General features: G+C 59.5%; 45 protein-coding genes (1 of these 45 running past the window's edge). 18 read left to right on the plus strand and 27 right to left on the minus strand.

The features are described 5' to 3' along the window. Positions 1–41: 41 nt before the first annotated feature. A complete protein-coding gene (locus tag D8V06_RS30360) occupies positions 42–182 on the minus strand; it encodes a hypothetical protein (protein ID WP_177434407.1) in 141 nt (46 codons plus the stop codon). Here D8V06_RS30360 and D8V06_RS10425 point away from each other — a divergent pair. Then, complete coding sequence (locus D8V06_RS10425) at positions 175–2,256, plus strand: EAL domain-containing protein (RefSeq protein WP_130930926.1); 2,082 nt, start codon at positions 175–177, stop codon at positions 2,254–2,256. The two genes, D8V06_RS30360 and D8V06_RS10425, sit on opposite strands and share 8 nt — an antisense overlap. A 192-nt stretch (positions 2,257–2,448) precedes the next feature. Further along, positions 2,449–3,195: an SDR family oxidoreductase gene (locus D8V06_RS10430; RefSeq protein ID WP_056855600.1), complete on the plus strand. Its 747-nt coding sequence runs from the start codon at positions 2,449–2,451 to the stop codon at positions 3,193–3,195. Between the two features lie 126 nt (positions 3,196–3,321). On the opposite strand, the gene mapR is transcribed toward D8V06_RS10430, so the two are convergent. From mapR to D8V06_RS10445, 3 genes are all read right to left on the minus strand, one after another. Then, positions 3,322–4,731: a GntR family transcriptional regulator MpaR gene (mapR, locus tag D8V06_RS10435; RefSeq protein WP_056855493.1), complete on the minus strand. Its 1,410-nt coding sequence runs from the start codon at positions 4,729–4,731 to the stop codon at positions 3,322–3,324. A gap of 143 nt (positions 4,732–4,874) precedes the next feature. After that, positions 4,875–6,287, minus strand: a complete 1,413-nt coding sequence (gene ccoG, locus D8V06_RS10440; protein WP_130930927.1) for a cytochrome c oxidase accessory protein CcoG — start codon at positions 6,285–6,287, stop codon at positions 4,875–4,877. Positions 6,288–6,481: 194 nt separating this feature from the next. Continuing rightward, positions 6,482–6,715, minus strand: coding sequence for a DUF3203 family protein (locus D8V06_RS10445; protein ID WP_056855491.1), 234 nt, complete (start codon positions 6,713–6,715; stop codon positions 6,482–6,484). 125 nt (positions 6,716–6,840) lie between these two features. On the opposite strand from D8V06_RS10445, the gene D8V06_RS10450 reads away from it, so the two are divergent. After that, entirely contained in the window at positions 6,841–7,356 is a 516-nt protein-coding gene (locus tag D8V06_RS10450) for an MgtC/SapB family protein (protein ID WP_056855490.1), read from the plus strand. Between the two features lie 120 nt (positions 7,357–7,476). Here the strand turns inward: D8V06_RS10450 and D8V06_RS30365 are convergent, their stop codons facing one another. After that, the gene (locus D8V06_RS30365; RefSeq protein ID WP_177336591.1) at positions 7,477–7,644 is read right to left on the minus strand and encodes a hypothetical protein; all 168 of its coding nucleotides are present in this window, start codon (positions 7,642–7,644) and stop codon (positions 7,477–7,479) included. A 204-nt stretch (positions 7,645–7,848) separates the two neighbouring features. On the opposite strand from D8V06_RS30365, the gene D8V06_RS10455 reads away from it, so the two are divergent. The 3 genes from D8V06_RS10455 (at position 7,849) to glgB (ending at position 15,568) form a co-directional block, all read left to right on the plus strand. Next, positions 7,849–9,843: an alpha-1,4-glucan--maltose-1-phosphate maltosyltransferase gene (locus D8V06_RS10455; RefSeq protein WP_130930928.1), complete on the plus strand. Its 1,995-nt coding sequence runs from the start codon at positions 7,849–7,851 to the stop codon at positions 9,841–9,843. A 146-nt stretch (positions 9,844–9,989) separates the two neighbouring features. Then, a complete protein-coding gene (gene treS, locus D8V06_RS10460; RefSeq protein WP_130930929.1) occupies positions 9,990–13,331 on the plus strand; it encodes a maltose alpha-D-glucosyltransferase in 3,342 nt (1,113 codons plus the stop codon). Between the two features lie 2 nt (positions 13,332–13,333). Next, positions 13,334–15,568, plus strand: a complete 2,235-nt coding sequence (glgB, locus tag D8V06_RS10465) for a 1,4-alpha-glucan branching protein GlgB (RefSeq protein WP_130905633.1) — start codon at positions 13,334–13,336, stop codon at positions 15,566–15,568. Positions 15,569–15,692: 124 nt separating this feature from the next. Here the strand turns inward: glgB and D8V06_RS10470 are convergent, their stop codons facing one another. The 13 genes from D8V06_RS10470 to D8V06_RS10530 all read right to left on the minus strand — a co-directional run bounded on the left by D8V06_RS10470 (position 15,693) and on the right by D8V06_RS10530 (position 35,100). Further along, positions 15,693–16,760, minus strand: a complete 1,068-nt coding sequence (locus D8V06_RS10470) for an autotransporter outer membrane beta-barrel domain-containing protein (RefSeq protein WP_130930930.1) — start codon at positions 16,758–16,760, stop codon at positions 15,693–15,695. Positions 16,761–17,072: 312 nt separating this feature from the next. Next, the gene (locus tag D8V06_RS10475) at positions 17,073–19,622 is read right to left on the minus strand and encodes an autotransporter outer membrane beta-barrel domain-containing protein (RefSeq protein ID WP_130930931.1); all 2,550 of its coding nucleotides are present in this window, start codon (positions 19,620–19,622) and stop codon (positions 17,073–17,075) included. A 122-nt stretch (positions 19,623–19,744) separates the two neighbouring features. Beyond that, on the minus strand, positions 19,745–20,545 hold the full coding sequence (locus D8V06_RS10480) for an endonuclease/exonuclease/phosphatase family protein (protein WP_056855599.1): 801 nt from the start codon (positions 20,543–20,545) through the stop codon (positions 19,745–19,747). Positions 20,546–20,659: 114 nt separating this feature from the next. Continuing rightward, positions 20,660–21,418, minus strand: a complete 759-nt coding sequence (locus tag D8V06_RS10485) for a PIG-L family deacetylase (RefSeq protein WP_130907362.1) — start codon at positions 21,416–21,418, stop codon at positions 20,660–20,662. Positions 21,419–21,626: 208 nt separating this feature from the next. Beyond that, a complete protein-coding gene (gene glgX, locus D8V06_RS10490) occupies positions 21,627–23,786 on the minus strand; it encodes a glycogen debranching protein GlgX (RefSeq protein WP_056855483.1) in 2,160 nt (719 codons plus the stop codon). A 105-nt stretch (positions 23,787–23,891) separates the two neighbouring features. Beyond that, positions 23,892–24,212 (minus strand): DUF2934 domain-containing protein, encoded by a 321-nt coding sequence (locus D8V06_RS10495; protein WP_056855482.1) that lies wholly within the window; start codon positions 24,210–24,212, stop codon positions 23,892–23,894. A gap of 21 nt (positions 24,213–24,233) precedes the next feature. Then, a complete protein-coding gene (locus tag D8V06_RS10500; protein ID WP_130930932.1) occupies positions 24,234–27,008 on the minus strand; it encodes a malto-oligosyltrehalose synthase in 2,775 nt (924 codons plus the stop codon). Then, positions 27,005–29,083 carry a 4-alpha-glucanotransferase gene (gene malQ / locus D8V06_RS10505; RefSeq protein WP_056855480.1) on the minus strand — a complete coding sequence of 693 codons (2,079 nt, stop codon included), beginning with the start codon at positions 29,081–29,083 and terminating at the stop codon, positions 27,005–27,007. The genes D8V06_RS10500 and malQ overlap by 4 nt, the downstream gene beginning before the upstream one ends. Then, positions 29,076–30,875 (minus strand): malto-oligosyltrehalose trehalohydrolase, encoded by a 1,800-nt coding sequence (gene treZ / locus D8V06_RS10510; protein ID WP_130930933.1) that lies wholly within the window; start codon positions 30,873–30,875, stop codon positions 29,076–29,078. Before treZ ends, malQ begins: the two co-directional genes overlap by 8 nt. Before the next feature lie 12 nt (positions 30,876–30,887). After that, entirely contained in the window at positions 30,888–32,474 is a 1,587-nt protein-coding gene (glgA, locus tag D8V06_RS10515) for a glycogen synthase GlgA (RefSeq protein ID WP_130905628.1), read from the minus strand. A 639-nt stretch (positions 32,475–33,113) separates the two neighbouring features. Beyond that, entirely contained in the window at positions 33,114–34,136 is a 1,023-nt protein-coding gene (locus tag D8V06_RS10520) for an alpha/beta hydrolase (protein WP_056855477.1), read from the minus strand. Positions 34,137–34,219: 83 nt separating this feature from the next. Continuing rightward, the gene (locus D8V06_RS10525) at positions 34,220–34,654 is read right to left on the minus strand and encodes a YqaA family protein (RefSeq protein ID WP_056855598.1); all 435 of its coding nucleotides are present in this window, start codon (positions 34,652–34,654) and stop codon (positions 34,220–34,222) included. After that, positions 34,654–35,100 carry a DUF411 domain-containing protein gene (locus D8V06_RS10530; RefSeq protein ID WP_056855476.1) on the minus strand — a complete coding sequence of 149 codons (447 nt, stop codon included), beginning with the start codon at positions 35,098–35,100 and terminating at the stop codon, positions 34,654–34,656. Before D8V06_RS10530 ends, D8V06_RS10525 begins: the two co-directional genes overlap by 1 nt. Positions 35,101–35,387: 287 nt before the next feature. Here D8V06_RS10530 and D8V06_RS10535 point away from each other — a divergent pair, with 287 nt between their 5' ends. Further along, on the plus strand, positions 35,388–35,576 hold the full coding sequence (locus D8V06_RS10535; RefSeq protein ID WP_130907255.1) for a hypothetical protein: 189 nt from the start codon (positions 35,388–35,390) through the stop codon (positions 35,574–35,576). A gap of 24 nt (positions 35,577–35,600) precedes the next feature. Here D8V06_RS10535 and D8V06_RS10540 read toward each other — a convergent pair whose 3' ends face one another. Continuing rightward, positions 35,601–35,972, minus strand: a complete 372-nt coding sequence (locus tag D8V06_RS10540) for a hypothetical protein (RefSeq protein ID WP_056855475.1) — start codon at positions 35,970–35,972, stop codon at positions 35,601–35,603. 248 nt (positions 35,973–36,220) lie between these two features. Here D8V06_RS10540 and D8V06_RS10545 point away from each other — a divergent pair, with 248 nt between their 5' ends. Continuing rightward, positions 36,221–38,566 (plus strand): acylase, encoded by a 2,346-nt coding sequence (locus tag D8V06_RS10545; RefSeq protein ID WP_130907256.1) that lies wholly within the window; start codon positions 36,221–36,223, stop codon positions 38,564–38,566. Positions 38,567–38,619: 53 nt separating this feature from the next. Here D8V06_RS10545 and D8V06_RS10550 read toward each other — a convergent pair whose 3' ends face one another. Both D8V06_RS10550 and D8V06_RS10555 read right to left on the minus strand, forming a co-directional pair. Beyond that, positions 38,620–39,627: a FecR family protein gene (locus D8V06_RS10550; protein WP_056855473.1), complete on the minus strand. Its 1,008-nt coding sequence runs from the start codon at positions 39,625–39,627 to the stop codon at positions 38,620–38,622. Between the two features lie 192 nt (positions 39,628–39,819). Next, positions 39,820–44,634: a DUF6543 domain-containing protein gene (locus tag D8V06_RS10555; RefSeq protein WP_130930934.1), complete on the minus strand. Its 4,815-nt coding sequence runs from the start codon at positions 44,632–44,634 to the stop codon at positions 39,820–39,822. Positions 44,635–44,853: 219 nt separating this feature from the next. Here D8V06_RS10555 and D8V06_RS10560 point away from each other — a divergent pair, with 219 nt between their 5' ends. Continuing rightward, the gene (locus D8V06_RS10560) at positions 44,854–45,894 is read left to right on the plus strand and encodes an Ldh family oxidoreductase (RefSeq protein WP_056855471.1); all 1,041 of its coding nucleotides are present in this window, start codon (positions 44,854–44,856) and stop codon (positions 45,892–45,894) included. A 57-nt stretch (positions 45,895–45,951) separates the two neighbouring features. Here D8V06_RS10560 and D8V06_RS10565 read toward each other — a convergent pair whose 3' ends face one another. Continuing rightward, complete coding sequence (locus D8V06_RS10565) at positions 45,952–46,269, minus strand: DUF883 family protein (RefSeq protein WP_056855470.1); 318 nt, start codon at positions 46,267–46,269, stop codon at positions 45,952–45,954. A gap of 163 nt (positions 46,270–46,432) precedes the next feature. Here D8V06_RS10565 and D8V06_RS10570 point away from each other — a divergent pair, with 163 nt between their 5' ends. Continuing rightward, positions 46,433–46,687: a hypothetical protein gene (locus tag D8V06_RS10570; RefSeq protein ID WP_056855469.1), complete on the plus strand. Its 255-nt coding sequence runs from the start codon at positions 46,433–46,435 to the stop codon at positions 46,685–46,687. Between the two features lie 4 nt (positions 46,688–46,691). Here the strand turns inward: D8V06_RS10570 and D8V06_RS10575 are convergent, their stop codons facing one another. Beyond that, entirely contained in the window at positions 46,692–47,600 is a 909-nt protein-coding gene (locus tag D8V06_RS10575; protein ID WP_130930935.1) for a LysR family transcriptional regulator, read from the minus strand. Positions 47,601–47,684: 84 nt separating this feature from the next. On the opposite strand from D8V06_RS10575, the gene D8V06_RS10580 reads away from it, so the two are divergent. Then, positions 47,685–48,608 carry a carbon-nitrogen hydrolase family protein gene (locus tag D8V06_RS10580; protein WP_056855467.1) on the plus strand — a complete coding sequence of 308 codons (924 nt, stop codon included), beginning with the start codon at positions 47,685–47,687 and terminating at the stop codon, positions 48,606–48,608. Between the two features lie 17 nt (positions 48,609–48,625). On the opposite strand, the gene D8V06_RS10585 is transcribed toward D8V06_RS10580, so the two are convergent. The 3 genes from D8V06_RS10585 to D8V06_RS10595 form a co-directional block, all read right to left on the minus strand. Further along, the gene (locus tag D8V06_RS10585) at positions 48,626–49,099 is read right to left on the minus strand and encodes an LEA type 2 family protein (RefSeq protein WP_130905620.1); all 474 of its coding nucleotides are present in this window, start codon (positions 49,097–49,099) and stop codon (positions 48,626–48,628) included. Between the two features lie 61 nt (positions 49,100–49,160). Then, positions 49,161–50,627: a nucleobase:cation symporter-2 family protein gene (locus D8V06_RS10590; protein WP_130905619.1), complete on the minus strand. Its 1,467-nt coding sequence runs from the start codon at positions 50,625–50,627 to the stop codon at positions 49,161–49,163. Between the two features lie 85 nt (positions 50,628–50,712). Then, positions 50,713–51,606, minus strand: coding sequence for a LysR family transcriptional regulator (locus tag D8V06_RS10595; protein WP_056855465.1), 894 nt, complete (start codon positions 51,604–51,606; stop codon positions 50,713–50,715). A gap of 101 nt (positions 51,607–51,707) precedes the next feature. Between D8V06_RS10595 and D8V06_RS10600 the strand changes: the two genes are divergently transcribed. From D8V06_RS10600 to D8V06_RS10630, 7 genes are all read left to right on the plus strand, one after another. Further along, entirely contained in the window at positions 51,708–52,799 is a 1,092-nt protein-coding gene (locus tag D8V06_RS10600) for a polyamine ABC transporter substrate-binding protein (RefSeq protein WP_130930936.1), read from the plus strand. A 13-nt stretch (positions 52,800–52,812) separates the two neighbouring features. Next, a complete protein-coding gene (gene speB, locus D8V06_RS10605) occupies positions 52,813–53,772 on the plus strand; it encodes an agmatinase (RefSeq protein WP_130930937.1) in 960 nt (319 codons plus the stop codon). A 160-nt stretch (positions 53,773–53,932) separates the two neighbouring features. After that, complete coding sequence (locus D8V06_RS10610; protein WP_130905617.1) at positions 53,933–54,649, plus strand: YafY family protein; 717 nt, start codon at positions 53,933–53,935, stop codon at positions 54,647–54,649. A 51-nt stretch (positions 54,650–54,700) separates the two neighbouring features. After that, positions 54,701–55,042 carry a nuclear transport factor 2 family protein gene (locus D8V06_RS10615; protein ID WP_056855462.1) on the plus strand — a complete coding sequence of 114 codons (342 nt, stop codon included), beginning with the start codon at positions 54,701–54,703 and terminating at the stop codon, positions 55,040–55,042. A 30-nt stretch (positions 55,043–55,072) separates the two neighbouring features. Continuing rightward, positions 55,073–56,191 (plus strand): cell division protein ZapE, encoded by a 1,119-nt coding sequence (zapE, locus tag D8V06_RS10620; protein WP_130930938.1) that lies wholly within the window; start codon positions 55,073–55,075, stop codon positions 56,189–56,191. An 18-nt stretch (positions 56,192–56,209) separates the two neighbouring features. Further along, positions 56,210–56,791, plus strand: coding sequence for a DinB family protein (locus D8V06_RS10625; RefSeq protein ID WP_130905615.1), 582 nt, complete (start codon positions 56,210–56,212; stop codon positions 56,789–56,791). 91 nt (positions 56,792–56,882) lie between these two features. Then, positions 56,883–57,374 carry a GNAT family N-acetyltransferase gene (locus tag D8V06_RS10630; protein WP_056855459.1) on the plus strand — a complete coding sequence of 164 codons (492 nt, stop codon included), beginning with the start codon at positions 56,883–56,885 and terminating at the stop codon, positions 57,372–57,374. Between the two features lie 113 nt (positions 57,375–57,487). Here D8V06_RS10630 and D8V06_RS10635 read toward each other — a convergent pair whose 3' ends face one another. Continuing rightward, a protein-coding gene (locus tag D8V06_RS10635; protein WP_130930939.1) for a hypothetical protein crosses the window boundary here: on the minus strand, positions 57,488–57,671 show its 3' portion. Its footprint extends 32 nt past the window's final position; only the last 184 of its 216 coding nucleotides appear in the window; the start codon falls outside the window, past its right edge; the stop codon is at positions 57,488–57,490.

The following is a 57,671-nucleotide window of genomic DNA, read 5'->3' on the forward strand; positions in this document are numbered from 1 at the left end:
TCCAGCGTTCGAATCCACCGATTCAGAGCGCTTACTTAGGATCAAACAAGCGTTGCATCGCCTTGATGGCCTTTTGCTAATTTTTTGAGTGCGTTCTCATTTGGAATCAGTACAATCGCCCTTTTTGCGCCCCCGAGAATGGAAGCGATACGGCGGTGATTTCGAGAACTTTCCATGCTCATCGGTAGCTACTCCCCCACACTGGTCATCATTTCGCTTTGCGTGGCCATTCTTGCCTCGTACACCGCCCTCGACCTGACCGGCCGTATCGCCACGGCCAAGGGCCGGGCCGTGCACCTGTGGACGGCGGGGGGCGCGTTTGCCATGGGCGTGGGGATCTGGTCGATGCACTTCATCGGCATGCTGGCCTTCGATTTACCCATCGACCTGGGCTACGACATCGCCATAACGTTGCTCTCGCTGCTGATCGGCATTCTCTCCAGCGGCTTCGCCCTGTGGCTGGTCAGTCAGCCGCAATTGCCGCTGTGGCAATTGGGGTTCGGTGCGCTGGTGATGGGGGCGGGAATCAGTGCGATGCACTACACCGGCATGGCCGCCATGCGCATGCAGCCGGGAATCGACTACGACCCGACGCTGTTCAGTACGTCGTTGTTCATAGCGGTCGCCGCGTCCGGTGCGGCGTTGTGGATTGCCTTCCACTTGCGTCGGAACACCCCTTACGTGCGGCTGATTCGTGGCGGGGCGGCGGTGATCATGGGGATTGCCATTGTCGGCATGCATTACACCGGTATGGCGGCTGCACAGTTTGCCGATGGCAGCTTCTGTGGCGCGGCCACCGATGGCCTTAACGGCGAGGGCCTGGATAATCTCGTACTGATCACTACTCTGGCGGTGCTGAGCATTGCCTTGCTGACTTCGATTCTCGATGCCCGCCTGGAAGCCCGCACCGCAAGCCTGGCCCAATCCCTGACCGAGGCCAATCGTGAACTCACACAATTGGCTTTGCATGACACTCTGACCGGTCTGCCGAACCGGGTCTTGCTGGCCGACCGTATCGATCAGGCGATGTCGCGGGTCAACGGCGAGGGCGGTTGCTTTGCCCTGATGTTCATCGATCTGGACGGCTTCAAACCGGTCAACGATGCGTTCGGTCATCACATGGGCGACCAGCTGTTGCGTGAGGTCAGCCTGCGCCTGCGCGAAGACCTGCGCAGCCAGGACACGCTGGCGCGAATCGGTGGCGATGAGTTCGTGTTGCTGGTGCAGTTGACCGAACCGAACGACGCGGTGGGGCTGGCGGCACGTCAGGTCAGCTTGATTTCCCGGGCTTTTCGCGTCGCTGAACATGATTTGCAGATTTCCGCCAGCGTGGGCATCGCCCTGTATCCGGGTAATGGCCAGAGTGCCCATGAATTGCTGATGAACGCCGACGCGGCGATGTATCACGCCAAAGGCGCGGGTAAAAACGGTTACAGCTTCTTTGACGCTTCGATGAACAGCAACGCGCGCAAGCAACTGCAATTGTTGCAAGACCTGCGCAATGCCGTGGAGCATCAACAATTCTGCTTGCATTACCAACCCAAGTTCGACGCCAGCAACGGACGGCCGGTCGGTGCCGAAGCGCTGTTGCGTTGGGAACATCCGACCCAGGGCATGTTGCTGCCGGACAAGTTCATCGAACTCGCGGAAAAGACCGGGCTGATCATTCCCATTGGCGAATGGGTACTCAACGAAGCCTGCCGTCAGATGCGTGAGTGGTATGTGCTGGGCTACACCGATTGGCGTATCGCGGTAAACCTTTCTGCGTTGCAGTTCTGCCATGCCGGACTGGTGCAAAGCGTCGCCAAGGCGCTGGCCACGCACCATTTGCCGGCCAACAGCCTGACCCTGGAAATCACCGAAACCACGGCCATGAGCGATGCCGACGCGAGCATGACGGTGTTGCAGGAACTGTCGGACATGGGTGTCGACCTGTCCATCGATGACTTTGGTACCGGTTACTCGAGCTTGATGTACCTCAAGCGCCTGCCGGCCAATGAATTGAAAATCGACCGGGGATTCGTGCGTGATCTCGAGCGTGACAGTGACGATGCAGCGATCGTTTCCGCGATTGTCGCCCTCGGTCAGGCGCTGGGTTTGCGCATCGTCGCCGAAGGCGTGGAGACCGGTGTGCAGCAGGACTTCCTGACCCAGCTCGGCTGTGATTCGCTGCAAGGCTATCTGCTCGGTCATCCGTTGCCGGCGCAACGTTTCATGGTTGAAATCCATCGTGCGGAGCAATTGGAACTCGCCTGACCTGTGGCGAGGGAGCTTGCTCCCGCTGGGTCGCGAAGCGGCCCTCGGTAACGCTCAGTTCAGCGAATGCTGCGCAGTAGAGCGGAGCGCTAGCTCCCTCGGCACATCGGTTGGCAGCAGGTTCATGCAAAAACCGCGAAGGACAGTTATTCTTCCCCTCGACCGCTTACGCTTGAAATGGGGAAAGCCTGCATGGTTAAAGTCATCGTCATCACTGGTGGCAGTCGTGGCATCGGTGCCGCCACCGCCCTGTTGGCCGCCGAACAAGGCTATCGGATCTGCATCAACTATCAGTCCGATGAACAAGCTGCGCAGAGCGTGCTGGAGCAGGTTCGTGCACTCGGTGCCCAAGCCATTGCGGTTCGCGCAGACGTCAGCATCGAAGACGAAGTCATCGCCTTGTTCAATCGAGTGGACACCGAACTGGGCCGGGTCACGGCGCTGGTGAACAACGCCGGCACCGTCGGGCAAAAGTCCCGGGTCGACGAAATGTCCGAATTCCGCATTCTGAAAATCCTCAAGACCAACGTTCTGGCCCCTATGCTGTGCGCCAAGCACGCCATCCTGCGCATGTCGCCCAAACACGGCGGGCAGGGCGGCAGCATCGTCAATGTGTCCTCGGTCGCCGCCCGTCTGGGCGCACCTAATGAATACGTCGACTACGCGGCATCCAAGGGCGCACTCGACACCTTCACCATCGGCCTGTCCAAGGAAGTCGCAGGCGAGGGAATTCGTGTCAACGCGGTTCGGCCCGGATACATCTACACCGATTTTCACGCCTTGAGCGGCGATCCGGACCGGGTCAGCAAACTTGAGTCGGCCATCCCCATGGCCAGGGGCGGGCGCCCGGATGAAGTGGCCGAGGCGATTGTGTGGTTGTTGTCGGACAAGGCATCGTATGCGACGGGGACGTTCGTCGATCTGGGCGGTGGCCGTTAAGCGTAGAGTTGAGTTGATTGCACTGGCCTCATCGCCAGCAGGCTGGCTCCCACAGGGTTGAGTGTTGCACCCTATTGTGGGCGCCAGCCTGCTGGCGATGGCGTCAGTCGAGACACCATCAACCCATCAGAACGACCGCACAATCCGCCCCAACGTCTCCATCGCCTTTTCCGATTCCTCGGTCCACGGGCTCCCATAATTCAATCGAATACAGTTCCTGAACCGCTGCGCCGGCGAAAAGATCGGCCCCGGCGCAATGCTGATGCCTTGCGCCAACGCCATTTGAAACAACTTCAACGAATCCATCTGCGCCGGCAGTTCCAGCCATAGAAAATACCCGCCAGCTGGCTGGCTGACACGAGTCTGTGCGGGAAAATAGCGTGTAATGGCCGCCAGCATGGCGCTCTGTTGATCTTCCAGCGCATGGCGCAATTTGCGCAGATGCCGGTCGTAGCCGCCGTGTTGCAGGTAATCGGCAATGGCGGCCTGGGCTGGCATCGATGCACACAGCGAGGTCATCAGTTTCAGCCGTTCGATTTTCTGCGCATAGCGGCCGGCAGCGACCCAGCCGATGCGGTAGCCGGGGGCGAGGCTTTTGGCGAACGAGCCGCAATGCATCACCAGGCCTTCGGTATCGAACGCCTTGGCGGGTTTCGGTGCCTGCTGACCGTAATACAGCTCGGCATACACATCGTCTTCTATCAGTGGCACCTGATGACCGCGCAGCAATTGCACCAGTTGTTGTTTCTTGGCCTCAGGCATGGTCGCGCCCATGGGGTTCTGGAAACTGGTCATGCACCAGCAAGCCTTGATCGGGTATCGATCCAGGGTTTGCGCCAAAACCCCGAGATCGATGCCGTCACGGGGATGCACCGGGATTTCCACGGCTTTGAGTTTCAACCGTTCCAGTATTTGCAGGCAGGCGTAGAACGCCGGGGCTTCGATGGCCACCAGGTCGCCGGGCTGGGTCACCGCTTGCAGGCACAGGTTCAGCGCCTCGAGGGCACCGTTGGTGATCAGCAGTTCCTCCATGGGCAGCATCAGTCCGCCAACCATGTAGCGCAGGGCAATCTGCCGGCGTAGCTGCGGGTTACCCGGCGACATGTCGGTGACCACCATGCGCGGGTCCATTTCCCGGGTGGCGCTGGCCAGCGAGCGCGACAGGCGTTGCAGCGGAAACAGGGTCGGGCTGGGGAACGCCGAACCAAATGGCACGGTGTTCGGGTCTTTGATCGAATCAAGGACCGAGAACACCAGTTCGCTGACGTCGACCTCGGTGGATTCGTTGACCTGGCTGCTGATCACGGGTTCGGAAAACGGCCGCGGAGCGTGGGCATTGACGAAATAGCCGGAGCGCGGGCGGGCGCGAATCAAGCCACGGCGCTCAAGCAGGTAATAAGCCTGGAACACCGTGGACGGGCTGACCCCGTAGGTCTGGCTCGCATAGCGCACCGACGGCACGCGCTGGCCGGGACCCAGGACGCCGGTGCGGATCAGTTCAGCGATGTCATCGGCGAATTTTTCGTAGCGTTTCATCGGTATCCCGCGATCGAATCAATCAACTGTGGCGAGGGAGCATGCTCCCGCTCGGCTGCGCAGCAGTCGCCAGTTCTTTGGGGGGCGCTTCGCACCCCAGCGGGAGCAAGCTCCCTCGCCACAAAGGTCTGCATCTTAAAGGATCAACGGTTCATCGGCGCTACAAACCGGCTCTTCGCTACGCTGTAGATTCCCGGTTCATCACCGTCGACGATTTTGAAACTGATGCTCTGCGAACTGCTGGTCGGCCGCTCGGCAGTCATGGCCACCGAGACCGGCACGTCGACAATTTCACCGGGTGCCAGGCTCAAGTCGGTCGTGCCCTGCAACTGGAAGCCGTCAGCGTTGACGAGGGTCAATTGGTAATTCTGGCGCTGCTGGGTTTTGTTGATCACTTTCAGGCTGTAGATGTTTTCGATCTGCCCCTGACTGTTCTCGCGGAACAGGCCACGGTCCTTGCTGACATCCAGCGAGACCATAGGCCGCTCGATCAAGGCGAATACCAAGGCCGCGATCATGACCAACAGCACGGCGGTGTAGCCAATCAGCCGTGGCCGTAGCAAGTGGGTCTTGCCACCCTGCAACTGGCGTTCGGAGGTGTACCTGATCAAGCCGCGCGCGTAGCCCATTTTGTCCATGATCGAATCACAGGCATCGATGCACGCCGCGCAACCGATGCACTCCATTTGCAAGCCGTCGCGGATATCGATGCCGGTGGGGCAGACCTGCACGCACAACTGGCAATCGATGCAATCGCCCAGGCCGACCTCGGCCGGTTTGACTTCACGCTTGCGCGGGCCACGATTTTCGCCCCGGGCGACGTCATAGGAAATGGTCAGGGTGTCCTTGTCGAACATCACGCTTTGGAACCGTGCATACGGGCACATGTGCATGCACACCGCTTCACGCAACCAACCGGCGTTGATGTAGGTGGCGCCGGTGAAGAAGACGACCCAGAACAAACTGACACCGCTCATCTGCAGGGTCAGCAGTTCTTCGGCCAGCGGCCGGATCGGCGTGAAGTAGCCGACGAAGGTCAGGCCGGTCAGCAGGCTGATGGCCAGCCACAAGGTGTGCTTGGCTGAGCGACGCATGAGTTTGTTCAAGCCCCAGGGCGCGGCTTGCAGTTTGATGCGCTGATTGCGCTCGCCTTCGGTGACTTTTTCGCACCACATGAAGATCCACGTCCAGGAACTCTGTGGACAGGTGTAGCCGCACCAAACACGGCCGGCGAATACGGTGATGGCGAACAGACCGAACGCAGCGATGATCAGCAGTGCCGACAGCAGAATGAAGTCCTGCGGCCAGAACGTGGCGCCGAAGATGTGGAATTTGCTTTCGCCAAGATCCCAGAGCACCGCCTGACGTCCACCCCAGTTCAGCCATACGGTACCGAAAAACAACAGGAACAGCAGTCCTGCACCGCTTATGCGCAAGTTGCGGAAAAGGCCGGTGAAGCTGCGTGTGTGAATCAGGTTGTCGCTGGATTTGACCTTCATCTTTGCACGTGAAGGTTCGAATGTTTCAACGGTTCGGACGGGGATTCTCTCGCTCATGGTCTTTCGCTCATCAGCCTCCATCAGGCAGGCGCACTATGAGCGTCGATCTGTTTGCATAACAGACTCAGGTATTGCAATAAAAAGCAGATCAGATGAAGGACGAGCAATGACCTGCGACAAGTTGAAGCACTCGTCCAGGCGCGGCGCAAACGCCCATGTCAGACGCCTGCGGCTGTGGTCGACAGGATCGGTCAGATCACCGAATCACTGTCCGTGGCTTTCAAGTGACGGCGACCATCGACAGCACCTGCTACGGTCAATGCGTCGGCCTCAGCTTCAGTGATGTAAATGCGCTGACCGTCGATGTCCACCGCCGACATGGCTTTTTCGCCGTCCGTGACGATCGTCACATCGGGGCACAGGCGAATTTCCTCGCCGTTTTCAGTGGTAAAGAAGCAGGTTTCGTTTTCGATACGTACGGTCATGGCGATGTCCCTGTTTTTTTGCGAGTACTGAAACTTTAGGGCGTCTGCACTGGATATCGTTCTGTGCAACCGATTAATGGTCGCCATGGTCCATGCTCCATGGATCGTTCAAAAGGAAAAACAACATGAATGCCTGGTGGCATGAAGTCTGGGTGACCCTGCAAGCGGAGTTCGCCGACATTGGCGACGCGTCACAGCTGACACGCGTTACCGTGCGCCTGGTGACGGCGGCGGTGCTCGGCGGGATTCTCGGTTTTGAACGTGAGCACAAGGGCAAGGCAGCGGGCGTTCGTACCCACATGCTGGTGGCCATCGGTGCGGCGCTGTTTGTGCTGGTACCGCAGATGTCCGGCTCGCAAGCCGATGCCATGAGCCGCGTCATGCAGGGTGTGATCGCCGGGATCGGCTTTCTCTGCGCCGGCACCATCCTGAAAAATGAGGAAGGTGATGAAGGTCACGTCAAAGGCCTGACCACCGCCGCCGGTTTGTGGATGACCGCTGCCATTGGCGTGTCGGCCGGGTTGGGGAGGGAAGCAACGGCGGTACTCAGCACTTTGCTGGCGTTGGGGATTCTGAGCGCGATGCCCCGAGTGGTGAAAATCTTCGAGAAGAACAACGACCACAATGATCAACAGAATTAACGGAAGGAGCGAGCCTGGGCGCGTTGGTCCTGAGTATTGCGCGGAGCATCAGGCTTCCCGCGTCATTGTTGACAATCATCGCGAGCAGGCTCGCTCCTGCAGGTAAACGGCGATTGGTCGTTATTCCGGTGTAACGATGACAGGTGGCATGGTCGTCGGTGGTTCTTCCCTTGGAGGAGGGTTCGTTCCGGGTGGGTCTTGCTCGGGCACCGGTTGCGGGTCGCTCGGCGGTATTACCGGGTTGTCGATGTTCGGATCGGGTGTTTCAGCCGGGAATGGATTGTTCATCGTTCCTGCCTCCAGTGGCACATGGCGTGAGTCGTGCTTAAGTTGTTGACCACCGACTGAGGGATTTGATTCCGGCCAAATGCCGATGAACTTTTCCCGGCGATGGTTGCTCGGAACCTAAGTGAGTTGATTGCCGGGCGGATGGCCCGACGGGATGACAACCAGACACTTGAGCGTCCATGGGGCGTAAAGGAGAGATGCTCGATGACGGCTGAAAAACCGACAGAACTGAGCTACAACCCGCACATGCCATTGTCGCAAGCGCTGCTACTGCCGCGCATTGTCATTGAAAACACCATGCCGACGCTCGAAGGTGGCCAGTTTGCGGTCAAGGCCGTTGTGGGCCAGGACGTGGTGGTCATCAGCAAAGTGTTCGCCGACGGTCACGACAAACTGGCGGTGCGTGTGCGCTGGCGGGCCGAAAGTGATGACACCTGGCAAAGCGAAGTCATGGCCGATCTGGGCAATAACGGCTGGCAAGGCAGCTTTCGGGTGCCGAGTCAGGGCCGTTATGTGTTTTGCATCGAAGCCTGGATCGATCAGTTCGCCAGTTTTCGCTACGAGCTGGAGAAAAAACACGCCGCCGCAGTGCCGGTCAGCCTGGAGTTACAGGAAGGGCGCCTGCACGTCCAGCAAGCGGCCGAGCGCAGTGAAGGGCAACTGAGCGAACAACTCGCCGCGTTGCACCATGAATTGTCGGGCCTGCTCGAAACCGAGCAGGTCGCATTGTTCCTGCACCAGCGTAGCGCCGACTTGATGGCTCAGGCCGATCATCGTGCCTACCTGAGTCTGAGCGCTGAATTTCCGATAGACGTTGAGCGCGAGCTCGCACAGTTCGCCAGTTGGTATGAGTTGTTCCCGCGCTCGATCACCGACGATCCGCATCGCCACGGCACTTTTAATGACGTGCACTCACGTCTGCCAATGATTCAGGACATGGGCTTTGACGTGTTGTACTTCCCGCCGATCCATCCGATCGGTCGCAGCTTTCGCAAAGGGCCGAACAATTCCCTGACCGCCGGACCTGACGATCCCGGCAGCCCCTATGCCATTGGCAGTGAAGAAGGCGGGCACGAGGCAATCCATTCGCAATTGGGTACCCGCGAGGATTTCCGGCGACTGGTCGCCGCTGCCGCAGAGCACGGCCTGGAAATCGCCCTCGACTTTGCCATTCAGTGTTCCCAGGACCACCCATGGCTCAAGCAGCATCCGGGATGGTTCAACTGGCGGCCCGACGGCACGATCAAATACGCCGAGAACCCGCCGAAAAAATACCAGGACATCGTCAACGTCGATTTCTATGCCGCTGATGCGATTCCCAGCCTCTGGATCGAATTGCGCGACATCGTCCTGGGCTGGGTCGAGGAGGGGGTAAAGATTTTTCGCGTGGACAATCCGCACACCAAACCGCTGCCGTTCTGGCAATGGCTGATCGCCGATGTGCGGGCGCTGTATCCGGAGGTGATCTTCCTTGCCGAAGCGTTTACCACGCCGGCGATGATGGCCCGACTGGGCAAGGTCGGTTACTCCCAGAGCTATACCTATTTCACCTGGCGCAATACCAAGACCGAACTGGCGACATATTTCACTGAACTCAATGAATCGCCCTGGCGCGAATGCTACCGGCCGAATTTCTTCGTTAACACACCGGACATCAATCCGGCATTCCTGCATGAATCCGGGCGCCCCGGTTTTCTCATCCGTGCTGTGCTGGCGACCATGGGTTCTGGCTTGTGGGGCATGTATTCCGGTTTTGAACTGTGCGAATCGGCACCGGTGCCGGGCAAAGAGGAGTACCTCGACTCCGAAAAATACGAAATCCGCCCACGGGATTTCACCGCCCCAGGCAACATCATTGCCGAAATCGCCCAGCTCAACCGCATCCGCCGGCAGAACCCGGCATTGCAGACGCATTTGGGCCTGAAGGTCTACAACGCCTGGAACGACAACATCTTGTATTTCGGCAAGCGCAGTGCCGATGGCAGCAATTTCATTCTGGTAGCGGTCAGCGTTGATCCGCATAACGTCCAGGAGGCGAATTTTGAATTGCCGCTGTGGGAAATGGGCCTGCCCGACGACGCCAGTACCCAGGGCGAGGACCTGATGAACGGCCATCGCTGGACCTGGCATGGCAAATATCAATTCATGCGGATCGACCCGGCCTACCAGCCGTTCGGGATCTGGCGGATTACCGTCTAGCAAATGATCGTTCCCATGCTCCGCGTGGGAATGCAGCCCGTGACGCTCCGCGTCACTGGACGCAGAGCGTCCCTTGAGGCATTCCCACGCAGAGCGTGGGAACGATCTGCTTCAGGGAGTTCTCTCGTATTCAACAGGAGTTTCAAATGGCGAAGAAACCCAAGGCAGCCACCTTCATCAAGGACCCGCTCTGGTACAAGGACGCGGTGATCTATCAAGTACACGTTAAATCTTATTTCGACTCCAATAACGACGGGATCGGCGACTTTCCTGGCTTGATCGCCAAACTCGACTACATCGCCGAACTCGGCGTCAACACCATCTGGCTGCTGCCGTTCTATCCCTCACCACGCCGCGACGACGGCTATGACATTGCCGAATACCGCGGTGTCCACAGTGATTACGGCACCATGGCCGATGCCAAGCGCTTTATTGCCGAGGCACACAAGCGCGGTCTGCGGGTGATAACCGAACTGGTCATCAACCACACCTCCGACCAGCACGCCTGGTTCCAGCGCGCCCGCAAGGCCAAGAAAGGCTCAGCGGCGCGGGATTTCTACGTGTGGTCGGATGACGATCAAAAGTACGACGGCACGCGCATCATTTTTCTCGACACCGAAAAGTCCAATTGGACTTGGGACCCGGTGGCCGGCCAGTACTTCTGGCACCGCTTCTATTCGCACCAGCCCGACTTGAACTTCGACAACCCGCAGGTCATGAAAGCCGTGCTGTCGGTGATGCGTTACTGGCTGGACATGGGTATCGACGGTTTGCGCCTCGACGCGATCCCGTACCTGATCGAGCGTGACGGCACCAACAACGAAAACCTTCCTGAAACCCACGATGTGCTGAAACAGATCCGCGCCGAAATCGATGCCAATTACCCCGACCGCATGTTGCTGGCCGAGGCCAATCAATGGCCGGAAGACACCCAGCTGTATTTCGGCGACACCGACAAGAAAGGCCTGAACGGCGATGAATGCCACATGGCGTTTCACTTTCCGCTGATGCCGCGCATGTACATGGCGCTGGCCCAGGAAGACCGCTTTCCGATCACCGATATCCTGCGCCAGACCCCGGAAATCCCGGCCAACTGCCAATGGGCGATTTTCCTGCGCAACCACGATGAGCTGACCCTGGAAATGGTCACCGACAAAGAGCGCGATTACCTCTGGAATTACTACGCGGCCGACCGTCGGGCGCGGATCAACCTGGGGATTCGCCGCCGGCTGGCGCCGCTGATGGAACGTGACCGCCGCCGGGTGGAGCTGCTCAACAGTTTGCTGCTGTCGATGCCCGGCACGCCGACCCTGTATTACGGCGACGAGATCGGCATGGGCGACAACATCTACCTCGGCGACCGCGACGGCGTGCGCACGCCGATGCAATGGTCCATTGACCGCAACGGTGGTTTCTCTCGCGCCGATCCGGCCAGCCTGGTCTTGCCGCCCATCATGGACCCGCAATATGGCTACTTGTCGGTCAATGTCGAAACCCAGGCCGGCGACCCGCATTCGTTGTTGAACTGGACCCGACGCATGCTGACCGTGCGCAAGCAATCCAAGGCGTTTGGTCGTGGCACGCTGAAAATGCTCTCGCCGACCAACCGTCGCGTATTGGCCTACACCCGTGAATACACCGGGCCCGACGGCAAGCACGAAATCATTCTGTGCGTGGCCAACGTTTCGCGCAGCGCTCAGGCGGTGGAGCTTGATCTGTCGGCCTACGTCGGCATGGTTCCGGTGGAAATGCTTGGCGGTAATGCCTTTCCGCCGATCGGCCAGTTGAATTTTCTCCTGACCCTGGCGCCCTACGGTTTCTATTGGTTCGGACTTGCCGCCGAAAACCAGATGCCCAGCTGGCACGTCGAGCCGGCGCAAAGCCTGCCGGACTTCACCACGCTGGTGCTGAAAAAACGCATGGAAGAACTGCTCGAAGCGCCATCACGGGGCACGCTGGAACAGAGCATCCTGCCGAGCTGGTTGCAGAATCGTCGCTGGTTTGCCGGCAAGGATGCGGCGATCGACAAGGTCGAGCTGGCTTACGGTGTGCGGTTTGGTGACGCTCAGCATCCGGTGTTGTTGAGTGAGATCGAAGTCACCAGCGGCGGCCAGTCCAGCCGCTATCAATTGCCGTTCGGCTTCATCGCCGAAGACCAGGTAGGCGCGGCGTTGCCTCAACAACTGGCGCTGTCGCGGGTGCGCCGAGGGCCTCAAGTCGGCTTGATCACCGATGCGTTCAGTCTGGAAAGCTTTGTCCGCGCCGTATTGCAGGGCATGCATAACAACATGGTGTTGCCTTCGGACGGTGGCGAGATCCGCTTTGAACCGACCGCCGAACTGGCCAAGCTGGGCCTGACGGCGGAATCCGAAGTGCGGTATCTGTCGGCGGAGCAATCCAACAGTTCGGTGGTGGTCGGCAACAGTCTGGTATTGAAACTGATCCGCAAGGTGGCGTCGGGCGTGCACCCGGAACTGGAAATGAGCGCTTATCTGACCGCCGCCGGCTTCAGCAACATTTCGCCGCTGTTGGGCGCGGTGGTTCGCCGGGACGCCGCAGGCGAAGACAACCTGCTGATGATCGCCCAAGGCTACTTGAGCAATCAGGGCGATGCCTGGGAATGGACCCAGAACAACCTCGAACGGGCACTGCGCGATGAGTTGGCGGACGCTGTGTCGGAACAGGAACAGCATTACAACGCCCTCGGCGAGCTGAAGGATTTCGCCGGCATGCTCGGCCAGCGCCTGGGCGAAATGCATCAGGTACTGGCGGCACCGGGAAACAACCCGGACTTCGAACCGCAAATCACCACGGCAAAAGAGGCGCTGGCGTCGGCCAAGGACGTCGCTGCGCAAATCGAGCACGCACTGAAATTGCTCAAGCAGCATCAAAACGAACTGAACCCGGCAGACAAAACCTTGGTCAGCCGTTTACTGGACAACAAAAAGGCCATCCTCGCCCATGTGCAGGCGCTGGCCAAAAAGACCGCCGGTGGCCTGCGTATCCGCGTGCATGGCGACTTGCACCTGGGGCAAGTGCTGGTGATCAAGGGGGACGCCTACCTGATCGACTTCGAAGGCGAGCCGGCACGACCGCTGCATGAACGAAGGGGCAAGCACAGCCCGTACAAGGATGTCAGCGGGGTACTGCGTTCTTTCGATTACGCAGCGGCCATGACCATCAACGTGCACAACGTCGACAACACGGCGCAGGCCCAGGCCGCGCGCGAGCGCGTAGCGACTCGCTATTTGACCGAAGCCAGGCAGGCATTTGTCGACGCTTATCGGCTGGCGGCAGCTACGCTTGATCATGCATGGCAAGATCCAGAAGGCGAGGACGCCGCATTGGCGTTGTTCGGCCTGGAGAAGGCGGCGTATGAAGTCGCTTACGAGGCGGAAAATCGCCCCGGTTGGTTGCCCGTGCCGTTGCACGGTTTATATGGATTATTGAGTGGGCTTAAACCCTTTTCCGATCTTGGTGGAGAGTAGTCATGAGTTTCTCGAACAAGGAACAGGGTCAACATCACAAAGAAGCACTGCTACCCAGGGCGCGGGATATCGACGCGTTGGTACGTGCCGAGCATCATGATCCCTTTGCCATTCTTGGCCCCCACGGCGATGGCGTCGGTGGGCAGTTCATCCGGGCCTACCTCCCGGATGCCTTGAGCGTACACGTGGTCGCCAGAGAAACCGGTGAAGAGCTCGGTCAACTTGAAGTTACCCAGACCCCCGGTCTGTTCGTCGGGCATTTCGAGCGTGCGCAACCCTATCTGTTGCGCACTCGTTGGGCCGGTGGCGAGCAAACCGCCGAAGATCCATACAGCTTTGGTCCACTGCTTGGCGAAATGGATTTGTATCTGTTCGCCGAAGGCAATCACCGCGACCTGAGCAGTTGCCTCGGCGCGCAGCTGAAAACTGTGGACGGCGTCGACGGCGTGCGTTTCGCAGTGTGGGCGCCGAATGCCCGACGGGTGTCGGTTGTTGGGGACTTCAACGTCTGGGACGGGCGTCGCCATCCGATGCGCCTGCGCCATCCCAGCGGTGTCTGGGAATTGTTCATTCCGCGCCTGCAAGCGGGCGAGGCGTACAAATATGAAATTCTTGGCAAAGACGGCATTCTGCCGTTAAAGGCCGACCCCATGGCGCTGGCCACCAGCCTGCCGCCAGATACCGCCTCGAAAGTCGCTCCTCCCTTGCAGATCGACTGGCAGGATCAGGACTGGATGCTGTCCCGTGCCGAGCGCCAGCGTCCGAGCGAGCCGTTGTCAATTTACGAACTGCACGCCGGGTCCTGGCAATGCGAACTGGATGATCTGGGCGAAGTGGCCCGCCAGTACACTTGGCCCGAACTGGCTGAGCGGCTGATTCCCTATGTCAAGGAACTGGGTTTCACTCACATCGAACTGATGCCGATCATGGAGCACCCGTTCGGCGGGTCTTGGGGATATCAGTTGCTGTCGCAATTCGCCACCAGTGCCCGTTACGGCACGGGCGACGAGTTCGCAGCGTTCGTCAATGCCTGCCACCAGGCGGAAATTGGCGTGATTCTCGATTGGGTCCCGGCGCATTTTCCGACCGATACCCATGGCCTGGCGCAATTCGACGGCACTGCGCTGTACGAGTACGGCAACCCCCAGGAAGGCTTTCACCAGGATTGGGACACGCTGATCTACAACCTCGGGCGCACCGAAGTGCACGGCTACATGCTCGCTTCAGCACTGCACTGGCTCAAGCATTTTCATGTCGATGGCCTGCGGGTGGATGCGGTGGCGTCGATGCTCTATCGCGATTATTCGCGCAAGGCGGGCGAGTGGGTGCCCAATCGCCATGGCGGTCGGGAGAACCTTGAGGCAATCGACTTTCTGCGCCACCTCAACGACGTCGTAGCGCTGGAGGCTCCCGGAGCATTGGTGATTGCCGAAGAGTCCACGGCGTGGCCGGGTGTCAGCCAGAGCACGCAACAGGGCGGACTGGGCTTCGCCTACAAATGGAACATGGGCTGGATGCACGATTCGCTGCATTACATCCAGCAAGATCCGGTGTATCGCGCCCATCACCATAACGAACTGAGCTTCGGCCTGGTGTATGCCTGGTCAGAACGCTTCATCCTGCCGATTTCCCATGACGAAGTGGTGCATGGCAAGCATTCGCTGATCGACAAGATGCCCGGCGACCGTTGGCAGAAGTTCGCCAACCTGCGAGCCTACCTGAGTTTCATGTGGGCGCATCCGGGCAAGAAACTGCTGTTCATGGGCTGCGAGTTCGGCCAGTGGCGCGAGTGGAACCACGACCAGCAACTGGACTGGTACCTGCTGCAGTATTCCGAACACAAAGGCGTGCAGAAACTGGTCGGTGACCTTAACCGTCTGTACCGCGATATTCCGGCGCTGCATGAGCAGGACGATGTGCCGCAAGGCTTCCAATGGTTGATCGGCGACGATGCGATCAACAGCGTGTACGCGTGGCTGCGCTGGAGCAAAGAGGGGCGGCCGGTGTTGGTGGTCGCCAACTTCACCCCGGTACCGCGCGAGGCTTATCGCATTGGCGTACCATTTGCCGGGCGCTGGACCGAGTTGTTCAACAGTGATTCGGCAACCTATGCCGGTTCCAACTACGGCAACAACGGTGGGACGTCCACCGAGGAAATCTCGAGCCATGGGCAGAATCTGTCGCTGGTGTTGAATTTGCCGCCGTTGGCGGTGTTGATGTTGAGTCCGCAGGGCTGATCCGAAATTGCGTCGTTCCAATCGCGGGCAAGCCCGCTCCCACAGGTTCAGTGGTGATCCTTGTGGGAGCGGGCTTGCCCGCGATGGCGACAGATTGAACCACGCATTTCTTGAGGTCTGATCCTCACCACCGCATCCGCACACCCAGGCTGCCAATGATCCCGTTCAAATCATTGTCGTCGACATCACTGCTGTAGTCGGCGCTGACATACAGGCTCACCGCCGGTGTCACCCGTGCCACCAAGCCCAGGCCCAACTCGACCGTCGACGATTTGCGGCTGCTGCTGATCTTGTCGACCTCATCAAGGGTCACGGTATTGCCGGTGTAGACCGTGTGCCACACGTTGGTTCGCACATAAGGTTCGACCGGCAGGCCGTTGATGTCGTAGCTACCTTTCAATTTCGCACCGACCCGTCCGCTCCACGACGTCAGATCGCTGGAGGACGCATTGCCCGAACCGGCATAGGGCGTGTCCAGGGTGATTCGCTGATTGATCAACTGCGCCTGGGGTTCGACCACCCAGTTTTCGCTGATGCCAATCGGGAACCCGCCTTCGACCGACAGCGTCAACGCGCTGCCTTCGGTGGCCTGGCGCGCACCTTGTTCGTTGCGGCTGAAACCGTTGACCCGCCCGCCACTGGCCGACAGATCGACGTGCCAGCCTTGTGGGCCGGTCAGGCTGTAGTAAGCGCCCAGGCTTTGCCCTTGCAGATTGAGAGTGTCGCTGTGCGGGTCGGACATGCCACGGTTGGTCAACAAGCCATTGCTGTTGCCCTGGATCTGACTGGTGCCGCCGATCAGGCCGACCCGTTGGGTATGGCCGCTGTTGCTCTGCAATGTGAGGATCGCCGGGCTTTTGAGTTCGCCTGAGCCGACGTAGGTAAAGCCTTGGGCGAGGGCATCGGTTTGCGCCTGGCGCGAGGTCTGCCCGTAAATCTGATCCCAGGCATAGGGCGTTGCGTCTTCGGTGGTGACGTGGCTACTTCGTATGTCGGGATGGGGGCTGAATCGGCCAGGGTAAGTGGTAGTGAGAGCAGGCAAGGCAAGCGCGGGAATGTCCTGGCGATACCACGGCGTCGCCTCTTCCTCGGCCGGTTGGGCCTGTACTTCCATGGAGGAGCACAGCAGGAGTGAACTCGAGACAGTGCAAAAAGTGATTTTGATCTCTTGTTGGGTGAATGAAGTTCTCATGGCGGGCTACCTTGCAATCGCGTGCCGTACTTGCCTTGGCGTCTCTCCTACCCCGAACGAGGGGCGACCGAATGAGTGGGGCAAGCCGGGGGCCGCCCGTATGCGCGGGTGTCCTGGGGGCTTGCCCCTGATTGTGTTTCCGGGGGTAGTAACGTGAAGTCAAGTGGACCGCCGCCACTGCGTCAAGAAAATGGCCGATAAGTGGTAGGGGTATTTCAGGTCTTATAAGTGACTGATTTATGGCGCATCTCTAAGTGCTTGTTTAAACGCAAAATCGTCAAGAAAGCCACCCTATAGAGCCTTTGCTCGATCCTACCAACTCACTCTGAGGCCCAGGTTGCCAGCCATGCCTCGCTGCTGATTGCTGTCTACATTGCTGCTGTAATCAATATTGCCGTACACGCTGACGCCGGGTGCGAGCGACAGAGTCGCGCCGACGCCAAGATCCGCCCATGAAACTTGCTGCTCGGTATCGATATCAGTGGTATTGGCAAAAGTGACCGTGTCGGTGCCTGAAAAAGTGTGCCACAGATTCGCCCGCAGATAGGGTTCCAGCGGTAGGCCGCTGACGTCGTAGTGCCCCTTGAGACGCGCACCGAGCCGGCCGGTCCAGGAGGGGTCGGTATCGAACTCCACATCGGAGACACCGTCGTTCTGACTGTCGAGTTCGATGCGTTGATGGATGATCTGCGCCTGGGGTTCAATGATCCAATCGTTCGCTATCGGGAATGGATAACCGGCCTCTACGGACAGGCTCAGGGCGTGTCCATCGTTATCGAGCTTGAGGCCGCGTTCGGAATGGCTGTCTCCATCGAGCCAGGTGTACATCGCCACGGCATCGAGGTACGCATTGCCAGGATCGGTCAGTGTCCAGTAAGCACCCAGGCTGTCGCCCTCGAGTTCGACCTTTCCGGCGCGTTTGTCTTCAAAGCCCTGGTTGAACCCGTCGACATCACCCTGCAAGCGGCTGTGGCCGACGAAGAAGCCACTGCGTTGGATTTGCCCGCCAGACAACTGCGAACCGAAAAGGTCATTGCCAACCTGGAAACCGTTCAGCGAGCCGTCGAGTTTCGGTGTCACAGTGCCGGCCCAGGTCTGCTCGAAGTTCTTGCCATAGACCCGACCCCAGCCCGCACCGAAGGCGCCGGTCTCGGTCAGCAGGCGCTGCTCGCCCTGACGATCGTGAAACGTCCCGAGAGCGTTCAGGGTCAACTGCGCCGCTGCAGGTGGCAGCACCGACCATACAGGCACTTCCGGACGATACAGGGGAATGGGCGCGGCGCCGGGTGCGGGAGTAGGCAACGAAGGACTACCGGCCGCAGCCACTGGCGCGGCTATCAACGGCACCAGAATCGGTGGCAGGGTCGGGTCGGGGTTGGGTACCGCGACCAGTGGCGCTGCCACCACCGATGACCGCAAGTACCAACTGTTTTCGCTGCCAACCGTTACGCCGCCCTTGTACAGGACGTAATCGAACGCACCTGCCGACACCGGTGTCTTCAGGCTGAAGGCATCATTGTTGCTGACAGCGGTGCCTTGGGCCTGGACCAGTTGAATACCGTTTTGCAGGGTAACTGCACCTGCGCCCTCCAGGTTGCTGACAGTGATGGCAGTCGTGCCGGTCAAGGTACCGTCATTGACCACCAGTTTGTCGCTGGGCGAGTTGTCGCCGCCGAGTACGCTTTGCACAAACAACTGGCCGCCATTGCCTGCGTAGTTGCCCTGCACGGTCAGGGTGTCGCTGGTTCGGCTGTTGCCACTGCTGAGGTCAATGATCCCGGCGTTGTTCAGCGTGGCGCGCTGGCCGACAGTGAAGGGCATGATGCTGCCCTGGACAGACGTCATGACGCTGCTGCTGTCGATGTTGAACACGCCGCTGCCACTGGCACTGTCGCCGAGCATCAGGTTGCCGTCGACGTCGAACTGCGAGCCGTTGCTCAGGTTGATCGTTTCCCAATTTGCGTAACGCGCGGCGCCCGCAGTGGTGGTGCGGTCAAAGGTCAGCACGTCGTTGTCGGTGCCACCGTTGAGGCCCGGGGTCAGGGACAGGGAGCTCTCCAACAGATTGCGCAGGGTTGCGCGGTCGTTGCCAGCCTCCATCAAAATCTGCGAACGGATAATGCCACCACCGTCCCAGACAAACGTGTCATCGCCGGTGCTGGTGCGGATGTCGCCGACGATTTCGCCGCCCGTCACGGTAATGCTGTCGTTGCCGCCGCTGACGCTGATGTTGCCGCCAATCCGGCCGCCCGAGACGATGATGGTGTCGGTGCCGAACCCGGTGACCAGGTTACCGATGATTTGCCCCCCAGACATGTCGAACAGATTGTTGTCGAGCTTCATGTCGACCCGGCCGATGGTTCCACTGGTCATCTTCGCGGTATCACCGTCCTCGAAGGCACCCGTGATCGTGCCGCCGGTCATCAGGAAAAAGTCGCGGTTGTCACCTTGGGCCAGTGACTGGATCGTGCCACCGGTCATGGTGAAATTGTCGATGCCGCTCCCTTGATTGACGGCTCCGGTCACTTGTCCGGCGCTGATGTTGAAGAAATCTGCGCCATCGCCCTGATCGACGCTGCCGACAATCCGACCGGAATCCATGTTGACGGTGTCGCTACCGGCCCCGAATGTAACGTTGCCATTGATCGTTGCGCTGCCGTTGGCGGGAAGGTTCAACGTGTTGTTGCCGGCCAGATCGCTCAGTGGGCCGCCAATGCCACTGTCGCACAAATGAGTATCGTCACCGGCGGTAGGAGTAAGGACACAAGCTGCCTGGGCGGGATGGGGCCATCCGAGGAGCAGCCAGATGGAAAAGGCACAGGCGCTGTAACGGTATTTGGGCAGATCGGCAGCCAATGTCATGCAAATCCCTCGCATCGAATGAATCCGGACGACACGACCGTAACAGCCGCCTGAGCGCACGGCTACTGTCACAAATGACAGGTCGGACGAATGATTCAACCCTCGAGGAACACATCAGCGGGTCACAAGTGGACTTCCACCGCCAGCGGCAAATGGTCTGACAGATGCGTCCAGGGTTTGCTGCCAAGAATTTTCGGGTCGTGGCTGCTGGCATTGCGCAGATAGATACGGTCCAGCCGCAGCAGAGGGAAACGTGCCGGGTAGGTCTTGGCCGGGCGGCCGTGGTGCCGCTCGAAGGCTTCGTGCAGATAGTCGCGGCGGGCGAGGGCGGCGTTGCCTTGCAATTGCCAGTCGTTGAAATCGCCAGCGATGATCACCGGTGCCTTGTCTGGCAACGATTCAAGCAATTGGCAAAGCAACTGCAACTGCAACTGACGATGGCTTTCCAGAAGACTCAGATGCACGCAGATCGCGTGGACTTCAGCGTGGCCGGGCACATCGAGCACGCAGTGCAGCAAGCCGCGACGTTCCGGACCGGTGATGGAAACGTCGAGGTTGCGGTATTCGCGAATCGGGTATTTCGACAACAGGGCGTTACCGTGGTGGCCATCGGGGTAGACCGCGTTGCGACCGTAGGCGAAATCGCTCCACATGCTGTCCGCGAGAAACTCGTATTGCGAGGTCTGTGGCCAATTGTGGTAACGGGTGGAATGGCCGTCATGCTCGCCGACGACTTCCTGGAGAAACACCAGGTCCGCCGAAGTACTGCGTACCGCCTCTCGCAGTTCCGGCAGGATGAAGCGGCGGTTGAGGGCGGTGAAGCCTTTGTGCGTGTTGACCGTCAATACACGCAAGCGATGAATGGCCGGGGGACTGGTCAACGGCACCGATTCGGCCGTCTGCGACTTGGAATGGGTGGTCACGATCACTCCTCTGAATCCGTGTGGCATATGTATGCGACTGATGCACCGCCGGGCAGTTCAGTTTGAGCGATTGCAGGATCGATACCCGTAAAGTCTTGCCACGGGATGATCCGTTCAGACAAAGACGATTTCATAGGGCAAGCGCATTCGCTCCAGCAGCACGCGGGGCAAGGGCGGAGCGATGCCGATGGCGGGCTCGCCGTCCAGTTGGCTGGCGTAAGCGTGGGTGGCGTGGCTTTTACGCGCAACCGTCCAGGTGTCCAGGCGCAGTTTGCGAGCGCGATGCCACGGGATCAGTTCGCGATCCCGCGCTGGCCAGTGCCACGCCCAGACGGGTACTTCGTTGAACGTCGCGCCGGCGATCGCCGACGCCTGGGCGCTGGCACGGCCCACGGCGTCATGGTCGCTGTTGCCGTCTGCGGCCCAGGTGCTGAACACCACGTCGCCGGGGCGCAGGTAACGGGCGATGAAACGGGTCAACTCCAGTTCGTGCTCGGCCAGGGCGTTGTCGGTGAAGCCGCCGCGAATCCATTTCAGGCTGTGCATCGGCAAGCCGAGCCGGCGCAGGGCTTCGACACTTTCCTGGGCGCGGAACACACTCAGGCGTTTTTCCGACCACTGCTGCGACCCCGGGTGACTGGCACTGCCGTCGGTAACCGAGATCAATTGCAAGGGATGACCCATATTGCTGAGCAGTTGCAACAGACCGCCGCAGGTCACCACTTCGTCGCCGGGATGTGGGGCAATTACCACCACGCGGGCGCCGGGCGGGACCAGGGATAGGGTGCTGATGACCGGAACGTTGTCCAGTTGCAGGGCGCTGTTCCAGATCTGTGCTGGCAGGCTGCTTTCGTTGATGGAAACAGGTTTCATGGGATTACGTCCTTGTTTCATGTCGCCTTCAGTCGTGCGCGATGCTGCGACAGGCAAGCACGGCAGACCCGTGAGGGCGGATTGATAACGATCGCGGCATTACGAACCCTGAAATGCCGCGCACCGAGTATTGCTCATGTAACGTTATTCGTCGCGTCCGAGGCCCTCCAGCGGCATTTTTTTAGCTGACCGGTACGTTGCAAATTGTTTACTCCTCTTGTTCATGTTGTAACTCGAACAGCAGCAACGAGCGGCCAGTGACCGAATACTCGTGGCCGAACTCGAATCGCTCCTGGCCGCGTATCGATGGCTGATTGGTGTCGATCATGCAGGTCCAGAAGCCGCCGTCAGGCACTTCCGGCAACAGGAAGTTGACGATGTCGTGATGGGCATTGACCACCAGCAGCAGTGTCGCGTCGGCCCCTTTACGGCGAATGCCGGTTTCCTGTGCACGACCATCGAGCAGCATGCCCAGGCAGCGATTGTGCGCATCGTGCCAATGTTCGGTGGTCATTTCGCTGCCGTCCGCCGCCAGCCAGGTCACGTCCTTGACACCGATGTCCTCGTTGTAATTGCCCACCAGAAAACGCCCGCGACGCAGGATCGGGTAAGCCAGGCGCAATTTGATCAGGCGTTTGACGAACTTGAGCAGCGCCTTGCCGTCTTCGCTGAGGTCCCAATTGACCCAGCCGATTTCGCTGTCCTGGCAGTAGGCGTTGTTGTTGCCGTCCTGGGTGCGAGCGAACTCGTCGCCGGCCACCAGCATCGGCGTGCCTTGAGCGAGCAGGAGCGTGGCGAAAAAGTTACGCATCTGCCGATGGCGCAGTTCGTTGATTTGCGGATCGTCGGTCGGGCCTTCGACGCCGTGGTTCCAGGACAGGTTGTTGTTGCTGCCGTCCTGATTGTTTTCGTCGTTGGCTTCGTTGTGCTTGTCGTTGTAGGACACCAGGTCATTGAGGGTGAAGCCGTCGTGGGCGGTGATGAAATTCACCGATGAATACGGCCGTCGACCGCGCTGATTGAACATCTCGCCGGAAGCGGTCATGCGACTGGCAAAGTCAGCCAATTGGCCATCGTCGCCTTTCCAGAATGCTCGCACGGTGTCGCGAAACTTGTCATTCCACTCAACCCAACCGGGCGGGAAATTGCCGACCTGATAACCACCGGGGCCGCAGTCCCAAGGCTCGGCAATCATTTTCACCTGGCGCAACACCGGGTCCTGGCGGCAGGCCACGAGGAAACTGTGACGTTCGTCGAAACCGTCGTGGTAACGCCCGAGAATGGTCGCCAGGTCAAAACGGAAGCCGTCGACGTGCATTTCCGTGGCCCAATACCGCAACGAGTCGGTGACCATTTGCAGCACGCATGGGTGGCTCAGGTCGAGGGTATTGCCGGTGCCGGAGTCGTTGATGTAGAAGCGTTTGTCGTCGGGCATCAAGCGGTAATAAGAGGCGTTGTCGATACCACGCATGGACAGGGTCGGGCCTTGTTCGTTGCCCTCGGCGGTGTGGTTGTAGACCACGTCGAGGATCACTTCCAGGTTGGCTTCGTGCAGGTGCGCGACCATTTCCTTGAACTCGGCGATCTTGCCGCTGGCCAGGTAGCGCGGGTCGGGGGCGAAGAAGGCAATGCTGTTGTAGCCCCAGTAATTGGTCATGCCCTTGTGCAGCAGGTGCTGGTCGTTGACGAAGGCATGGATCGGCAACAGCTCCACGGTCGATACGCCGAGTTTGCGAATGTGTTCCAGCACGTCGTCGACCATCAAGCCGGCGAAGGTGCCGCGCAGGTTTTCCGCAACGCCAGGGTGGCGCATGCTGATGCCGCGCACATGTGTCTCGTAAATGATCGTCTTGTCCCAAGGCACGCTGACGCGGTGGTCGTGACCCCAGGTGTGCGCCGGGTCGATGACTTTGCATTTGGGTACGAAGGGCGCGCTGTCGCGCTCATCGAAACTGAGGTCGGCGTCGGGGTGGCCAATGGTGTAGCCGAACAGTGCTTCGGACCACTTGAGTTTGCCCACCAATTGTTTGGCGTAGGGGTCGATCAGCAATTTGTTGTGATTGAAGCGATGCCCGTTCGCCGGGTCGTAAGGACCGTAGACACGATAGCCATAGATCAGCCCTGGATGGGCGTCGGGCAAGTAACCGTGGTAGATCTCATCGGTGTATTCCGGCAGTTCGATGCGTTCCAGTTCCACTTCCCCGGCATCATCGAAAATGCACAGTTCGACCTTGGTGGCGTTGGCGGAAAACAAGGCAAAGTTGACCCCCAGACCATCCCAGGTCGCACCCAGCGGAAAGGGCAGACCCTCACGAATACGCGAGGGCTCGGCACGGGGTGCTGGCGTGTCTTTTTTTGGTCGGGTCATAAATGCTCCTGCAATGGAGGGAAATCGGCGTGTTTTTTGCGGGCGAGTGAGCCCGTTGTGACGAGCAGGCTCGCCACATGTTCATTCAGGGCAACAGCGGAAACGTCAGACCGCAGGCGGTTTTCGTGCTGCGCGAGGCTTTTTCTCGGCGGCTTTTTCCCCGGGAGGAATGACGGAGGACGCCGCAGCCGGTTTGGTTTTGGCCTTGGGCGCCGTCACCTTGACCTCGCCAGCCTTGCCATTGGCCGTCTTGCTGACGGTGGATTTGCTCGCCGGCGCCTTTGCCGGCTTTTTCGGCGCAAGGGCTTCGGCCTCGGCCAACTTGCGAGCCATTTCCCAGTGCCGGGCTTCCTGACCTTCAGGTTTTCCTTCTGACTCCCAGATCTGATAGGCAAACTCGCGGATGCGTTTATCGTCGGTACTCATCGCTATGCTCCTGCACTCAACTCAAGTGTCGGTAGTTTGGATAAAGAGATTGACCGGGAAATCCCCCAGCGCGGCGCTGATCATCAGCTCCCTGTTTTTTGTGACTGCGACGCCAGAAAAAAGTCCCTTCAGATTTTCCTCAGCGGTGGTGAACGGCAGACTGATGCGGGTATCGCCCCACTGCGGCGCATCCACGTGCGGTACGGCACTGTTTTCCAGCAGCGGCGCACAGCGGATTGGCACGATGACGATGGCGCGTTTTCCCTCCCATTGGCGAACAAACCCAAGCACCCTATGTGCCTGGTTGCCGATGACATCGAGTGCCTGGTAGGTGCCGTGGCGAAACAGTTCGGCATGCTCGGCACGCAGGTTCAGGGTCTGTGCGATCAAGGCTTGCTTGATGCGCCCGTCATGCCAGTGTTGCAACAGATCAGGCAGATCCAATGGTTGCGACAAGGCCTGTTGGCGGCTGGCGTAATCCACCGGGCGACGGTTGTCCGGATCAACCAGGCTGAAGTCCCAGAATTCGTCGCCCTGATAGAGATCCGGCACCCCAGGCACGGTCATGCGCAGCAAGGTTTGCGCCAATCCATTGAGGGCGCCGGGGACGGCGATGGTACGTGCCACCTTGCCAAGGGCGCTGCGCAGCAGGTCACCCTCCGGGCTCAGCAGCAGGCGCCGGGTGAAGTTTTCGCTGGCTTGTTCGTAAGCATCGTTGGGTGCACTCCAGCTACTTTGCAACTTGGCTTCGCGCAGGGCTTTGCGTTGCCATTGGCTGACACGCGCGGCGTAGGCTTCAAGCGCCGATGGGTCATCGGCCTGCAAATCGAGCGGCCAACTGCCAAGCAGTGCCTGATAAAGAATCAACTCGTCACCGGCAGACGGCATCTGGTCATCGTCGCGCAGTGGCCGGGCGAGGGCGCGCCACAGGCCGATCTGTTCAACGTACCATTTACTGCGCTCACTCAAGATCGCCAGGCGCGCGCGCGTATCTTCACCGCGCTTGTGGTCGTGGGTCGCGGTGGCGAGCAGGTTGTCGGGAAACAGTTCTAAGCGCTTGAGGCAGGCCTCATGGAAGTCAGCCACCGGCGCACTGAATTGCTCGGTGTTGAAACCGACGTCATTGCGTGACAGCAACACCGCGGAGCGATAGAACGCCGTGTCTTCCACGGCCTTCGCGGCGGCGGGTGAAGTCAGCTGCTGGAAACGTACGCAAGCATGCTTGAGGCGCTTGCGCAGGCGGCCGGCGGGGCGTTCGCGCCAGGTTTCACCGCCCAACCATTTAGCCAGGCAATCGAGCACCGGCCAGTCGGCTTCGCCCAGGGTTTGGCGGGCACCGTCCATGGCCTGCTGGAAAAACACCTCGTCCTGGGCTGACCGCCCAAGGGCGCTGATATAAGTGCGGTACACCGAAAAATGCACGATCAGTTCCTGCAAGGCGCGACGGATCGCGCCCAGCGTCAAATCGCGGGTCATGAGGTCATCGCGGGCCACCTGCAGCAAGGCCTGGGCTACGCTTTCGAAATCGCCGGCCAGTGAACCGTTGAGAATCTGCTGACGGGCCAGTTGTGCTTCCTGGCGGAAGTCGGCCGGGCGTTCGCTGTAGCGGTGCCAGACTTCACCCAAGGTGGTTTGCCCGTCGGGATCGTGTTGCAGCAGTGACAACTGATTCATGAATTCATAGCCGGTGGTGCCATCCACCCACCAATCACGGCGCAAGGTTTCACCGTTGCCAAGGATCTTCTCGACGTAGATCGGCAAGTGGCGGCTCGCTGACAGGCTGTCGACCCGCCGCCGCAATTTGCGGCAGTAGCCGCGCGGGTCGGCCAGACCGTCAATGTGATCGATGCGCAAACCGTCGATCAGCCCTTCAGCCACCAATTGGAAAATCTTCGCGTGGGTCGCCTCGAACACCGCTGGACGCTCCACCCGCAAACCACCCAACTCATTGACATCGAAAAAACGCCGCCAGTTGATGTCGTCTGCGGCGGTACGCCAACTGGCGAGGCGATAACTCTGCCGCTCCAGCAGATCGTGCAAGCGTTGGAAGCCTTCAGGGGCCAGCGAATCGTAGGCTTTGAGGTTGTGCTCGATGGTTTGCAGAATCGCGGGGTCGCTGGCCAGTTCGCGCAATTGATCCTTCAATGGACCCGCCAGACTGTGGGCGTCGGTCTGATAGCTCAAGGTGCTGAAGTGGTCCGCCAGCTGTTTGAGCAGCTCGTTGTCCGACTTGAGCAGTTCGCCGTAATGCATCGGGCAAATCGGAAAGTGGTGGTCGTAATGCTCGACATGAAAGGCACCGTTCTGCGCATCGAAGCGCAGGGGCAGTGTGCCGTCCTGCAGGGCCACGCCATAATCGCTGCCGAGAAATGGCAGCAGCAGTTGGCCTTCCATCAACGGATCGGGCGAGTGCCATTGGATATCGAAGAACTCGCCGTACGGGCTCAAGCGTCCCCATTCCAGCAAATCCAGCCACCAGGGGTTGTCGCAACCACCCACAGCCATGTGGTTGGATACGATGTCGAGGATCAGCCCCATGCCTTGCCCGCGCAACGCGCTGACCAGCCGCCGCAATGCGGCCTCGCCACCGAGTTCCGGGTTGACCGAAGTCGGGTCGACCACGTCGTAGCCGTGCATGGAGCCGGCGCGGGCTTTCAACAAGGGCGAGGCATACACATGACTGATCCCGAGGCGGGCGAAGTACGGCACCAGTGGCACGGCATCGTCCAGGGTGAAGCCTTTATGGAATTGCAGTCGCAGGGTTGCCCGCAAGGGCAGTGTCGTCACTTGATTCATTGGTCACGCTCGGCCGCCTGGAGTCGCGCACAAGCGAGCAGTTCCAGACGCCGGGCTGCGTCGGCGTTATCGAGCAGCGCTTCGCTGTAACCGGGCAGGCGTCGCGACCAGTTTGGATGGGTATCGATGGTGCCGGGCAGGTTGGCCTGCTGTTCTATACCCAGCGCATCTTCCAGCGGCAGCAACACCAGCGGCGCGCGGGTGTGGCCGAGGAAGCGCACGCTGGCATCGAGCACCTGATCGGTCTCGTGGGACTCTTCGCGAAAATTCTGCGGGTCCTGGCTCAGTGTCCGGCGCAAGCCTTCGCGCTCGCGTTCGCGGTGTTGACGCCATTCGATTTCGCCGCTGGCATCGACCAGGCCGAGGCGGGCGTTCCAGTCGATGTCGCGGCCATGCCACCAGCCATTGAGGGTCGGCAGGTCGTGGGTGCTGGTGGTCGCCAGGGCATTGTCCGGCCAGTCGAGGATCGGTTTGAAATGGGTGTTGTCCTGTTCAAACAGCAACACACGCATGCCCAGCATCGAGCGGGCGCTGAGTTTTTCCCGCAGGCCCTCGGGCACTGTGCCCAGGTCTTCGCCGAGGACGATGGCCTTGTGACGATGGGATTCGAGCGTCAACAGACGCAGCAAGTCGTCAATCGGGTAGTAAAGGTAGGCGCCGTCGGCAGGCGGTGCGCCGTTAGGGATGACCCATAAACGTTGCAGGCCCATGACGTGGTCGATTCGCAGTCCGCCGGCGTGGGCGAAATTGGCCCGCAACATTTCGATGAAGGCACGAAAGCCGTTGCGTACCAGACCTTCGGGCGAAAATGCCGAAATCCCCCAGCCTTGGCCCGTGCGATTGAGAATGTCCGGCGGAGCGCCGACCGTCAGGGCGGCGAGCAATTCATCCTGACGGCTCCAGGCCTGGCTGCCACCGCCATCGGCACCCACCGCCAGATCGGCGATCAGGCCGATGCTCATGCCACTGCTGCGGGCAGCGGCTTGCGCACGCTCCAGACAGCGGGTGATCAGCCACTGGCAAAAGGCGAAGAAACCGATGCGTCCGGCATTCTCCTCAGCGAACTCAGCCAGCGCGGCGCTGCGCGGATTGCGCCATTGTTCCGGCCACTGGCGCCAGTCGAGGCTTTCTCCATTGGCGGCCCGTGTTTCCTGGATGGCCTCGAAGCGGCAATGGTTTTCCAGGGCTTCGCCACCGGCGTGGCGGAAACTGCTGAAGTCGGCATGCAACGGGTGCTCGCCTTGTACGAAGCCTTCGTACAGCGCCTGCAACAGTTTGTGTTTGGCTGCCGCGGCGGCGGGCCAGTCGATCAGCGGCAACGCCTCAAGATCCTTGAGCTCGGCGCCCAGACCGGTGGCATCGATAGCGGCACGCATGGCCCGTTCGCCGAGAATGCTCCCCGGCGCGCAGTACAGACTGTTCAGAAACAGACGACTGGAGGGCGAATAAGGGCTGTAGCGTTCGGTATCGTTGCTGAACATCGCATGCAGCGGACTGATCGCCAGGGCCTCGGCGCCGCGCTCACCGGCGACCCGTGCCAGATCTTCCAGCGCCTGGGTATCGCCGAATCCGCCATCACCGGCTCGTCGCAAGGCATATAACTGGACGCTCAGGCCCCAGGCGCGGGGGATCGGACTGTCGACCGCATCGCCGACGCTGTAACAGCGCTCAGGGGCCACGGCCAGGGTAAAGGTTTGTCCGTCGATGGTGACGTGCTGATAACCCACCGGGATCAACCCAGGCAGAATCGCCTCGGCATCCAGTTTCAGATGCAGGCGGGAGCCGTCTTCCAAGTGAACTTCGCAGGGCGTTTCCGGCTGGAAGTAGCGGGCCAGGTCGAGCCCGCTACCGACGTCCACGGTCATCAAAGGTGGCAGGTGCAGGGTGTCTTGTACCTGTTGCAGCTCTTGCAGGCTGGCGTCGATTTCCTGGGCACTTCCGGCCGGGTGACCAAGACCGGTGAGGACATTGCGCAGCACTGCGGGGGCGACTTTTTGCGGGCGGCCATTGGCGTCGATCCAGTCGACTGCCAGGCCCGCCCGGCTTGCAAGGATTTCCAGTTGCGCATCACTCATTGGCGCTCTCCATCGGGGGTAGCAAAGGGGCTGCGGCCGTGAGGCTGACAAGCGCGCAATACGGAGCCAGAGTGCCTCGGTCGAGCAAACTGGCGGACCGGGGCGGGTGTTCAAACAGCAACGAAGTTCTGGCCGACGCAGTGTGGAGTACAGGCGTGTCGCTTAGGTTCAGGTCAATGTGCAACAAACTGCCGTCGCCCAACCGCCAGGACGCGCTGACTGCACCGACGCCCAGGACGTCGGCATCCAGGGCCTGGGTGCCGGGCAGGCGCGGGATGATCTGTTGGTGGCGGATCTGCAACAGCTGGCGATACAAGGCGTGCATCGGCGAAGTCTGGTGGTGCGCCAGATTCGGCCGTGACGCTTTGAAGGTCTGCGGGTCGTTGGGATCGGGAATCTGCTCGCGTCTATGCGGATCGGCGAAGGCGCTGAAGGCAGCAAACTCGTTGCGCCTTCCTTCACGTACCAGCTGTGCCAACTCGCCGTGATGACTGGTGAAAAACAGAAACGGCTGCTGCGCAGCGAACTCCTCGCCCATGAACATCAGCGGAATCATCGGCGAAAGCAGCAGCAATACGGTTGCAGCTTTCAGTGCATCGGGATGGGCCAATTGGTGCAGGCGCTCGCCGAATGCCCGGTTGCCGATCTGGTCATGGTTCTGCAGGAACAGTACGAAAGCGCTGGGCGGCAAATGACCGCTGGGCTCGCCACGGGGTTCGCCATGGCGGTTGATATGGCCCTGGAACACGAAACCCTGGCTGAGGCAGCGGGCCAGTTGTTGCGTAGGGTTGTTCGCGTAATCGACGTAATAAGCGTCGGTTTCGCCGGTCAGCAGCACGTGCAGCGCATTGTGGCCATCGTCGTTCCACTGCGCGTCGTAGCCTTTTTCCAACAGGCTCGACTGATTGTGTTCGTTTTCCACGGTAAGCCAGATATGTCGCGCGGGGTCCGTCTGCTGGCGCACCCGTTGAGCAAGCTCCTGGAGAAAGTCCGGGTCCTCTATGGCATGCACCGCGTCCAGGCGCAAACCGTCGAAGCGGTACTCCATCAACCACATCAAGGCGTTGTCGATGAAGAAATCCCGCACCTCGCGCCGCCGGAAGTCGATCGCCGCGCCCCACGGCGTGTGCTTGTCCTCGCGGAAGAAGCTTTTGGCGTAGCGATGCAGGTAATTGCCGTCCGGCCCGAAGTGGTTGTAGACCACGTCGAGAATCACCGCCAGACCATGGCCGTGGGCCGTGTCGATCAAGTGCTTGAGTTGTTCGGGCGTCCCGTATGAAGCTTGCGGCGCGTACGGCAACACGCCGTCGTAACCCCAATTGCGCGCTCCGGGAAATTGCGCGATAGGCATCAATTCGATCACGGTCACGCCCAGTTCGACCAGGCGCGACAGATGCTGCTCGACCGCCTCAAAGCCGCCGAGCAGACCTACGTGCAACTCGTAGATCACCGCTTCGTGCCACGGTCGCCCCTGCCAGGCGCTGTTCTGCCATTGATAAGCCAGCGGATCGACCACCACGCTGGGTTGGTCGATACCACCAGACTGGGCACGGGAGGCCGGGTCAGGCACCTCTATCTCGCCATCAATGTTGTAGCGATAGCGAGTTCCCGCCGGGCAACTGGTGTTGATCACGAACCAGCCGTCGGCCTGGGGCATCAACGGCAAGGATTGTCCATTTTCCAATTCGACACTGACGTAAAACGCATCTGGCGCCCACAACGCGAATCGCGTTTGTTCTGCGTCCAGCTTGATTGCGCCGTGGGGCCAGGTCTCAAGGGTCCGTAACGGCATTTGCAAAACCTCTTATTGTTTGTGCGATTTCCCCAAGGCCTTGGCCACCAGTTGTTCATAGAGTTCGGCATAGGGTTCGACGGCTTTGCACCAGTTGAACGGTGCTGCCATGGCTCGGCAACGCATGGCGTGCAACAAGTCCGGAAATGCGAAGACCTTGAACGCGCGGCTCAGGGCCTCCTGATAACTCTCGACCGTGGATTCATCGAACAGGAAACCGGTCACGCCGTTTTCAATGGTGTCGGCCAGGCCCCCGGTATTGCGCGCCACCGGCAGGGAGCCGAAGCGCTGGGCGTACATCTGGCTCAGGCCGCAAGGTTCATAGCGTGAAGGCATCAACAGGAAATCGCTGCCGGCGAACATGCGCCGGGCATCGGTTTCGTTAAAGCCGATGCGCACGCCGACCTGCCCGGGGAACCGCAAGGCCAGCTCGCGCATCGCTTGTTCTTCTTCCGGCTCGCCACGACCGATGATCGCGATTTGGCCACCGGATTTGACGATGTATTCGGAAACCGCTTCGGTAAGGTCCAGGCCTTTCTGGTAAACCAGACGTGAAACCACGGCAAACAGCGGACCTTCGGAGTCGTCGAGGCCAAACAACTCGCGTACATGGGCGGCGTTGGCGGCCTTGCCGTCCCAGTCACCGATGCTGAACGGGCAGAGCAAGTGCGCGTCAGTGGCGGCGTCCCAGCTTTCATCGATACCGTTGGGAATGCCGCTGAGCAAACCTTGCTGGGTCTTGGCGGCGAGAAAGCCGTCGAGACCGCAGCCGAAATCCGGTGTAGTGATTTCCTGGGCGTAGGTCGCGCTGACGGTGGTGATGTGGCTCGAGTAGGCCATGCCGGCCTTGAGGAACGACATCTTGCCGTAGAACTCCATGCCTTCCTGTTGCAGTGCGTGATGGGGAATACCCAGTTCCGGGCAGGAACCCAGACTGGTCACGCCTTGATAGGCGAGGTTATGGATGGTGAACAGCGTCGGGGTACGCTGCCCGCGCCAGTGCATATAGGCAGGCGCCAGGCCGGCCGGCCAATCGTGGGCGTGCACCAGGTCCGGGCACCAGTGGATTTGGGCGAGGTTGGCGGCGATATCGGCAGCGGCCAGACCGAGGCGGGCGAAACGAATGTGATTGTCCGGCCAGTCGCGGCCATTGTTGGCGCCATAAGGCGAACCTTCGCGCTCGTAGAGTTCAGGGCAGATCAACACGTAAATGACCAAGCCATCGGGCATGTCCATGCGCCCGATCTTGCACGGCGGCAATGCGGCATGACCGCCAAGCTCACCAATGATGTGAATCGGATTTTCGCTGTGCAGCACTTGCGGGTAACCCGGAATCAAAACCCGTACATCGTGCAAGTGCGCCATGGCGCGGGGCAGTGCAGCGGAAACGTCGCCCAAACCTCCGGTTTTCACCAGATCGGCGATTTCCGAGGTCACGAACAAGACTTTTTTCTTGTTCGGATTTCGGCTGGCCACGGGAGCCAGTGTCTTGGTGCCGGGAACGCTGATCGATTGGGAAGCCGGTGCACTCACAGTGCTTGATTCGCCGACATGCTGATGAGCACGTTCTCCCTGAACATCTAAAGCCGCACTAATCATATGAATCTCCCGCGTTGTTGATCTTCTTAGGCCTGGCAGACGGTGTTTCGTGGCCAAATCCTGTGGCCGGGCGCTGAAGCGCTGCGCATCAGTGAGCAAGCGCTGCCCAATGCGCTGTAGCAAGATGGGTGGAGTAGCCATTGCAAGGATTGCACCAGTCGCATCGCAGCTTCCTTTTAGTCGACCGACCACGCGTAGCAAAAGTTTCGACTTTTTTCCCACTTTGTGACCGACTGGTTTTACCCCCCGAAAATGAGTCTAGGCCAGAAGTTAGAGCGGTAAAGTGCAGATGGCAAAATTGTTCGACAATCGGTTGACGAGGTACGAGCGTGCCGGATTTGAGGGCTTACGCACCGACGAAGGGCAGGTTTTTTTGCAGTTTTGTCAGGAAATGAAGCAGTACTGTCACATCGGTGTGCGTCTGTGAACAGCGGCAATGCACCATTGCAGTGCAGGCTCTTGGGTGGTCGCCATGAGTACGGGGCTCATCGCGAGCAAGCTTTGCTCCTACAGGTCGCTTCAGTAGGAGCAAAGCTTGCTCGCGATGAACGATAACGCGGTATCCGTTGAGTACACGAACGGGCTGACCCCACGAATCGCCAATCAGCGTCATCGGCACCGCCTTCAGCCTTGCCTCAATTAACGCACAGGGTTGGTTTTGTTCAGCCAGTCGAGCAGGGCCTTGTGGAATTGCGCCGGTTCTTCCATTTGCGGAGCGTGGCCCATGCCGGGGAATTCGACCAGTGTCGATTGGGGAATCAGTTTTGCCACCTGCTTGCCGAGTACGTCGTAACGGCCGATCTTCGCCTTGACCTCGGGTGAAGCGAGGTCCTTGTTGATGGCGGTGCTGTCGGCCGTGCCGATCAACAACAGGGTCGGCATCTTCAAGTCCTTGAACTCGTAATACACCGGTTGGGTGAAGATCATGTCGTAGATCAGTGCCGAGTTCCATGCGACCTGAGCCTTGCCCGGGCCTTTGGCCAGACCGGCGTACATGTCTACCCAACGATCAAACTCCGGTTTCCAGCGCCCGTCGTAATAGGTGCTGCGCTGATAATCATGAATGCCCTGCGCGTTGACCTTCAGCTCACGTTCGTACCACTGATCGACGGTGCGGTACGGGACGCCGAGGGCCTTCCAGTCTTCCAGGCCGATGGGATTGACCATCGCCAGTTGTTCAACCTGATCGGGATACTGCAGCGCATAGCGGGTGGCGAGCATGCCACCGGTAGAGTGGCCGAGCAGGGTGGCTTTCTGGATGCCGAGGGCTTTGAGCAATTGCTGGGTGTTGCTCGCCAATTGCTGGAACGTGTACTGATAGTGGTCAGGCTTGCTGGATGTGCAGAAACCGATCTGGTCCGGGGCGATGACCCGGTAACCGGCGTCACTCAGTGCCTTGATCGAGGTTTCCCAGGTGGCCCCGCAGAAATTCTTGCCGTGCATCAGCACCACGCTGCGCCCGTTGGCCTTGCCATGGGCGGCGACGTCCATGTAACCCATTTGCAGGGATTTGCCCTGGGATTGGAAGGCAAAGTGTTTGACGGTGTAAGGGTATGCAAAACCTTGTAATTCAGGACCGTACGCCGGGCCTTCAGCGGCAAGGGCCGGCAGTGCGGCGGTGAGCAGCAGGCCGGCAAACCAGTGTGAGCGGGTCAAGGGCATGGGTGAACTCCATTGGAAATCCGCCGATCCTGGATCGGCATGATTAGGGCGACATTAAACAGGCAATCGCCACCACGGTTGGTTCAACCCATCCAGCCCAAAGTGGCCAATGCCAGTACGCCATAGCGGGCGCCCTTGGCCAGGGTCACGATCAGCAGGAATCGCCCCAGCGGCTCACGCAACACACCGGCCACCAGCGTCAGCGGGTCGCCGATGATCGGCAGCCAGCTGAGCAGCAGTGACCAATGTCCGTAGCGCTGATAGTGGATACGGGCTTTTTCCAGATGAGCAGGGCTGACCGGGAACCAGCGCCGGTCACGGTAGCGTTCAACGGCGCGGCCCAACCACCAGTTCACCAGCGAGCCGAGGACATTGCCCAGTGTCGCCACCGCCAACAATGCCCATAGCCAGTATTTGTCGCTGAGCAGCAAGCCCACCAGCAGGGCTTCGGACTGCAACGGCAACAAGGTCGCGGCACCAAATGCCGCCAGGAACAAACCGATATAGGCGCCGAAAATCAATGGGCCGGGTAGTCGGCCACGACCACATCCGTGCCGTCCTTTTTCAGGCCGATCACCTGATAGGCATCGCTCATGCCGTCCATCTCCATGCCGGGCGAGCCCATGGGCATGCCGGGCGCGGCCACGCCCAGCAGGTCGTCGCGTTTGCTCAGGGCCAGCACCTGATCGGCCGGGACATGGCCTTCAACGAATTTGCCGTTGACCAGCCCGGTGTGGCAAGACGCCAGACGCGGCGGTACGCCATGCTGTTGCTTGAACTCACTCATGTTGGCTTCGACGTGGTCCTCGACCTTGAAGCCGTTAGCTTCCAGGTGAGTGATCCATTTTTTGCAGCAGCCGCAATTGGCGTCGCGGTGGACTTCGATCGGGATCAGGTCAGCGGCCTGGGCCAGGGAAGAAATGAACAGGGCGCTCAAGGCAGCCAGACGCAGAGAGTTTCGCATGACGGGTCAAGTCTCGGATTGCGGGCGAAAAAACGCATTCTGACCGGTTTTTCCGGGCAGGCATTCATGGTTTGTTTCAAAGTACTACGGCGCAGTGCAGCCCTATTATCGTAGATCAAGGCTGTCAGGCAGATGAGGGCGGCATGACAAATTTGTCAGCCGGGGCGACGCTCAGGCAGTTGATGTAACATGTGGCCCCGGTTGCAACGCCCATCCCCACTGAACGGCAGGGATCTGGCAGCAATCGGGTACACAGCGCACACACTTATTCAGATTCAGGAACTGCAATGACCCAGTCGCAACGTTTGAAATATTCGATTCTGATCTCCCTGGTGGTCCTGGGAATCATGTTTGGCCTTTCGTATTTGCAGAACACCGGTGTCATCAGTGAAAAACTGTTCCAGTACATCGCCATCGGCGTGGCGGTGGTCGTGGTCGTGATCAATGGCGTGATGCGTCGCAAGGTGAAGCCCTGAGCCGTGAGGCTCAAGGCCACTTGATCAATCGTTGTGCAGCACCGCGGCGGCCCGTGGGTCGAGGCTGTAGCTTTTGTCCGGGTTGAGGACGATCACGCCCTCGCTGCACAGACGTTTCAACACCTCGCGCACACTCAGAAAGGACAGGGGAATATCCAGTTCCAGCAAATGACTGTGTACACCGCGCACGCCCAGGCTGCGGTCGCTTTCGGCGGCTGTCAGCAAAGCGTCGATGACTTTCAGGCGAATCAGACTCGTTCGCAAGCCAAAGCTTTTGAGCAGGAAGCGAATCCTCTCGTTGCCATTGCGCTCGGTACGCTGGTCGAAAACGCCGACCCCAATGGAGGTGCTCTTTGGCGCGTTGCTACCGTCCGTTGGCAGATGCGAGTTGTACATTGCAAAACTCCTTTTCAGAGCCTGATCAGGAAAAATGGGGCGCTCTTGCATAACAAGACGTATGAGCGACCCAAATAATGAAGACTTGAATGTAGAAATTTCGTCGTCATTACGTCACCGCTCTGTCGGGCGCCTCTGGATGGCAGTTCATTCTCCTAAATTTTTGTCGTTTGCTTCGTCCCTGAAAGGATGCGCAGTGCGTGTCAGTACGCAGAACTGTGACCATTGTTTTTCGATCAGGAGCGAGTGTGATTATTTCCAGCCAGTTAACCAGGTTGAGCCTGGCAGGTTTGTTCTTGGGGCTCAGTCTCGCGGCGAATGCACGCAGCCAGCCTGAGCAGGCGAGTGCCGATATCCGCCGGACCACGTTCGGTGTTCCGCACATTCGTGCCGAAAACGAGCGAGGGCTCGGTTATGGCATCGGCTATGCCTACGCTCAGGATAACCTGTGTTTGCTGGCGAATGAGATCGTCACGGTGAACGGTCAACGCTCGCGTTATTTCGGCCCTGATCAATTCACGTTGGAAGAGCGAGCAAACCTGGCCAGCGACTTGTTTTTCAATGGCTTGAACACAGAGCAGGCGGTCAGCGGGTTCTGGCGGGCACAAACCCCTGAAGTGCGCGAACTGATGGAAGGTTATGTGGCCGGCTACAACCGATTCCTGTCGCAAAGCCGAGGGCAGGGGCTACCGGCGCAATGTCAGGGCGACTGGGTGCGGGAAATCACCACCACGGACCTGGTCAAGTTGACTCGACGGCTGTTGGTCGAAGGGGGGATCGGGCAATTTGCCGAGGCGGTGGCGGGGGCGACACCCCCGACTGCCGTCGCCACCCATGCCGGTGAGCGCGCGTCATTTCAGCTGGCTGCTTCGCGCCTGCAGCGTTTTGCCCTCGACCGCGGCAGCAATGCGGTGGCGGTGGGCAGCGAGCGCTCCTTCAACGGCCGTGGCATGTTGTTGGCAAACCCTCATTTTCCGTGGGTCGGCGGCATGCGTTTCTATCAGATGCACCTGACTATTGCGGGCAAACTGGATGTGATGGGGGCTGCATTGCCGGGCCTGCCGTTGATCAATATCGGTTTCAACCGGCATTTGGCCTGGACCCACACCGTGGACACGTCCAAGCATTTCACCCTGTACCGCTTGCAACTCGATCCAAAGGATCCGACCCGCTATCTGCTCGACGGCCAGTCACTGCCGATGCACAGGCAAGCACTGACCGTCGATGTGAAGCAAGCCGATGGAACGATCAAAGCCATTTCCCACGTGGTGTACAGCTCGCAGTTCGGCCCGATCGTGCAATGGCCCGGCAAACTGGATTGGGATAACCAGTTTGCCTACAGCCTGCGTGATGCCAACCTGGATAACGATCGGGTGTTGGCCCAGTGGTACGCGATGAATCGCGCCGATAGCCTTGAAGCGTTTCAGGCCAGTGTCAACAAGATCCAGGGCATCCCTTGGGTCAATACGCTGGCGGCGGATGACAAGGGGCAAACCCTGTACATGAATCTGTCGGTGGTGCCCAACGTCAGTGCCGAGAAACTGGCGCAGTGCAGCGATCCGCGTATCGGTCTGGAAATGATCATTCTCGACGGTTCGAACAGTGCGTGCGCGTGGGACATTGACCCGCGGGCCGCGCAGAAAGGCATTTATGCAGCAGACAAGCTGCCGCAACTGTTGCGCAAGGACTTTGTGCAGCATTCCAATGATTCGGCTTGGATGGCCAACCCGGCGCAACCGTTGACCGGTTTCTCGCCGCTGATCAGCCAGGACAATCAGCCATTGGGTTTGCGTGCGCGATTCGCCCTGCAACGGTTGGGCAGACTGACCCAGGCGGGAACGCTCAGCGCGCAGGATCTGCAACACATGGTGATGGATGATCAGGTCTATCAGGCCGCACTAGTGATGCCGGACCTGCTGCAGTTCTGCGCCGATGGTCTTGGCACCGATGCGAAAACGCTGGCCCCGCTGTGCGCCAGTTTCAAGGCCTGGGACCGCAAGGCAAATCTGGACAGTGGCCTGGGCTTCGTACACTTCCAGAATGTCATGGAAGCTTTGCAGCAAATGCCGGATGTCTGGCGTGTAGCGTTCGATCCCAAAGACCCGCAACACACGCCACGGGGTTTGGCGCTCGATCGTCCGCACGTGGTGCAAGCGCTGCGCCAGGCGATGTTGGCCTCGGTGGAGCAGGTCAACGCCTCCGGGCTGAAGCAGGCCACGCGCTGGGGTGATGTTCAAGTCGTCAGCAGCGGTGGCCAGCAAACGCCGATTCACGGTGGGCCGGGAACATTGGGCGTCTACAACGCCATCCAGAGTGTGCCCCGCAGCGACGGCAAACGCGAAGTTGTCAGCGGCACCAGCTACTTGCAGGTGGTGACGTTCGATGAGAACGGTCCGCAGGCCAAAGGTGTGTTGGCGTTCTCGCTCTCCAGTGACCCGTCTTCGAAGTACGCGCGGGATCAGACTGAGGCATTTTCGAAAAAACAGTTGAGTGTGCTGCCGTTCACCGAGCAACAGATCCAGGCCGATCCGCACTATCAGGCCATGACCCTGCGCGAGCAGGATGAAAGAACCGGGAAGGTGGCGGCACAGTAAACACCGCTGCAACCGTTGAATGAAAGGCCGCACTCGGCAAAGGATGCGGCCTTTCAGCTTTTCGGCGGTTGTTGCGGGATGGAGTTGAGGACCGGGTTGCCCTCTTTGTTGCGGGTCAGGTAGACCGGCAGCACCTTGGGCAGGGTGGCCACCAGGCTATTGAGTTCCTTGATGTTGTAGATACCCCCAATCCGGATCGCGCCGGTATTGTGGTCGGCAACCATCAACGGGTTTTCCAGGTAGCGGTTGATCAATGGCAACGCATCGTTGAGTGCCAGGTCATCGAGTACCAACTTGCCGTTGAGCCAGGCCAACGCGTTATCGTTGTCGTAGGTCTGGCTGATCTGCGGAATGTAATCGCCCTGGCGGTAACTGGCCTGCATCGACGGGCCAAGCCTCAAACCATCTCCCGGCAGGTCATCATTGCTGCTGACCAGCACCGATCCTTCGATCAGATTCACTTTGACCTGGTCTTCATACATCCAGACATTGAACCTGGTACCGGTGACGCGGATCTTGCCTTCAGCCGCCTTGACCACGAAAGGGTGGCCAGTGTCATGGCTGACGCTGAAAAACGCTTCGCCCTTTTTCAGAGTGACCTGACGACGATCCTTGTAATTGCTGTAGGTCAGCTCGCTGCCCAGGTTCAGTTCGACTTTGCTGCCGTCATTCAAAGTGACCTGGCGTATGTTGTTGGTCGCTTCAAAGTGCTGGTATGAATTGGGCAGCCAGCCCAGATTCCAGCCGCTGTAGGCCGCCAGCGGCAGTGCCAGTGCACAGACGGCGGCGGCCATGCCAACGGTGCGCCATGGAGACTGTGACTTGACGGGCACCATCGGCACGACGACAGCAGGCTCTGGACGAGGCAAATCCCCCGCGACATCCCAGATTTCCAGCATGGCTTCGTACTCGAAGGCATGAAGCGGGTGTGCACTGCGCCACTGCTCGAACGCCAGACGCTCCTGCGCGGTGCAGTCTTCGGCGTGCAAGCGCATGCACCAATGCGCTGCGGCATCGGTGATGGCGTCGTATTCGTCTTGGGAGAGAGAGTGGTCGGTCATTGACTCATCCTGATTTGCGCCATTCTAACCTTGAGGGCGGCCGGCGAGAAACATCGGTCATGGCAATTAACCATCAAAGAGTGTTTATTTTTACCGGGATGCCCGTAAACACGGGGACGCCAGGTTTTATTCGTCGTCAGTGTGAAAAAACATTCACGGGCAGACCCGGCGGATCTGCGCATGTTTAATAGATCAGGCTGACGTGTTGGAAGTGGATGGAAGCGGGTCGAGCTGCCGCCCCATTTCACAAATCAGAAAGGCAATCGAATCGGCATTGCGCAAAATGATGTCGATCCGTTTCTCTGCGTTACTCGGATCCAGGAACGCATCGCGGGCTGCTGCCATGGTACGGGTGCCCGCAATAGTGAGGATTTCCTTGCCAATGTGAGTCGAACCCGGGATCGAATCCAGGCTTATCCATGACTGCAAGCGACTGTTCCAGCGTGCGAAGAGTTCCTCCTTCGGGGTGCTCAGGGACAACGCCTCCCGCTGAAACTTCGTCTGACTTTGCTTCATTGCCCGGCCGTAACCGGTGATCGGTGCGACAAGATCGAGAAATGGCCGCCGGGCCTCCAGGGTCGCGATATCCAGGGTTTTTGAAAACTGATGGGAAAATTCGTGAATCAGCGTGGCTGCCTGGCTGTGACCATCGACATCAAAGGGTTCAGTCAGACAGGACTTGTACCAGTCCAGTTGTTGATCGAAGAACCTTTCAGTGAAATGCACATGGTTGCTTGCGTCATCATTGACCACGAACGCGATCAGATTGGCTTGCTGGTATTTGTTCGAACCGACGACAAAGCGCTCGGTGTTCATCAAGTCTTCGTCCGGATCCACCAGTGCCGTACACACCGGCAGTATCGCCTGTTTGATTTTATCGAGCAGGGCGGTGTCGACGGCGCTGACATCAAAAAAACGCTTGAGAAAGGTGTCGAGGCGCGTGCCACTGGTGAGTTGCCTTTGTTGCGCCAGATTGTGCAGGCTGTTGAAGGCGTAATAGCGCGCCAGGTCGATGGCCTGCACAATCATGCGGGCCTTTTCCGGATGATTGGCGCGGATGGCTGCCATGCCCCGCGCTTCGATGTTCAGTACCAGCCTGGCTTCGAGGCTCGCCACATAGTCGTTACGCATTTTTGACAGGGCTTTTCCGTAATGCACGGTGTGCACGTCGGGGTCGAGCACCAATTGCCGGGTCGATGTGCTCGCCAGATAGGGCCCGTCGTGGCTGGCATTGAGGATTTGCCAGACCGCAGCGGGTTTATCGACGCGATAGACCTTGCCGGCGATGGGCGCGTAACGGTGTTTGTCGACTGAATTGAGGTAGGTGCCATCGACGGCATTTTTGCTCAGATCTTTCAGGGACACGGTCGACGCTTCGAAGGTTTGCAATTGAGTGCGTGAGGCAGACGTCAGTTTGATCTCAGACCATTTCGGTTTAGTCACGGCGGTGATGACCGGTGTTGTTTCGCTGGATTCCTGCAATGTCAGCTGTTCATTCTCGAGCGACAAACGCCCCAAGGAGACCATTTGTACCGTACCGGCAATAAACGCCTGCAAGGCCCGCGTCCAATGGTGGTCCTGCAACGCTTCGGCGGAGGCTTTGAAATCCTTGAAGCTTTGCCATAAGAACTGCACATAGGCGAGTTTGCCCGGCAACAGACCGGACGCCAATTTGAGACCGGAGCTGAACAGATGTTTGACGGCCTCCCAATCCGACTGGCCGTTGGCAAGCGATCGGCTGCCGAGCATTCGCTGCAACAGGCTGGCATTGTCGCTGAACAAGCTATCCAACAGATTGCCGTCAATGGCAGACGAGGCGAGGGTGATTTCGCTTTCCTCGCCGATCGTGGACTTGAGCAGGTTACTGAAGATCGATTGTTGGTTTTCAGGTAATCGCCGAATCACCAGGTCCTGGAATGAACCGGGGGTATTGATCGCCGCAACGACTTTGGCCTCGCTTTCAAACTCGCTGAAAGCCGAGCCTGCAAAGTATGGCGCATACAGGACATGCGGCCCGTGATGGCCGGCACCAGGGCTGATCAAATACAGTCCCAGGGTTTTGATGGCAGCAGCCCCCGCTGTCTTGATCAGTTCGAGCGGTCGGACGATAGCGTGCGCGCCTTCCACCGAGGCTCGAGCGGTGGCGTCCGGCATATCGAGCACTTGGCTGACCAGATCGAATGCCTCGCTGGAAAGACGCTGTTGCAACTTCAATGCGTGAGCATGCTGCAAGAGCTGCCAAGGAAGCTGTTGGGCAAAACGACGTTTACACTCTTCAGTGTCAGCGCCGGTCAATGTATCCGCCACCCGTTTTGCAAAGTCACTCTCGATATTCAGGGACTGCAAAAACTGTTGAACAACGCTCTGGTTCAGTCCCTCGGGCAGCGAGGTGGTCGTGGTTGATGTGATCTTGAAGCCCGTGCCTTGAGCAATCTTGACGTGATTGAGGGCGAAATCGGTCAGGGCCAGAGGCGGGCCGGCCAACGCCAGGTTGGGGGTGATTGTGATGTCGTCAGGGCTGAGCGACGTCCCGGGAAACCGGCTGGCAAGCAATGACTTCAACCGCTCGCGCGTGTAGTCAGATAGCGTCTGTATTCCATGCAGATAGTCTTTGTCATCGGTAACGCTGTTGCGGTACTGCTCCAGCAATTCGATGTGCAACTGTTGCTCTTCGACGGGCGCCATGCCCAGCCAGGCGGGTAAGGACTGCTGTTGTGAAATGGCTTTGGCGATACTGGCGGCCCTGGGCAAGTTGGTGTCGATGATGTTTTTCGTCAGTTCGCCAAGTGCCTTGCGCTCTTTGGCCTGCGCAAGCTTGCGCGAGCGTACCTGCTCACAAGTGGCCAGAAAGTGTTCGATGGATGATTGCGTGAGGTGCTCCATCACGTTGCCTTCGATCAGCCGCAACGCGTGGATTGAGTAGCGTTGATGAAATTGACGCAGGGCGGGGGACAGGTTCTCCAGCAGCTCCAGACGGATGCGAGGGTCGAGCAGGCGTCGGTTCAGTACCTGTTTCGCGCGGTTGAGCGAATCAAAGACCTCGAGTCCTGCTGCCGGGGACCTTAAAATGACGCGTCCCGAATGTTGGTTATCAAGTCCGCCACGCTCGGTCAGCAGCACGCAATTGGCCAAGGGCAGCAGCTCTTTCTGTCCGCTGCATTCAATCATCAGCGTGTAGGCGTCAGGCCGGAATCCATTGAGTGCGCGGCGACTTTTGCGATCCGGTTGATCGGGGTTGAACACCGTGTCGACGATGGACTGTTCTGCCGTCCGCAAGGTTTTATCAAGCACCCGCAGCCTGGCTTCCCCGCCAACTCCGACGGACAGGGCATGGGCTATTTTCGGTTTGATTTTCTCCAGATAGAGCCGTTGCAACGCCAGTGAAGTGATCGGTTGGGCGGCGAAGTCTGTGCTGATCGGTGTTTCGACAGCCGTGAAAGTTTTCACGTAGGCCGCCGCGGTGTCGCCGCGCACCGCCGAGGGTTTTTGCTTGCCCACCAGCATTGGCTGTGTACTCCAGCGACCATCGGTGCCGAGCGCGAGCAAGCGTTCGCTGATCATCGAACGTATATCCAGCGCTTTGTCGAACAGGGCATGGAGGTTCACCGTGCCGTCGCTGTGACGGAAAACCTGCAAGGCGTATTCGATGTTTTGCCGTTGTTTGGTGATGATTGCCTCGAACAGAACCGTGAATATCGGGCCGTAAACGACCTCTCCGGAGACTTGCGGCTGATCGAATCCGATGAAGCTGTTTCGTTCGCCCAGACTCAGCAGGCCATAGACTTCATCCTCGTGACCACTGGCGCTGAACTTGCTCATCAACGTCGCTTTCAAGTCTTGATAGTCTTTCAGTACCTGTAATCCCTGGGTCGGGGTGTAAAGGTAGGCAGTCGAGTGGCTGATCATCAGCGAGCCCGCCAATTCCACGAAGTTGGCTTGCTGCTCCCACAGGCGCACCGTCTCCAGGGTAACGGTGTGCGTGGTGGCGGTTGGTTGAAACAAAGTGTGCAGGGCACGGCTTTGGTCGGGGCTGATGATCTTCGCCTCACGCTTGAGCAAAATATCTGCTCGTGCCTGCTGACACAGGGCCCTGCTGAAGAGTGACCTGCGCGTTGCACCGTCACCGGCCGCGGGTGCTTCCCAGTAGGCTTCCAAGCGCTGGAAAAGCAGGGGCAGCAGTTTGCTGGAGGCGCTAAGTACCGCAGATTGCCAATGTTGCTGGTCGGAACTGCTGGCGTTTTTCTGCGGGTGAGAAAACTCGACATGTTGACCCGCTGGCCACTGTTGATTGCGGTAATGGGACAGCACCGCAGCCTTCAGTGACAAGGAGTTGCTCAAGCGTTCAAAGGTGTTCTGCGTCTGGCCGACAGTGGCGTCGAGATAAAAATCTGCCCGGGTCTGACGCTGATCGAGCCCGGGCTGCGTGTTTGCCAGCAAGTCGGCAATTATCGTGTCGAGCAATGAATCGAGGGACGGCAGGGCAACCAGTTCGTCGATGAGTGCCTGATCATTCACAGCCAGGTTTTGGCGAATGGCAGCACCCTGGTCTTCGAATACATCGCCATCGATCGTCTGATAAGTCACCTGGACGCTGGTAGCCTCCGCCAGCGTCTTGCGCTGGGCAAGGGACATGAAGGCCAGCAGGTTATCGTCCTCGTCAGCGTCGCCAAGTTTTTGTACCAGGTGTTCGGTCAAGGCTGCTCGGCTGTAGAACTTCTGAATGCCGGCGTAGGGTGTATAAACGATCGCCCCGTTGGTATCCGGAGAAGGGCTCAACACGAAACAGCCGGCAAGAGGCACCGGTACCTGGTCGGAGGTGCCTATCAGTATTCTTTCGACGAGCATCGGTGGTGACTGACGACTGCGCAGGGTCTGGCTGGTGAGTTCAATGTGCTTGAACCATTCGAAATCTTTGCGCGCCAGGCCGTGGATATTGCCCAGTTCAGTCCAACGGCCGGGGGACTGCAGGGCTTCGGGGAAAAACAGTGGATCTGGAGGTACAGGCATTATCGAATCTCGAACAAGGCACTGCGCAGAGCGCCAATGGATGGAGCGTCGAGACTAAAAGCCGCGGCTGCGGTACGGGTGGTAGATAGTTAACGCACGACAGGTCCATGTTCATGCAAACAGGCACCACCGAAGGGTTGACAGCGCATACGCCGCGCGTTGTTAATCGGCGCTCTACGTACGCTGTAGCCCCCTCCAATAATTAGTCTGGAGCTTCAGATGTCTGCGCCACACGAACATGTGTCTACTGTTGTCTCGCAAAACCTGTCACTCGATGAGCTGACGGCACTGCTTGAGAAGATATTCCTGCGTCACGGCACTTCGGCCGATGTCGCGCGGGTGCTGGCGCAAAACTGCGCCGGTGCCGAGCGCGACGGCGCCCACAGCCACGGCGTGTTCCGTATGCCTGGCTATGTCTCGACGCTCAAGAGCGGCTGGGTCGACGGCCAGGCTGTTCCGACGGTCGAGGATGTGGCTTCGGGGTTTGTCCGGGTCGATGCCAAAAACGGTTTTGCGCAACCGGCCCTGGCTGCCGCTCGGCCACTATTGATAGAAAAGGCTCGCAGCGCGGGCATCGCGGTCCTGGCGATCCGTAATTCCCACCACTTCGCGGCGCTCTGGCCGGACGTTGAACCCTTTGCCTATGAAGGGTTGGTGGCGCTCAGTGTGGTCAACAGCATGACGTGTGTGGTGCCCCACGGTGCCGATCGACCATTGTTCGGCACCAACCCGATTGCCTTCGCTGCCCCTCGGGCTGACGGCGAGCCAATCGTGTTCGATCTGGCCACCAGCGCCATCGCCCACGGCGATGTTCAGATCGCTGCGCGCAAGGGCGAGCGCCTGGCACCCGGCATGGGCGTGGACAGTCTCGGTCAGCCGACCCAGGACCCGAAGGCGATTCTTGAAGGTGGCGCGTTGTTGCCGTTCGGCGGGCACAAGGGCTCGGCGCTGTCGATGATGGTGGAGCTGTTGGCGGCGGCGTTGACCGGGGGTAATTTTTCTTTCGAGTTCGACTGGAAAAATCACCCGGGCGCAAAGACTCCCTGGACCGGTCAATTGTTGATCGTCATCGACCCGAGCAAAGCCGCCGGGCAGAACTTCGCCGAACGCAGTCAGGAGTTGGTGCGACAGATGCACGGTGTGGGGCTCAAGCGATTGCCGGGTGATCGGCGTCACTATCAGCGGGCCAAGTCGCAAGCCGACGGCATCGCACTCGATGAGCAGACACTGGCGGATCTGCGGGAGCTGGCAGGGCTCTGATCTGAAAAACCTGTGGGAGCGAATTCGCTCCCACAGGTTTTGTGTTCAGGTTGATGATCAGCGGCGTGCCAGGAGCATCCCCACCACAAGGCCGAAACCCGCCGATACCGCAACCGTCTGCCAAGGGTGGCCGCCGATGTAGGTTTCAGTGGCCTCGACTGCAGGCAGTGTCCGGTTGCGTACGCTGGTCACCGAATCCCGGGCCTGCTGGAGTTTCAGGGCGATTTGCCCACGCAATGTCTCTGCTTCCTCACCGACCAGTGAGGCACTGCTTTTGAGCAGCTTTTCCGACTCTTCGATCAGCGATTGAAGCTCGCTGAAGGCTTGATCCTTGATTTGTTCATCGGCAGCCTGTGCGGCGGTTTTCCGGGCCATTGAAGTACTCCTTGCAGTGGGTGAACAGTGAACAATGGAGTCCTCGGCACTGGAAAAAGTTGCAGCGATTTCTCGCGTCAGCCCGATTCCAAGGAAATCCAGCGCAGGACGATTCATCCTACAGTGTAAGATGTCGCCTATTTTATGCAGCAGGAAAAATCCCATGAGCTTCAATCTGGCCGACAAATCCCTCGCCGAGCGCGCTGCGCTTGAAGATGAAAAATCCCGTCTGTTCGAACTCTGGCAAAACAACCTGGGCAAAGCCAAGGGTGAAGCGGCGCGCTTGTTTGGCGAACGTGCTAAACGCAAAGGCAAGTGGGCCGAGTGGGTTCGTGCCGAGCTGGACGGCATGTCGCCACCGGAGTACTCGAACATGGTGCGCAGTGAAGTCAATCGCCTGATGGCCGCCAACAAGTAAGTCGCTACATAAAACTCGCCACGATCGCCTCGCGCACTTTCAGCACCACCGGGTCTGGTTGGGTGCTGGTACGCCAGCCCAGCTCGATCGGATAGCGCGGCAATGCCAAGGGGCAAGGCAGCAATGTCAGGCCGCTGAGCGCAGCAATGCTCCTGGCCGCGTGAGCCGGAATGGTCGCCACCGCCTGACTGCCCTTGAGCAGATGCGGCAGTGCTGCAAAGTGCGTGGTCGAGGCGCACACCCGGCGACTCAAGCCCACTGCCGCCAGCCCTTCATCGGTAATGCCGATAAAGCCCCCCGAAGACACAAGGATGTGCTCACGGGTGACGAACTCCTCCAGACTGATGGTCTGCTGGCCCTCGCTGAGGCTCAGCGGGTCGACCAGACACAAGTAACTTCCTTCCCCCAGCACCTGACGGCTCAGCAAGCGTTCGGCGAACCCGCCGGCGGCAATCGCCAGATCGATGCTGCGTTCCATCAAGGCCTGAGCGACGATCTGGCTGTGGGTCTGGCGAAAGATCAGGCGCAACTTCGGCGCGCAGCGGGCAATTTCCTCTATCAGCCGACGCCCGTAGGCAATCTCGAAATCATCCGACAAGCCGATACTCACCGAGCGTCCGTCGTAATGGTGGGTAGTCGGATCGACCATCGCCAGGCTCTGCCGGCATTTATTCAGTGCATCGCTGACCACCGGCTTGAGTTGATTGGCCTTGAGCGTTGGCGCGAGGCCCCGGCCGGTTCGGACAAACAATTGGTCGCCATACACCTCACGCAACCGCCGCAATGCGGCACTGACCGCCGATTGCGTGACACCAAGGCGCAGCGCCGCTCGACTGGCACTGGACTCTTCGTGCAGGGCTTCAAAGACTTTCAACAAATTGAGATCGATATCGCTGATATTCATTTGGTTCATATCATTCAGCAGCTAACTGGGCTTTATTCATGATCCCGTGTCGCCGCAGAATCAGCAACATCTGACCCCGCTGGAGTTACTGTGATGCCCAAGTCAATCGTTGCTGCGCTGCAAATCGGCGCCTTGCCCGGCGGCAAGGCCGACACGCTGGAGCAAATTCTGTCGTATGAAAGTGCAATCATCGAATCCGCCGCCGCCCTGGTGGTGATGCCCGAAGCGCTGCTCGGCGGTTATCCGAAAGGTGAAGGGTTCGGCACCCAATTGGGCTATCGACTGCCGGAAGGGCGCGAAGCCTTTGCCCGTTATTTTGCCAACGCCATCGACGTGCCGGGCTTGGAAACGCAAGCGCTGGCCGGGCTTTCAGCGCGTACCGGCGCCAACCTGGTGATCGGCGTCATCGAGCGCTCGGGCAGCACGTTGTATTGCACTGCGCTGTATTTCGATCCGCAGGCGGGACTGGTCGGCAAGCATCGCAAATTGATGCCGACCGGCACCGAACGGCTGATCTGGGGCAAGGGCGATGGTTCGACGTTACCGGTGATCGACAGCCAGGTCGGGCGGGTCGCGGCGGTGGTGTGCTGGGAAAACATGATGCCGCTGTTGCGCACAGCGATGTACGCCAAGGGGGTGGAGGTGTGGTGCGCGCCGACGGTGGATGAGCGGGAAATGTGGCAAGTCAGCATGCGGCACATCGCGCACGAGGGGCGCTGCTTTGTGGTCAGCGCTTGTCAGGTTCAGGACTCGCCACAGGCCTTGGGCCTGGAAGTCGCCAATTGGCCTTCGGACCGGCCATTGATTGCTGGCGGCAGTGTGATTGTCGGGCCGATGGGCGATATTTTGGCCGGTCCGCTGCGTGGTGGTCGCGGTTTGCTGACCGCCGAAATTGACACGGACGACTTGATCCGCGCGCGTTACGACTACGACGTGGTCGGGCACTATGCGCGCCCGGATGTGTTCGAGTTGACGGTGGATGAGCGAGCGAAACCGGGTGTGCGCTTTGCTTCATAGCCTCTGCATCTGCAGCGTTACCGGCTGCCCGTCGCCGGCCCTGGCAGGCTGAGCTTGCCGCTATCGACAAAGCGCATGGTGCCGAACAAGCCGCCGGCGAGTTTGCCACGCAGGATGTAGGGCATGTTGTTCAGGGTCTGCGTCTTGCTCAAGCCGAAGGTCTGGCGCAGCACCGAGAACGCCGAGACGCTGACGGGAACCGTGAGCACGGTTTCGGAGAAGCGCGCAATCGAACCCGACTGATCGCTGACACCGGAAGCGAAGGGTTGGCCGTTGATGTCCAGATCCAGCGCCACCCCGTTGAAACTGATCGAGCCCTCATTGGGATTCTGCACACGAATCTTCACCGCAAAACGGATCTCCATGTCCTGGCTTTGCAAAGGTTCGATGCCAACCACATTGATGTTCAACGGATCGCGATTCGGGAGCAGGGCGCAGGCGCTGAGGGAGAGTAACAACAGGGAAAGGATAACGGCGTGGACGCTGCGCATGGACGTGCTCTCACAAGTAAAAAAGGGCTGAGCCGCAATGGCTCGGCCCTTGAGCATTTGCCTAGCTGTTCAACTGTGCGACAACCGCAGGTCTGGCGGGTTCACTCTTGGCCGGGACATCCGGGTTTTCCATGACCTGCAGAATCGACGCTTCAGGATCGAAATCGTCTTCTTCCAGCTCGATGAATTCTTCCGGCAGGAAGATGTTCAGAACGATGGCGCACAATGCACCGACGGTGATCGGCGATTCAAAGATGTTGTGCAGCGCCTTCGGCAGCTCACGCAAGACTTCCGGCACCGCGGCCACACCCAGGCCCATGCCGATGGAAATCGCCACGATCAGCATGTTGCGCCGATGCAGACCGGCTTCGGCGAGGATCTTGATCCCGGCCACGGCAACCGTGCCGAACATCACCAGTTCAGCGCCTCCGAGTACCGGTTTTGGCATCAATTGCAGCACGGCGCCGATCATCGGGAACAGCCCCAGCACGACCAGCAAACCAGCAATGAAAAACGCCACGTAACGGCTGGCCACGCCGGTCAGCTGGATGACGCCGTTGTTCTGCGCGAACGTCACCATCGGCATGCTGTTGAACACCGCGGCCATCGCCGAGTTGAGACCATCAGCCAGCAATCCGGATTTGATCCGGCGAATGTACACCGGGCCTTTGACCGGCTGCCGGGAGATCATTGAGTTGGCGGTCAGGTCACCGGCGGCTTCCAGTGGCGACACCAGGAAAATCACCGCCACCGGCACGAACGCGACCCAATCGAAAGAGAAGCCGTACTTGAACGGCACCGGCACGCTCATCAACGGCACAGCAGGCAGGCTGGCGAAATCGACGTGCCCCAGCAGCCAGGCGACGACATAGCCAAGGGTCAGGCCGATGACGATTGCCCCCAGGCGCAGGAACGGCACGTCCACGCGGTTGAGTACCACGATAGTGCCAAGCACCAGTGCGGCCAGGCCAAGATGGCTCGCTGCACCGAGGTCAGGCGCGCCGAAACCGCCGGCAATGTCGGTCATCGCGACCTTGATCAACGACAAACCCATGAGGGTGATGATGGTGCCCGTCACCACCGGGGTGATCAGCATACGCAGCTTGCCGATGAATTGGCTCAGCACCACTTCGATGAACGCGGCGAAGAAGCACACGCCGAAGATCGTCGAGAGAATCTCATCGGTGCCGCCGCCCCGGGCCTTTACCATGAACCCGGCGCTGAGGATCACGCTGATGAACGAAAAACTCGTGCCTTGCAGGCACAGCAGGCCTGAACCGACCGGTCCGAAGCGTCGCGCCTGAACAAATGTGCCCAGGCCGGAAACGAATAGCGCCATGCTGATCAGGTACGGTATTTCGCTTTGCAGGCCGAGGGCACTGCCCATGATCAGCGTCGGGGTGATGATGCCGACGAAACTGGCCAGCACATGTTGCAGGGCTGCGAACACGGTAGCCGTCAGGTGAGGGCGGTCGTCGAGGCCGTAGATCAGGTCGTTATTGCGCGGGGTTTTTTCTGGGGAGGTCATGGTGGTTTGCGTGCCGGGAGGCGGGACCGGGTCGGAAAATGGAGGCGCAGGATGCCAGAACGGTCCGATCACGGCAAAAGAACCTTCAGGCAAAAGCCGCCAGTAAATCCTCTTCAAACGCTTTCTGCGCATCCCCCGGCACCAGCGCCCGATGCCTGGCCAGATGAAACGCCACGTCGAAACTCATTTCCTCGCGGCGCACCGCGCGCAACAGGCCTTTGTCTTCCCAAGCACGGGCAAAGTGGCTGGGCAGATAACCGATATGCTTGCCGGACAGAATAAAGGCGAGGGTGCCTTCGACCTGTTCTGCCCGCGCCGAACACAGTTTGCCCTGGAAGGGCTCGTCACTGCGCAGGAAGCGGTAAGGGTGATCGACCCGGTCGCAGGCTTGCAGGGCCCGGTCATCCGGCGCTGCATCGGCGAACAGCGGATGGCCGACTGCGCAATACAAATGCTGGGTTTCACTGAAAAGTTGGCGGTAATCAAAAGCGTTCTGGATCTGCGAGAAGTACCCGATCGCCAAATCCAGTCGCTGTTGCAGCAGCAGGCGTTCCATTTCGCCGGGCATGGCACTCATCAACTCAATACGCACCGATTCGTCGCGCTGGCGAAAGCGTCGGATGGCCTCCGCGACCCGTTGCAGCACCGATTGATCCAGCGCTTCGGACAAGCCCAGGCGCACTTCGCCGATCAGGCGACCGGCCACGCCATTGGATTGGTGACGGAACGCTTCGATGGACTCGAACAGGCTGCGCGTGGCGTTGAGCAGTTGCTCGCCCTTGGGCGTGACATTGAAGCCACCCTTGCCACGGCTGCACAGCCGATAGCCGAGGCGAGTCTCGAGCTTGGCCATTTGCTGGCTGATGCTCGACTGGCTCAAGCCCAGCTCGCCCTGCGCCGCGCTGAAGCCGCCGCACTCCACCACACTGACAAACAGACGCAACAGTTGCAGGTCCACATCGTGGAGTTGACCGAGCATCAAACATTACTCCCGGGTAATGTCAGGTTAATAAACGTGATATTTCACCAATGTATCCGACGCGGCATCCTGCAACCACTTCCAATGGTCAGGTGTTCGTCATGGCTCCCACGTTCAAGCTGTGTTTACCCGCGTTGTTTCTTGTCGTGTCCGCGTCGGCCAGTGCCGAGGAGAAAGTGCTCAACCTCTACAGTTGGGCCGATTACGTGGCACCGCAAACCTTGAAGCGATTCGAGCAGGAGACCGGCATTCATGTGCGCTACGACACCTTCGATGCGCCGGAAGTGCTGGAAACCAAACTGCTGACCGGTGGCAGTGGCTATGACGTGGTGGTGCCGTCCTCCAGTGTGCTGGCACGCGGCCTGGCGGCGGGTGCACTCAAAGCCATTCCCCACGATGGCTTGAAGGGTTACGCCAATCTTGATCCCGACCTGTTGGAAAAACTGGCGGCGGTCGATCCCGGCAACCGCTACGGCGTGCCCTACACCTGGGGTACGCTGGGCTTGGGAATGAATGTGCAGGCGGTCAAACAACGCCTGCCGAACGTGCCGCTCAATAGCCTGGACCTGCTGTTCAAGCCCGAATATGCCCACCAGCTCAAGGACTGCGGCATTGCGATCATCGACTCACCGCAAGAGGTGATCGGCCTGGCACTGCACTACTTGGGCAAAAACCCCTACAGCACCGACAAGCGCGATCTCGAATCGGCCCAGGCGTTATTGCAGCAATTGCAGCCATCGGTGCTGTACGTCGCCAGCGGCCGGCAGATCAATGATCTGGCCAATGGCAGTGTGTGCCTGGCACTGACCTACAACGGTGACGCGAGCATGGCCGCCGAACAGGCGCGCAAGGCGGCCAAGCCCTATGACATTGCCTACCGGATTCCCAGGGAAGGCACGCTCGTGTGGCAGGACAACCTGGCAATCCCCAAGGATGCACCGCACCCCGAAGCGGCGCGCCAGTTCATCGAATTCATGCTGCGCCCTGAATCCGTCGCCGCACTGACCAATACCCTGTTTTTCGCCACCGCCAACCAGGCTGCAACGTCGCTGGTGGATGAGGTTGTGCGCACCGACCCGGACATTTACCCGCCCGCCGAGGTGCGTGAGCGGCTGTATGCCGACCGCAGCATGAGCCTCAAGGACATGCGCCAGCGCACCCGCGTATGGACCAGTTTCCGTAGCCGTCAATAACAAGGAGCCTTCAATGGACGTCCCAGCGCAGAACGACCAAGCCATCACCCGTGACAGCCTCTACGGCACCGCGGCCGAAAGTACTTACGCTGGCATCACCAGTTTCATGCGCCGTCGTTACAGCCGCGATTTGCGCGGTGTCGACGTGGCGGTCAGCGGTGTGCCGTTCGACACCGCCACCAGCAACCGTCCCGGCGCACGCTTCGGGCCACGCGGCATTCGTGCAGCGTCCACCGGGATTGCCTGGGAACGCCACTGGCCGTGGGCCTTCGACCCGTTCGATCATCTGGCGGTGATCGATTACGGCGATTGCGACTTCGATTACGGTTCACCACAGTCGACTCCGCAAGCCATCGAAGCCCACGCCGAACATATCCTCGGTGCCGGCAGCGCGATGTTGACCTTTGGTGGCGATCACTTCATTACCTATCCGCTGCTCAAGGCTCACGCCCGCAAACACGGGCCGCTGTCGCTGATCCACTTCGACGCCCACAGCGACACCTGGCCGGACGAAGAGGGCAAGCGCATCGACCACGGCACCATGTTCTGGCACGCGGCCAAGGAAGGGCTGGTCGATCCGTCGCGCTCAGTGCAGATCGGCTTGCGCACCACCAACGATGATCATCAGGGGTTTGAGGTGCTGGACGCGCGACAGGTGCATCGATGTGGCGTGGATGCAATCGTCGAAGCGATTCGGGCGCGGGTCGGCGACAATCCGGTGTATCTGACGTTTGACATCGACTGCCTCGACCCCGCTTTCGCCCCAGGGACCGGCACGCCGGTGTGTGGCGGATTGAGCACGGTGCAGGCGCTGGAAATCCTCGGCGGCTTGCGCGGGATCAATCTGGTGGGCATGGATGTGGTGGAAGTGGCGCCAGCCTATGACAATGCAGACATCACCTCGCTCGCGGCGGCGACGTTGGCGATGGAAATGTTGTGCCTCTATGCGGCAAAACATAAGGTCGACCGTTAAGTAGCAATCTCCCGTGGGAGCAAGCTGAACTGGCCAAATGATTTTGCACACTTCAAGCGGGCGCTATGATGGCGCCCGAATCTGAGGTGTTTGCTACTGCCAATTTCTGTCAGTGGCCTCTGCTAAGCTCACTCGAATTTCCGGACTGGGCCTGCCGATCGTGTCGCGAACCACTCGTTTACTGACGTTGCTGCAAGTGTTGCGCGGCCGAAGCCGGCCGGTGACGGCGGCGACGCTGGCCGGGGAACTGGAGATCTCCGAACGCACGCTGTATCGCGACATCGCCGAACTCACCGCCCTCGGTGCACCGATCTATGGCGAGGCGGGAATTGGCTACGTGTTGCGCAGCGGTCTGTTCCTGCCTCCGTTGATGCTCAATGCCGATGAAACCGAAGCCATCGTGCTTGGCTTGCGTTATGTCGACCAGCGAGGGGATGAGGTATTGAGCAAAGCCGCTGCCGACGCCCTGGCCAAGATTGCCGCGGTACTGGCGCCGGAAGCGCTGGACGCGTTGCACAACCCGACCGTTCTGCCGGGACCGTCCGGTTATGGCTTTGCGCCAAATGCGGTGCCGTTGAACGTGTTTCGCCAGGCCATTCGCAGTCAAGCCAAGTTGCACATCGATTATGCAGACGCGCAGCAAGTGCCCAGTCAGCGGTTGATCTGGCCACTGGCCCTGGGTTTTCTCAATGAGGTGCGAATCATCGTCGCCTGGTGCGAATTGCGCAGTGCCTATCGCACCTTTCGCACAGACCGTATTTCGCAAGCGAGGGAGCAGGGCGAGCGCTATCCGGGGCGACGCAGCGACCTGCTGCGAACATGGCGCAAGCAGATGCAACTGGACGATGCAGGGCGTTTCACTCCTGACAAGAATTGACATTCACCTGTTCTAGCATGGCTCCAGAATCAACCAACAAGGAGCCATATCATGTCTCATTCAGCTTCTGCGCTGGCGCCGGCCATCGCCGCCTACATTGCTGCCGCCAATGCCCGTGACACTTCGCGCGTCGGCAGTTTTTTCGCTGAAGATGCCAATGTGTTCGATGAGGGCCAGCATCGGGTCGGCACCCAGGCCATCGCCCAATGGATGCAGGACACGGCCGAGCGGTACCAGCCACGGGTCGAAGTGCTGGGAGTGCAGCAACGCACTGGAAAGGTGCTGGTCAACGGCCTGATTTCCGGCACATTTCCCGGCAGTCCGTTGACGTTGCGCTACATGTTCCGCCTCAATGATCAGGGCAAGATCGCCCGGTTGGACATTTCACTGTAGCTGTCGCGATCTGGTGGCATACTGCCGCGCATGAATGTCGACTCCCCACTCAAAGCCTGGCAACACGCCATCGAACAGAAGGGCTTCGTCCAGGCCGAAGCCCAGGAACATGCCGTCTGGGCCTTGCAGAAGTGCCATGAGGCGCTGCATGAAGGGCGCTCGCCCGTCATGGGCGTTTATCTGTGGGGGCCGGTCGGGCGCGGCAAGACCTGGTTGATGGATCAGTTTTACCAGCACTTGCGGGTGCCGGCCCGGCGGCAGCACTTTCACCATTTCATGGGCTGGGTGCACCAGCGCTCGTTTCAATTGACCGGTACCGCTGACCCGCTGAAGGCGCTGGCGCGTGAATTGAGCGAAGAAGTGCGGGTGCTGTGCTTCGATGAGCTGTTCGTCAATGACATTGGTGACGCAATCATTCTCGGGCGCCTGTTCCAGGTGATGTTCGAACAGGGCGTGGTGGTGGTCTGCACCTCCAACCTTCCACCCGATCAACTGTATGCCGATGGCTTCAACCGCGACCGGTTCTTGCCGGCCATTGCCGCGATCAAACAGCATATGCAGGTGATTGCAGTCGACGGCGGCGAGGATCATCGTCTGCATCCGGGGCAGGGGTTGCAACGCTACTGGGTTGCCGAACCCGGACAGCCCAGTCCGCTGGCGGATGTGTTCAAGGTCCTGACCGTGGGGCAAACGGTTTCCAGCGCGCCGATCAACGTGGGTTATCGACCGCTGGCTGTGGTGCAAGCCAGTCAATCCGTGCTCTGGTGTCGTTACGCCGATCTCTGTGAGCAGTCGTTCGCCGCCATGGATTTCATGGCTTTGTGTGACACCTTCAGCGCTATTGTGCTGAGTGACGTGCCCAACCTCAGCGCGCAAAAACGTGCCGGACGCATTGCCCGGGGCACCGAAGACGCGGCCGTGCGTGTGGAAGCCGGCGACCGGGAGTTGCCGCAGTTGTCGGTGCACGACGACGGCGTGCGACGTTTTATTGCCCTGGTGGATGAGTGCTACGACCGCAAAGTGCCGTTATACCTCGAAGCGCAAGTGCCGATGGATGCGCTGTACACCGAGGGTTATCTGGAATTCCCGTTCCGCCGCACGCTCAGCCGTCTGCAGGAAATGCAGCTGGAACGTTTCGCCGAGGTTTGAAACCCAGGAGGAATGACCATGAATCAACCTCTTTCGCATCACTTGCTGACCATGGCTTACCAGAACGCCTGGGCCAATCATCGCCTGGCCAAGGCCTGGTGCCAATTGAGCGAGGATGAGCTGCAGGCGCACCGCGTCAGTTTCTTTCCCGGTATCCGCGCGACCCTGAATCACATCCTGACCTGCGACTGGTTTTACGTGGATGCCCTTGAGCGGGAGCTGCGCGGCGATGAGCCTCATCCCGATTGCCAAGTGTTTTTCAATGAGGACGAGCCGTTCACCCGCGCTGTGGATCTCAAGCGCGAACAGGCACATGTTGACCGACGCCTGATCGCTTATTGCGAACAGATGCGTGACGCCGATCTGGGCAAAATCGTTACCATTGCCCGCGATACGCCGCAGTACGACAGCCGTTTGCGTCTGTTGTCACATCTGTTCGAGCATCAGATCCATCATCGTGGCCAGGTTCACGCGATGCTCAGTGGAACGCGGGTCAAACCACCGCAACTGGACGAGTTTTTCTGCGCGGGTGAATCGTCCCTGCGGGCACAGGATTTCGCCGAGTTAGGCTGGACCGAAGCCTTGATCTGGGGGCATTAGGACCTTTCGATTTTTTGCTGCTCGCGATATCGTCACGCCGGCCTTCCAGGACGAACTGCGTTCCGGGGCCTTTTTTCGATCGAGGATGGAAATGGATTCCGCAGAAATTCTTGTACTGCAAGCCAGCTACACCAACCCGGTGCATGCAGAAGCCATCGGGCTGGTGCTGAACAGCTACGCCCAGGACCCGATGGGCGGCGGTCATGCCTTGGCCGCCAGTGTTCTGGAGCATCTACCGGGCGAGCTGGCCAAGCGCGCGCATGCGTTCAGCGTATTGGCGTTCGTCAATGGCGAACCGGCCGGGCTGATCAATTGCTTTGAAGGCTTTTCGACTTTTGCCTGCCGGCCATTGGTCAATGTCCACGATGTGGCGGTGGTGCCGAAGTTTCGCGGGTTGGGTTTGAGCCAGCGGATGCTGCAAAAGGTCGAAGAAATCGCCCGTCAGCGTGGCTGCTGCAAAATCACTCTGGAGGTGCTGGAGGGCAATGCGGTGGCGCAAGCCTCCTACGGCAAGTTCGGCTTTGCGCCAGGCGAGTTCGACCCCGCCCACGGGCGCATGATGTTCTGGATCAAGCCGCTGTAGGAGGGGGCCTGCTCGCGAAGAAGGCGAATACGCCGCGGTGAATCAGAGTTCACGCGCCATCGTCGGCGATCATCGCGAGCAGGCTCGCGCTTGCAAGCAAGTAGCCAGGTCAATCATTTCGGTTTGTAGGTTTCAGTCATTTGTGCGGTCTGGTCGTCCGGGACCCGCAGCTCGTTGGCCTGGCTTTGCGTGATATTGCCCAGTGCCAGTTGCTGGTTGTAGCGCAGCGTTTCGAAGTAGTACCTCATGCGTTCGGCGCCGCCTTCGGCAAAGGCGCTGGTGGAGCCAAATGTCATG

It is taken from the genome of Pseudomonas sp. Sample_24 (assembly GCF_004307605.1).
GTDB lineage: Bacteria > Pseudomonadota > Gammaproteobacteria > Pseudomonadales > Pseudomonadaceae > Aquipseudomonas.

What these genes read in the sequence shown, in the direction of transcription:
- D8V06_RS10425 (WP_130930926.1), top strand. Translation starts at nt 175, where the DNA reads ATGCTCATCGGTAGCTACTCCCCCACACTGGTCATCATTTCGCTTTGC.
- D8V06_RS30360 (WP_177434407.1), bottom strand. Translation starts at nt 182, where the DNA reads ATGAGCATGGAAAGTTCTCGAAATCACCGCCGTATCGCTTCCATTCTC.
- D8V06_RS10430 (WP_056855600.1), top strand. Translation starts at nt 2,449, where the DNA reads ATGGTTAAAGTCATCGTCATCACTGGTGGCAGTCGTGGCATCGGTGCC.
- mapR (WP_056855493.1), bottom strand. Translation starts at nt 4,731, where the DNA reads ATGAAACGCTACGAAAAATTCGCCGATGACATCGCTGAACTGATCCGC.
- ccoG (WP_130930927.1), bottom strand. Translation starts at nt 6,287, where the DNA reads ATGAGCGAGAGAATCCCCGTCCGAACCGTTGAAACATTCGAACCTTCA.
- D8V06_RS10445 (WP_056855491.1), bottom strand. Translation starts at nt 6,715, where the DNA reads ATGACCGTACGTATCGAAAACGAAACCTGCTTCTTTACCACTGAAAAC.
- D8V06_RS10450 (WP_056855490.1), top strand. Translation starts at nt 6,841, where the DNA reads ATGAATGCCTGGTGGCATGAAGTCTGGGTGACCCTGCAAGCGGAGTTC.
- D8V06_RS30365 (WP_177336591.1), bottom strand. Translation starts at nt 7,644, where the DNA reads ATGAACAATCCATTCCCGGCTGAAACACCCGATCCGAACATCGACAAC.
- D8V06_RS10455 (WP_130930928.1), top strand. Translation starts at nt 7,849, where the DNA reads ATGACGGCTGAAAAACCGACAGAACTGAGCTACAACCCGCACATGCCA.
- treS (WP_130930929.1), top strand. Translation starts at nt 9,990, where the DNA reads ATGGCGAAGAAACCCAAGGCAGCCACCTTCATCAAGGACCCGCTCTGG.
- glgB (WP_130905633.1), top strand. Translation starts at nt 13,334, where the DNA reads ATGAGTTTCTCGAACAAGGAACAGGGTCAACATCACAAAGAAGCACTG.
- D8V06_RS10470 (WP_130930930.1), bottom strand. Translation starts at nt 16,760, where the DNA reads ATGAGAACTTCATTCACCCAACAAGAGATCAAAATCACTTTTTGCACT.
- D8V06_RS10475 (WP_130930931.1), bottom strand. Translation starts at nt 19,622, where the DNA reads ATGACATTGGCTGCCGATCTGCCCAAATACCGTTACAGCGCCTGTGCC.
- D8V06_RS10485 (WP_130907362.1), bottom strand. Translation starts at nt 21,418, where the DNA reads ATGAAACCTGTTTCCATCAACGAAAGCAGCCTGCCAGCACAGATCTGG.
- glgX (WP_056855483.1), bottom strand. Translation starts at nt 23,786, where the DNA reads ATGACCCGACCAAAAAAAGACACGCCAGCACCCCGTGCCGAGCCCTCG.
- D8V06_RS10495 (WP_056855482.1), bottom strand. Translation starts at nt 24,212, where the DNA reads ATGAGTACCGACGATAAACGCATCCGCGAGTTTGCCTATCAGATCTGG.
- D8V06_RS10500 (WP_130930932.1), bottom strand. Translation starts at nt 27,008, where the DNA reads ATGAATCAAGTGACGACACTGCCCTTGCGGGCAACCCTGCGACTGCAA.
- malQ (WP_056855480.1), bottom strand. Translation starts at nt 29,083, where the DNA reads ATGAGTGATGCGCAACTGGAAATCCTTGCAAGCCGGGCGGGCCTGGCA.
- treZ (WP_130930933.1), bottom strand. Translation starts at nt 30,875, where the DNA reads ATGCCGTTACGGACCCTTGAGACCTGGCCCCACGGCGCAATCAAGCTG.
- glgA (WP_130905628.1), bottom strand. Translation starts at nt 32,474, where the DNA reads ATGATTAGTGCGGCTTTAGATGTTCAGGGAGAACGTGCTCATCAGCAT.
- D8V06_RS10520 (WP_056855477.1), bottom strand. Translation starts at nt 34,136, where the DNA reads ATGCCCTTGACCCGCTCACACTGGTTTGCCGGCCTGCTGCTCACCGCC.
- D8V06_RS10530 (WP_056855476.1), bottom strand. Translation starts at nt 35,100, where the DNA reads ATGCGAAACTCTCTGCGTCTGGCTGCCTTGAGCGCCCTGTTCATTTCT.
- D8V06_RS10535 (WP_130907255.1), top strand. Translation starts at nt 35,388, where the DNA reads ATGACCCAGTCGCAACGTTTGAAATATTCGATTCTGATCTCCCTGGTG.
- D8V06_RS10540 (WP_056855475.1), bottom strand. Translation starts at nt 35,972, where the DNA reads ATGTACAACTCGCATCTGCCAACGGACGGTAGCAACGCGCCAAAGAGC.
- D8V06_RS10550 (WP_056855473.1), bottom strand. Translation starts at nt 39,627, where the DNA reads ATGACCGACCACTCTCTCTCCCAAGACGAATACGACGCCATCACCGAT.
- D8V06_RS10555 (WP_130930934.1), bottom strand. Translation starts at nt 44,634, where the DNA reads ATGCCTGTACCTCCAGATCCACTGTTTTTCCCCGAAGCCCTGCAGTCC.
- D8V06_RS10560 (WP_056855471.1), top strand. Translation starts at nt 44,854, where the DNA reads ATGTCTGCGCCACACGAACATGTGTCTACTGTTGTCTCGCAAAACCTG.
- D8V06_RS10565 (WP_056855470.1), bottom strand. Translation starts at nt 46,269, where the DNA reads ATGGCCCGGAAAACCGCCGCACAGGCTGCCGATGAACAAATCAAGGAT.
- D8V06_RS10570 (WP_056855469.1), top strand. Translation starts at nt 46,433, where the DNA reads ATGAGCTTCAATCTGGCCGACAAATCCCTCGCCGAGCGCGCTGCGCTT.
- D8V06_RS10575 (WP_130930935.1), bottom strand. Translation starts at nt 47,600, where the DNA reads ATGAACCAAATGAATATCAGCGATATCGATCTCAATTTGTTGAAAGTC.
- D8V06_RS10580 (WP_056855467.1), top strand. Translation starts at nt 47,685, where the DNA reads ATGCCCAAGTCAATCGTTGCTGCGCTGCAAATCGGCGCCTTGCCCGGC.
- D8V06_RS10585 (WP_130905620.1), bottom strand. Translation starts at nt 49,099, where the DNA reads ATGCGCAGCGTCCACGCCGTTATCCTTTCCCTGTTGTTACTCTCCCTC.
- D8V06_RS10590 (WP_130905619.1), bottom strand. Translation starts at nt 50,627, where the DNA reads ATGACCTCCCCAGAAAAAACCCCGCGCAATAACGACCTGATCTACGGC.
- D8V06_RS10595 (WP_056855465.1), bottom strand. Translation starts at nt 51,606, where the DNA reads ATGCTCGGTCAACTCCACGATGTGGACCTGCAACTGTTGCGTCTGTTT.
- D8V06_RS10600 (WP_130930936.1), top strand. Translation starts at nt 51,708, where the DNA reads ATGGCTCCCACGTTCAAGCTGTGTTTACCCGCGTTGTTTCTTGTCGTG.
- speB (WP_130930937.1), top strand. Translation starts at nt 52,813, where the DNA reads ATGGACGTCCCAGCGCAGAACGACCAAGCCATCACCCGTGACAGCCTC.
- D8V06_RS10615 (WP_056855462.1), top strand. Translation starts at nt 54,701, where the DNA reads ATGTCTCATTCAGCTTCTGCGCTGGCGCCGGCCATCGCCGCCTACATT.
- zapE (WP_130930938.1), top strand. Translation starts at nt 55,073, where the DNA reads ATGAATGTCGACTCCCCACTCAAAGCCTGGCAACACGCCATCGAACAG.
- D8V06_RS10625 (WP_130905615.1), top strand. Translation starts at nt 56,210, where the DNA reads ATGAATCAACCTCTTTCGCATCACTTGCTGACCATGGCTTACCAGAAC.
- D8V06_RS10630 (WP_056855459.1), top strand. Translation starts at nt 56,883, where the DNA reads ATGGATTCCGCAGAAATTCTTGTACTGCAAGCCAGCTACACCAACCCG.